Below are 57671 nucleotides of genomic sequence, written 5' to 3'. Positions count from 1 at the left end.
GGTGATAAAGATAAGGCCTTGCTTGGTATTTGCCTTGGCAGTCAGCTTGTCGCGCGCGCTTATGGTGGTGAGAATATTTTGGATCGGCCCATGGAATTCGGTTGGCATGAAGTGCGCCTGACCGAAGAAGGCAAAAGCGATCCAGTGCTTGCTGCGGCAGGCTCAGCCTTTCCGATTTTTCACTGGCATCGCGATACATTTTCGCTGCCCGAAGGTGGCGTTCATATGGCGGTCAGCGATATGACGGCGCATCAGGCTTATCGGATTGGACGTGCGGTCTATGGCACACAGTTTCATTTCGAAGCTGATAGCAAGCTGGTCACCGAATGGAGTGAATCATTAAGAGATTTCATTGCCGGTTTCGATCCTGAATGGGCGGTTCAATTTCCAGCAAACTTAGAGCGGTCAGGTGTTGCTGCCGATAGTGCCGGAGCTGCTCTTGCGAGGGCTTGGATCAATGTCATCTAAAGCGTGTCGCATTAGGTTGGTGCTGCAACAGGCTTTCGTTTTTTGCTTTTACGCATGTCTTTACCCCGAAACCGGTTCCCACTTTTGGGAGACATGCTGGGTTAATCCGTTGCGACTTTGCCACAGCCGCAAAGCATTTGGACTTTTCCCTTGGAAAGAGACAATTGTAGCTCCCGCGTTCAGTTGCGGGTAACTTTTTTCAGGTGTAACTGGGGCCTCGTTCCGGGCGGGAAATGGTCGGACAAGGTGCAAGCCTTGGCCCTATGAAAGCTCGGTTTCCAGAACCCTGGTAGCCTTCAAAAGAGTTTTCGATCATGACCGCTAAGCATGCCGCACTTCTCACCGTCCTGATGATTTCTGCGATCGTGTTCATGGCCGTTGGCATTTTCACAGTCGATGCTGGTAACAGCATGACTTCCACCGACGGCTACGGCATTTCCAGCGCGCGTTAATTTTAAGGAGCGGCGGCTGGACCGGTCGCCTCCAGAAAATACTTTTCCAGACCTTCGATAACGATGGCCGACAGCTTCCCGTTTCTCCAGGCATAAGTATCGAGATTGACCCGATTGGGCTGCACGTCGACTGCACTTTGCGGCGTATGTCCGTGAATAATGACCTTTTCCAATGGATCGGTCCATTTAAGGAAAGGCGTTCTGATCCAGATCAGTTCATCCGGGTCTTGTGCGTCGAGTGGCAAAGCGGGATTGATGCCGGCATGGCAGAAAAAGAAATCTCCAAAGCTCAATGAACGCGGCATGGCGTGAATATAGTCTATATGGGCGTGTGGAACCGTCTGCATAAGATGTTTATATGCGCTCGCTGCTGATTGAGGGTCGTTAAAATCAACCTCAACGCCATAAGAAAGTGCGGTGTCACTGCCGCCATGATCGGCAAAAATACCGGTTGTGTCCCCCGTTGCAAGATAATGCAGGAAGCCATCATCATGATTGCCGAGCAGCGAGAGAATGCGGGGATCGTGCGTTGAGGCATGAATCAGAAAATCCATCACACCTTTGGAATTCGGTCCTCGGTCGATATAATCGCCAAGGTGAATGATGCGCCAGTCATGCGTTGGATTACGGTCAATATCGGCGCGGATCAGCCCATGCATATCCTGCAAAAGGTCGAGGCGACCATGCACGTCGCCAATGGCGTAAAGCCGGATACCTTCCGGGCCTTTCGCATCCTTTAGGGTAAGGCCACTCATGAATCGCCGCTCTCTTTCACGTCTTTTCCAGCGCGCTGACGATAGCGCAGTCGCGATACGCGCTCACGCTCGTCGTTGAGTTCGCGGTCGTTGGTTGCCTGTTCGACAAACCGGATATGCTTTTTCACCGCCTCGCGTGCTGCTTGCGGGTTGCCTGCAATCACAGCGTCGTAAATGGCGCGATGCTGTGACAGCAGCATGTCAGCCACGCCGGGATAGCTGTAAATCAGGCTTCGATTGTAGAAAACACCGTCTTTGAGTAACTGATAGCAGGAGCGCAATGTATGCAGCAGAACGATATTGTGCGCGGCTTCGCCAATGGCATTGTGAAACTCGACATCAAGCTGAGCACCTGTATCAAGATCGTTGGCGCTATTAGCGTCTTCCATTGCGGTCATGATTTCGGTAAGCAACGCTTTATCGGCAGAAGTTGCGCGCAGCGTTGCATATTCGGCAGCAATGCTTTCGATCTCACGACGATATTCGAGATAGTCGGTCGTTGCCTTTCGGTGTTCTGCAAAAAGCTTTACAACAGGCGGACTGAAAACCGGTCCGATGACATCGGCGACAAAAGTTCCGCCACCATGACGTGATGTGAGAAGGCCTGCTGTTTCCAGTCTTTTCAGCGCATCGCGCAGGATAGGGCGTGAAATATCGAGCTGTAGAGCAAGGTCGCGCTCACCCGGAAGCTTATCGCCACCGCGCAGAACACCTTCAAGGATCAGGCTCTCGATCTGATGCACGACATCATCTGCCGTACGGCTTGCGAGAATGCGGGAAAACACTGGTTCGGTCATGGTCGCAAACTAGCTCCAAGCGGAGGTTACGGCAACGTTTCTCTGAAACGCATAAACAAAAACCCCGGAAGCGATGCATCCGGGGTTTGGAACGTTGAAGTCTGTTATCAGGCAGTCTTACGCTTGCGGGTTCTCACGAAAACAACCAGACCGGCGACAAGGCCAAACATCGCCCATTTGAAAGGCAGTACATCGGCAGTTTCACTGCGGATTGGAAGCACGGTTACAGTACCCGGACGGCTTTCAAAGCCTGTTTTTCCTTCAGCTTTTGCCTGCTCGATCTGCTGGGGAGAGACAACCCATTCAGCCCCGCGCGACTTGTCGTAAAACATAAAGCCGCAGCCAACGATAACGGCGGTGACGAGTGCTAGAATAAGGCGGGGAGCTTTGTTCATTTTCATTCCTTAATTTTCTTTGGCCGTGGTTTAGGCTAATGCCTTATACCAAAGCCCGTTGAGTGAAACTCATCGGGCTTTGGTTAAGCCTGAGCGGCGATTGAATTTTTTCAATGCGTGATGCGGTAGCATCTCAGCGCATTGGTATTCGAGCCGGACCGCGTTCATACGCAATCATGTCCGCTCCGTCTATTATTTAGATATGCCTTGTGGAGTGCTGCCGCTTTCCCAATAGGGAACAGGGCCGTAAAGATCGGCCAGATAGTCGATGAAAAGTCTCACTTTGGCGGGCAAAAATTGTTTTGAGGGATAGACTGCATGTACAGCGACATTTCGTGACGCCGCATATTCAGGCAATACCTGCACCAGCTTTCCAGCGGCAAGATCCGGCCCCACATCCCATGTTGAACGTTGCGCAATGCCAAGACCTGCAAGCACAGCTTCGCGCACCAGCTCGCTCGAATTGGTCTGAAGTGGGCCGACGGGACGAATGGTGATCGGACCTTTTGGGCCTTCAAGCCGCCAAGGATCATTGTTATGCGGCGCCAGGCAGATGTGTTGGGAGAGGTCTTCAATTGCCTGTGGTGTGCCGCGCTCAGTAACATAAGCCGGTGAAGCCACCAATATGCGCCGCACAGGTGCAAGACGGCGGGCCACAAGGGTCGAGTCGGACAATTCGCCAATGCGAATGGCGAGATCATAACCGTCACCGACAATATCGACCATCTCGTCCGAAAGCTGCATATTGACGGTGAGGTCGGAATTGGCGCGCATGAATGGCACCAGATAAGGCGCAATATGCATACGTCCGAAAGTGGTGGGAGCGGAGATTTTCAGCGTGCCTCGGGCATTGGCCGAGCGTCGGGCGACAAAGGCTTCTGCTTCTTCGATGTTACCGAGAATACCGAGAACGCGTTCATAATAGCCTTGGCCTGCTTCGGTCAAAGCAATCTGGCGGGTTGTTCGCTGCAAAAGCCGCGTGCCGAGACGTTCTTCAAGGCGACCCAGCCTTTTGGAAACAACTGCTGGTGACAGTCCTAAATCGCGTGCGGCTGCCGACATGCTGCCGGTTGCGACAACACGTGCGAAAATCTCCATATCGGCCAGACTGCTCATCATGATAGTTTCCAATTCTCCCCGGCGGATAGTCCTGAGACTCATCTAGCCGAGGCGCGTAAGGGATCGCAAGGCGATTATGCCGCAGCGTGAAAACTGTTTAGCCATTTGCCGATTGGTAAAATAATATTACCACTTGATCAACGCGAGTAATAAAGGGCTTGGGGCGGAGGGTCATATGAGCGGATTGATTATGCCGGAGCCAAGCGCTGCCGTTCTTGGGCGCCGCGAGCAGATTGTGCGCGATTTGAGAGCAATCGTGCCGGGTGAGGGCGTTGTCGATAGCGTTAACGCGATGCGGGTGTTTGAGAGCGATGGGCTGACGGCGCATCGTTCTCTGCCGCTGGTCGTTGTTCTGCCGGAAACCGTCGAGCAGGTCTCAGCGGTTCTGCGCTATTGTCATGACAACGAAATCCGCGTTGTGCCGCGTGGTGCTGGCACATCGCTCTCCGGTGGTTCGATGCCATTGGTAGACGCCGTACTGCTTGTTATGTCTCGGTTCAATAGTATTCTCGAGATTGACTACCCCAATCGCGTTGCAGTCGTACAGCCGGGGGTAACGAATCTCGGCATTACAAAAGCTGTTGAGCATGAAGGTTTTTACTATGCGCCTGACCCGTCATCACAGATTGCTTGTTCGATTGGCGGCAATGTTGCGGAGAATGCTGGTGGCGTGCATTGCCTGAAGTATGGTCTCACCGCCAATAACGTGCTTGGCATTGAAATGGTGCTGATAACTGGCGAAGTCCTGCGCCTTGGCGGTAAGCATCTTGATAGCGAAGGTTATGATCTTTTGGGGCTGATGACCGGCTCGGAAGGTCTGCTCGGGGTGTTGACGGAAATCACCGTTCGTATCCTGCAGAAGCCTGAAACAGCGCGTGCTGTCATGGTCGGCTTTCCATCGAGTGAGCAGGCGGGGCAATGCGTGGCCGATATTATCGGCGCAGGGATCATTCCGGGTGGTATGGAAATGATGGACCGGCCTGCCATTCGCGCAGCCGAAGACTTTGTTCGTGTTGGCTATCCGCTTGATGTCGAGGCACTGCTGATCGTCGAACTCGATGGGCCACCGATTGAAGTTGACCATTTGATCGGAGCGGTCGAGAGCATCGCGCTGAAAAATGGCTCGACGACTTGTACGCTCTCGCAGTCTGAAGAACAGCGGCTGGCTTTCTGGGCTGGCCGTAAAGCTGCTTTCCCGGCGGTGGGGCGCATTTCGCCGGATTACCTCTGCATGGATGGCACCATTCCACGCAAAGAACTGCCGCGTGTGTTGGCTGGTATGCGTGAGCTATCCGAAAGATACGGGCTTCGTGTTGCCAATGTGTTTCATGCAGGCGACGGCAATCTGCATCCGCTTATTCTTTATGATGCCAATATTCCCGGAGAGCTGGAGGCTGCGGAAGATTTCGGTGCCGACATCCTGCGCCTTTGCGTGAAGGTTGGCGGTGTGCTGACCGGCGAACATGGCGTGGGTATCGAAAAGCGCGATTTGATGCCGGTGATGTTCAACGAAATAGATCTCGACCAGCAGATGCGCGTCAAATGTGCGTTTGATGCCAAGCATTTGCTCAATCCCGGCAAGGTCTTTCCGCAATTGCGCCGCTGTGCTGAGCTTGGCCGCATGCATGTGCATCGCGGCGAGCTGGCCTTCCCCGACCTTCCGCGTTTCTGATCTGTGGTTATGAAAATGACTGATGCAAATACCTTAATACCGCAGGATGAATTGGGTGTCGTCGAAGCCGTCCAGTGGGCACTCGGCACATCAATGCCGCTGGAGATTATCGGCAACGGCTCAAAGCGTGGGATAGGTCGCCCGGTGCAGGCTGGGCATGTTCTGGATTTGTCGCAGCTTTCAGGCATAACACTCTATGAGCCAGATGAGCTGGTGCTGTCGGCGAAGGCCGGTACACCTGTTGCCGAAATTGAAAAATTGCTGGCGGCGAGCAATCAGTGCTTTCATTTTGAACCGATGGATTATGGTCCGCTGCTTGGCGGTGAAGCAGGTCGCGGCACAATTGGGGGTGTGTTGGCTGCCAATCTGTCGGGGCCGCGTCGGTTGAAGGCGGGCGCTGCGCGCGATCATATCCTGGGTGTGCGGGTGGTTTCTGGCCGGGGTGAATTGTTCAAATCTGGCGGACGCGTCGTCAAGAATGTCACCGGTTACGATCTTTCCAAGGGCATGGCCAATTCCTGGGGCACGCTGGGGGTGGCAACCGAAGTTACATTCAAGGTTCTGCCCAAGCCGGAGACTTCTGTGACGCTTGCTGTTCGCGGTCTGGATGACGAGCAGGCTGCTCGCGTCATGGCTATGGCGATGGGATCGCGCGAGGAAGTGGCATCGAGCGCTCATTTGCCGCCCACTGTCGCCAATCGCTTTCTCGACGGCAAGCTTGGTTGGGAAGCTGCAACCATTCTTAGGCTGGAAGGTTTTGCGCCGTCCGTCGCGCATAGAGCCAAGCAATTACAGACCTTGCTTGGACGGGCAGGGACAATCGACGTCATTGATGAGCCTCAATCGACACAGCTTTGGACAGAAGTTCGCGATGTGCTGCCCTACGCGCAGGCTGGTGACAATCGCGTAGTCTGGCGTGTTTCAATGGCACCACAACAAGGCTGGCGTATGATTGATGAGTTTCGTCGCTATGCAGGGGTCGATGCCTATTATGATTGGCAAGGTGGTTTGATCTGGATGCGCATGGAAGCCGAGCCTGAAGCGCAGACACTGCGGAAGCTGATCGCCAAATATGGCGGCGGTCACGCGACGCTGATACGTGCACCGGAATTTTTACGCGCCAATACGGATGTGTTCGAGCCGCAACCGGCTGCACTTTCAGCGCTTTCACAGCGGCTGAAACATCAGTTTGATCCGGAGAACATTCTTAATCCGGGACGTATGTATCCTGAGCAGGCGGGAGCGTGAGCCATGCAGACCCATTTCAGCCCCGAACAATTGCTCGATCCGGGTGTGAGCGAAGCAGATAAAATCCTGCGTAAATGCGTGCATTGCGGCTTCTGCACGGCGACCTGTCCGACCTATGTGACGCTTGGCAATGAACTCGATAGTCCACGCGGACGCATTTATCTTATCAAGGATATGCTCGAAAACGGACGTCCGGCGGATGAAGAAGTCGTGCGCCACGTTGATCGCTGTTTATCGTGCCTTTCCTGCATGACGACCTGTCCATCGGGCGTCAATTATATGCATCTCGTCGATCATGCGCGTGTGCATATCGAAAAGACCTATAAGCGTCCATTTATGAACCGCTTTTTGCGCGGGGTGCTGGCGCAGATTCTGCCCTATCCGGGCCGGTTTCGGATTGCACTCAAGCTCGCCAAACTCGGGCGACCATTTGCTCCGCTTATGCGGAAAAACGCGAGCGTGAAGCCTATCGCAGCCATGCTGGAACTCGCACCGCAAAATCTTCCCGCCAAAGCTGATCCTCTACCAATAAGCGTGGCCAAGGGCGAAAAGCGCGGGCGTGTTGCGATCCTGAATGGCTGCGCGCAACCCGTGCTTAATCCCGGCATCAATGCCGCAACACTGAGATTGCTCAATCGGTTTGGCATTGAAGTGGTGGCACCGAAGGATGAAGGCTGCTGTGGTTCACTTGTTCACCACATGGGGCGCGAAGAGCAGGCGCTCGATCAGGCCCGGCACAATGTCGATGTCTGGACGCGGGAAATTGAGACAGGCGGTCTCGATGCAATTATCGTGACAGCGTCGGGCTGTGGAACGACGATCAAGGATTATGGTTATATGCTGCGGCTCGACCCAGCCTATAAGGATAAAGCTGCGCTTGTATCATCGCTTGCCAAGGATATTACCGAATATTTGACGACCATCGAACTGCCGCAACCAGAAGAGCCGAAGGTACTGACTGTTGCCTATCATTCGGCTTGCTCCATGCAGCATGGCCAGAAGATTGTGCGTCAACCGAAAGACCTGCTTTCAAAGGCCGGTTTCACGGTGAAAGAGCCATTGGAAGGGCATCTCTGCTGCGGTTCGGCGGGCACCTACAATATTATGCAGCCGGAGGTCGCGACCAAACTTCGCGATCGCAAGGTTCGGAATATTGAGGCGACCGGAGCCGATCTGATTGCGACCGGCAATATTGGTTGTATGACGCAGATCGCAACAGGCAGTAAGCTGCCGATTGTGCATACAATTGAATTGCTCGACTGGGCCTATGGTGGGCCAAAGCCTGCCGCGCTTTCAGGCGACCTATCTCACTGACCGGGTATGTTTGAGCGGAAAGCCCTTGAAGCTCTTCGTTTCTTTCAGCACGAAAGTGGTCTGCATTTCCTTGATGCTGGGCAGTCGGCGTAAAGTCGACATGGCAAAATCTGCATAGGTGTCAAGGTCATGCGACACGACTTGTAGCAGAAAATCAGCGTCTCCGGCGATGCTGTAACAGGTAATGACTTCCTCAAGCCCCATCAGTTCAGCGGCGAATTGTTCGGCTTCCGCTTCGCTGTGGCTTTCTATCTTGATGCGGACAAAAGCCATCACACCGAGGCCGATGGCTTTGCGGTCAAGCGTTGCACGGTAGCCTGCAATGATTCCATCCTCTTCCAGCTTGCGTACTTTGCGCCAGCTTGGAGAGGTGGACATGCCAACCTTGTCGGCCAATGCCTGATTGGTCAGGCGTCCATCTTCCTGCAATGCGTCGAGAATCCTGATGTCAGATAGATCGAGTGTGCTCATGTATATCTACCTCAGAATCGACTGTTTCCGGTAATATCTACCATAAATCTATGTCAGGCGGGATAGGTAGGCAGGATTGCCCCCATGAATCGGTGTACTTCTCGATGAGAAATTTCTGTTTCAGGAGCCGTCATGCACGAAGACTTACGTCTCGCAATTATTGTTAATCCAGAACTGCCGCTGGGGCTGCTCGCCAATACGGTTGGCGCGATTTCGATTGGGCTGGGTGCAAAGCTGCCCGTCATTGCCGCCCGACAGCTGGTCGATAAGAACGGCGTCGCAATCGACATCAGCTCGGATCGTCCGGTGCCGATCCTTCAGGCTGATGGGGAAACTATTCGGGCACTTGCATTAAAAGCAGCCGACTTTGAAGAGCGGCAGGCTGTTGTGGCTTTCCCCGCCTTTGCACGTTCGCTGCATGTCTATGCCGAGTATGAAGCGATTTTTCCTGAAAAGGAACTTGCGACCGAGGTGATTGACGGGCTGGGAATTGCAGGCCCATCAAAATGGGTGCGTTCGTTGACAGGTAGCTTGAAGCTACTACGATAAAAAAAAGCCCGCCATTTGGCGGGCTTTTTTATTGTGATTATACCACTGAGAACGTCGCGGGATTTGGGCCGATACGACCGTCCGTCTTGTCCAGCTTGGTGATTGCATCATGATCGGTGCCATTGAGGCTGAAGTCGAAAACTTCGAAGTTTTCCTTGATGCGTGCTGGCGTAACCGACTTTGGAATAACGATATTGCCGGTTTCGATATGCCAGCGCAGGATGACCTGAGCGACTGATTTACCGTGCTTTTCAGCAATCGTTTTCAGCGTCGGGTTTTCCAGAATAGTACCCTGGCCGAGTGGGCTCCAGGCTTCCGTTGCAATGTCATGCTTGCTGTGGAACAGCCGTAGTTCGTCCTGCTGGAATTGCGGATGAAGTTCGATCTGGTTGATAACCGGAACAACATCGCTTTCTTTTAGAACACGCTCAAGATCAGCTGTTTGGAAATTCGAAACACCGATCGATTTCGCGCGGCCTTCTTCTTTAATTTTGATAAAAGCGCGCCATGTGTCCATGAACAGGTCTTTGGATGGCAGCGGCCAATGGATCAGATAAAGATCAACATAATCCGTGCCGAGCTTTTTGAGACTGGCGTCAAAAGCCTTGAGCGTTGACTCATAACCCTGTTCTTTATTCCAGAGCTTTGTCGTCAGATAAATATCGCTGCGGGCAATGCCGGATTCGTTGATTGCCTTGCCGGTGCCTTCTTCATTGCCATAAATGGCAGCAGTATCAATGTGCCGGTAGCCTACTTTCAGCGCTTCGCTGACAGCCGTGACAGCCTCGTCATTGCCAACCTGCCAGACACCGTAACCGAGCTGCGGGATATGATTGCCGTCGTTCAGTTTTACCGCCGGTACGGTCATGTTCAGTCCTTCCCTCTTACATATATACTCTTCATTTTGCTTGCACAGCATATGGGTGTTCGCATGAAAAGTGAAAGACCTTTCGTCTGCCTTTGTGCGTTAAGGCGGACGCTTTTCCTATAAAAACGCTAAAAATTTCAATTCGATGACAAAAAGGCCGTTGTCACTTTATGCGACAACGGCCTGAATTTGCGATCCATTAAGGGTTTTAATTATCGAACGACCACGCGTGTGCCAACAGGGACGCGACCATAAAGATCGCTCACATCTTCGTTACGCATACGGAAACAACCGGAAGACATGGCTTTGCCGATGGTCCAAGGCTGATTGGTGCCGTGAATGCGGTACAGCGTGGAACCCAGATAAAGCGCACGTGCACCAAGCGGATTGTTAATGCCGCCCTTCATCTGCGCAGGCAGAATGCGGCCTTTCTTGCGTTCGCGAGCGATCATTTCCTTTGGTGGCGTCCATGTTGGCCACTCGGCCTTGCGGCTTACCTTCTGTGTGCCTTTCCAGCCGAAGCCCTGCTTGCCGACGCCAATACCATAGCGGCGCGCCTGACCGTTGCCTTCGACGAGATAAAGAAAACGCTTGTTCGTATCAATTACGAGAGTTCCGGGTTTTTCGCCGCCGGAATAGGAAACCACCTGCGGCAGGAACATTGGATCAAGCTGCTGCTTTTTGCGCACGACCTTCGCCGGATTAGCGGTAGGGCGCTGCTGGCTGACATTCTGATAGCGCGCTTTTGGCGGCTGTTTTTGCCGCACAACAGTGCGCTTTTGCGGCTGCGCGGCCTCGGCTTGCGGCACAACGCGCACGGCAGGGCCGCCTAGTTGAGCGAGCCAACGCTGGGACGTTTCACTATCGACCCGAACCGGCGGCTGGGTCACATAACGATCGTTCGCAAAAGCCATGCTGGTCGTGACAATAGAAACGGTGATTGCTGCAATTGATCCAATTAAAAGCAGATGACGTGGTTTCATAAGCCCAATCCGTCTGTTTTGCGTCCTGCATTCGCGCTGACGCGGTTGCCCGTCGCACTCCTGACATCAGCTGTCAGGAGAACGGCCCCGAATTTCATGGTCTCATTGTGCCGTGCAAAGGAATCATAAAAGTAAATTTTGCGGGGTTTGCAGCGACTGCTTCTTTCAAATTAAAGTTGTGGTTAGCGCGAAGTTGCGCGACATGATTAAAAGTTGATGAAAGTTCAGGGGGATAGAGATGGGCGACAGCGTGCAGGAAAAGACCGGGTTGATCGTCAGTGCGGACGGCAAAATGCGTTGTTTCTGGCCCGGGGAACTGCCCGATTACATCACTTATCACGATAATGAATGGGGTTTTCCTGTCGCTGACGATAAGCGCTTGTTTGAGAAAATCTGCCTTGAAGGGTTTCAGTCGGGGCTGTCATGGCTGACGATTTTGCGCAAGCGCGAGAATTTCCGCGCGGCCTTTGATGGGTTTGATTTTCATCGTGTCGCTCTTTATGGCGATGCGGATATTGAACGGCTGCTGGCAGATAAGGGCATTGTGCGTCATCGCGGCAAAATTGTTTCGACTATCAACAATGCAAAGCGGGCAATCGAGCTTATTGGAGAAAAGGGATCGCTTGCGGCTTATTTCTGGTCGTTCGAGCCGGGAGCAGAAGATCGTCCGCAAGTGGTCGATTATCCGACCCTGATTGCCAATCCGACGACGGCTATTTCAACCCGCATTTCAAAAGACCTCAAGAAACGTGGCTGGTCTTTTGTTGGTCCGACAACCGTTTATGCTTTCATGCAGGCGATGGGGCTTGTCAATGATCATATTGAGGGCTGTCATTGCCGCGATCATGTCGAAAAACTTCGATTGACGTTTAATCGCCCTTTGTAAAGCACTGATTGCGGTTCCATTATTTTTCTGGCAAAAGCCGCCACAGGAGACGAAAATGGATCTCACATCGCTTGTGGTTTTTGCCGGTATTCTGGTTGTCGCGGCAGGTACGCCGGGGCCAAATGTCGGTGCGCTGGTCGCACGCGTTATCAGCCGTGGCCATAAGGGCGTGTTTCCATTCATGTTCGGCCTTTGGCTTGGCGATGCAATCTGGCTGTCGCTCGCTGTGTGGGGCCTCTCGGCACTTGCAAACAGCTTTCACACTGTGTTCCTTGTGCTCAAATATTTGGGCGTCGCCTATCTAATCTATCTGGCATGGAAAATGTGGATTGCACCTGTCGAGACCACGGCAGATGAGAATGCTATCCCGCGTGAGGGTGAGGCCAAGAAGCTGTTTTTCAGTGCGCTTGCAGTCACGCTCGGCAATCCAAAAATCATGGTGTTCTATATCGCGATCCTGCCAACTGTTATCGATATTACCCATGTTTCCGTGGTTGGCTGGGCTGAATTGCTGCTCGTTATGTTTGCGGTTCTGGCGGCAGTCGATACGGCTTGGGTCGTGCTTGCAGCACAGGCGCGGCGTTTTTTGCGCAGCCCGCGCGCCATGCGGATTGCAAATCGCACAAGTGCTGGAATGATGGCCGGTGCAGCGGTTGCAATAGCAACACGGTAATCAGCACTTTTAAACACGCTCGTGCACTTGCCGCACCCGTTTTGATGCGTTAGGAAACCGGCAATGAATTTGTCGGTTTTTTTACCGATATAACGTGAACAAAATCAGTGAGCAGGCGGGAAAATGGCCGATAAAGCGGACAAGATGAAGGCGCGGTTGCCGCGCGGGTTTGTCGATCGGGTGCCAGATGATCTGCGCGCTACTGAAAAAATGACCGCAACCATTCGTGAAGTCTATGACCTTTATGGTTTCGAGCCGGTGGAAACGCCGCTTATTGAATATACCGACGCGCTTGGAAAATTCCTGCCCGATCAGGATCGTCCGAATGAAGGCGTGTTCTCGTTTCAGGATGATGATGAGCAGTGGCTGTCGCTGCGTTATGATCTGACAGCACCGCTTGCCCGCTTTGTGGCTGAAAATTACGAAAGCTTGCCAAAGCCTTATCGCAGCTATCGCAATGGCTGGGTGTTCCGTAACGAAAAGCCGGGTCCGGGCCGTTTCCGTCAGTTCATGCAGTTCGATGCCGATACGGTTGGCGCGCCGAATGTCTCAGCGGATGCCGAAATGTGCATGATGATGGCTGATACGATTGAGCGCCTAGGCATTCAACGCGGCGATTATGTCATCCGCGTCAATAACCGCAAGGTTCTCGACGGTGTTCTCGAAGCCATTGGTCTTGCTGGTGATGAAAATGCAGGCAAGCGTCTTAACGTGCTGCGCGCTATCGATAAGCTCGATAAGTTCGGTGCTGAAGGCGTGCGTCTTCTGCTTGGCAAGGGTCGTCTTGATGAGAGCGGCGACTTCACCAAGGGTGCGCTGCTTGACGATGCGGCTGTCGAAAAGGTTCTGGCCTTTACTGCTGCGGGTGGTGCGACCGGCGCTGAAACCATCGCCAATCTACAGGCCGTGGTTGCAGGTAACGCCAAGGGCGAAGAAGGCGTGAAAGAGCTTGCTGATATGGAAGCCCTGTTTGACGCTGGCGGCTATGAAGGTCGCGTGAAGATCGATCCATCGGTGGTGCGTGGTCTCGAATATTACACCGGCCCTGTGTTTGAAGCTGAACTGCTGTTCGATGTGACCAACGAAGATGGCCAGAAGGTCGTGTTCGGTTCAGTTGGCGGCGGCGGTCGTTATGACGGTCTGGTTTCGCGTTTCCGTGGCGAACCTGTGCCTGCAACCGGCTTCTCCATCGGCGTTTCGCGCCTGATGACGGCGCTGAAAAACCTCGGCAAACTCGATGTGTCCGATGTTGTTGGCCCGGTTGTTGTGCTGGTGATGGACAAGGATGCACAGAGCCTTGGTGGCTATCAGAAGATGGTTTCTCAGCTGCGTCAGGCTGGTATCCGCGCTGAAATGTATGTCGGCGGTTCCGGCATGAAGGCGCAGATGAAATATGCGGATCGTCGCGATGCGCCATGCGTGATCATTCAGGGTTCGCAGGAACGTGAAGCGGGTGAAGTTCAGATCAAGGATCTGATCGAGGGCAAGCGTATTTCAGCAGAGATCGAAGACAATACGACCTGGCGCGAAAGCCGCCCGGCGCAGGTCACGGTCAAGGAAGAGGGTATCGTTGCGGCAGTGCGCGAAATCCTCGAAGCGCAAGCTCGCGATCGCGCACAGCAGGCGAAGTGACGGGGCGATGACTGGATCACGTACTTCACCGATTTTTACAACGCTTCGCGCGCAGCTTGATGCCAGCGAAGCTGAGCTTGTCGATATTCCGCTGATCCAGCCAGCCGATCCGTTTCTGGATATGGCGGGCGAGGATTTGCGCCGCCGTATCTTTCTTACCGAAAACGAAAATGGCGACAGTCTTTGCCTGCGTCCTGAATTCACCATTCCGGTCTGCCGCAATCATATTGCGTTGAATGCTGCAACACCAAAACGCTATGCCTATCTCGGCGAAGTTTTCCGTCAGCGTCGCGATGGTGCCGCGGAGTTTTTGCAGGCCGGTATTGAAGACCTCGGTGCAACTGACGAGGCCGCATCCGATGCGCGTTCGATTGCTGATGCAATCGCTTGCGTGCAGTCGTCCGCAAACGTTCCGCTTGAAATCGTTCTTGGCGATCAGGCGGTCTTTGCAGGCATGCTGAAGGCGCTTGGTCTTCCGCAGGGCTGGCGCAAAAAGTTGCTGCGTGCGTTTGGCGATGAACACACAATGGAAGCCGCGTTTGCCGAATTGACTGGTGAACAGCGCACTGATTCATTGCCCGACCAGCTGGCCGGTCTTGTTGCTGAAGGGGACGAGGCAGGTTTGGCGCGTATGATTGAGGTGGAAATGCTTGAAGCTGGCATTTCGCCCAGCGCTGGCCGCTCACCTGCCGAGATCGCGCGTCGCCTGATCGAAAAAGAAGATCTCGCTGCAACGCGCTTCCCATCTTCGGCTCTTGATCTGTTGAAGCGCTTTCTTACAATCCGTGTTTCGCTGGAAACCGCAGGCATTACAATGCGGGCTTTTGCAGCCGATAATGCGCTTGATTTGAGTGCCGTTTTGCAAAAATTAGAAGCACGGACCGATGCGATTATCGCAGCCGGTATTGCTGCCGAACACATTGTCTACGATGCGTCTTTCGGACGTCCGCTCGATTACTATACGGGTCTCGTTTATGAAATCCGTCAGGCGGGCGGCGACAAGGATATGGTGCTGGCCGGTGGCGGTCGCTATGATCGCCTGCTCACCATGCTTGGCGCATCCGAGACCATTCCAGGTGTTGGCTTTTCCATCTGGCTTGATCGCTTAGAGATGCTGGCGGGAGAACAATCATGAGTGTTACGCTAGCGCTGCCATCCAAGGGACGGCTGAAAGAACAGACGCTCGCCGTTCTTGAACAGGCTGGATACAATGTCATTCTGCCGGAAGATTCCCGCAATTATCGCGCGCGTGTTGAAGGTGACAATGATCTCTATATTCTGTTTTTGTCGGCATCCGAGATTGCGCGCGAACTGGGCTATGGCAGCGTTGATTTGGGCGTGACCGGTGAAGACCTTGTTCGCGAAACGCTGGCGCATGCCGATGAACGCGTTGCAATTGAAGCAGAACTTGGTTTTGGCCATGCTGATGTGGTTGTTGCGGTGCCGGAAGTCTGGCGCGATGTGACGACAATGGCTGATCTCGATGATGTTGCTGCCGATTTCCGTCAGCGTCATGGCCGCCGTCTGCGCATTGCCACAAAATACTGGCGCCTGACACAGCAGTTCTTCTCACAGAAGCATGGTATTCAGGTCTATCGCATTGTTGAAAGTCTGGGTGCTACCGAAGGCGCACCGGCTGCGGGTTCGGCAGATATGATTGTCGATATTACATCGACCGGCTCGACGCTGACTGCAAACAAACTCAAAGTGCTTGAAGATGGTATTATCCTGCGTTCGCAGGCTTGCTTGGTTTCAGCTCGCTGCAGCGAAGCAAATGCAAAAGTGGCTGAGGTTGTTTCGCGTATCCGCGACGGTCTTGCTGGCTGATAAACTCGATGTTGAATTTAAAAAGCCGGTCTGAAATTCAGACCGGCTTTTTTGCTTTTTAGATTTTTGGCTTGCTACCAACAAGGCCATAATAGGCAATGTAGATGTAGCAGACAATCGGCATCAGGAATGCCAGATGAATGCCAACGCTATCAGCCAGCGCTCCCTGAACAAGCGGGATGATCGCGCCGCCAACAATTGCCAGACACAGAATGCCCGAACCCTGACTGGTGTGTTTTCCAAGGCCATGCAATGCCAGACTGAATATCGTCGGGAACATAATCGAGTTGAAGAGGCCAATCGCCAGAACCGACCACATTGCGACGTGGCCTGTGGTTGCAACGGTGATGAGCAGCAGGATGATTGCCGTGGCTGCGTTAAACGCCAGTGCCTTGCCGTCATCAACATAGCGCATTGCAACTGCACCAATGAAGCGGGCAATCATTGCGCCGCCCCAGAAATAGGCAACGTAGTGCGCAGCTTCTGCTTCGGCCATGCCTGCAACAGTCGGATCGCTGAGGAAGTTGACGAGAAAACTGCCGATGCTGACTTCTGCGCCGACATAGACGAACAGGCCGATTGATCCGAGTACCAGGTGACGGTACTGCCAGGCTGAACCTTCTTCCTTGCTGATGACCGCAGTTTCTTCTTCCTGAACATTGGGAAGTTTCAGGATCGCAAATACGATTGCCAGCACTGCGAAAGCCAGAGCCAGCAGAAGATAAGGGAACTGAACGGCATTTGCGTCTGCGGAGCTTGCGGCATCGCTCGTTGCTGCAGAAAGAATGAGAAATGCACCGAAGATTGGTGCGATGGTTGTGCCCAGTGAATTGAAAGCCTGTGTCAGTGTCAGGCGGCTTGCTGCGGTTTCAGGTGCGCCGAGGATGGTGACATAGGGGTTTGCGGCGACCTGCAAAATCGTGACGCCCGAAGCCAGCACAAACAGGGCACCGAGAAACAGTGCATATACCTGATAAGACGCTGCCGGGATAAACAGTGCGCAGCCAACAGCAGCGACCACAAGACCAGTCACGATACCCCATTTATAGGAGATGCGCTTGACCAGTGCACCAGCAGGCAGCGACACAATGAAGTATGCTCCGAAGAAGCAGAACTGGATCAGCATCGACTGGAAGTAGTTGAGCTGAAATACGTTTTTCAGATGCGGGATCAGAATGTCATTGAGACAGGTGATGAATCCCCACATGAAGAACAGCATCGTAAGGCTGGCGAGTGCAAAACTATAGTTTTTGCCGGAGGGAGCGTCAGCATGAAGCTGACCGTTCGGTGCGGTGGAAATTGCCATTTTTTCTCTACAAGCTAAGTTATGAGACATGTCTGGGAGGACGAAATGTCTTTTCGAAATCAAAATATGGCATTGCAATAACTTGCAAGGCCGCTGGATGCAATCATTGGCGATTTTAAGTAACAGTTGTGTGTCTTAGAGCGCGTCTCCATCTGATTGAATTAGATCGGAGCTCCAATTCAAAAAATATTAAAAAAGCCGCGCTGTGAGGCACGGCTTTTCAAATCAAGTCTTAGGCAATTTATCAGTTGCGCTTGGCGTCGATCGAAATCGAACCCGCACCCTGCAACACGAGAAGGATCAGACCGCCTGCAATGGCAAGGTTCTTCTGGGCCATCAGAGCGTTCATGCCTTCTGCAAAGTTCATGTGAGCAACCAGAGTTGCGCCAATGGTGAACAGTGCAACAATTGCAGCAGCGATACGGGTCTGGAAACCAACGAGAATTGCGAGACCGCCCACAAATTCAATCAGACCAACAATAACAGCGATTATGGTTGGAGCTGGAAGGCCAAGACCTGCAAAATAGCCAGCTGTGCCGGAAATCGCAGTCAACTTGCTAAAACCAGCAAGGATAAACAGAATTGAAAGAAAGACGCGTGCGACGAGCGTGGCCAGGCCGTTGCTCTGAGGAGTGATAGCGGACATCAAGGGGTATCTCCAATTGAACTGAACGAATGAATACCTATTTTACACTGTCAAGGAAAGATAGATATTCCTCGACAGTTTGTTCGCTTTTTGTAGACGGTTACTCGGGGGCGATCATTTTTTCCGCTTGAACAAGACGGTCATAATCCTCTTCCGAGACATGCCCGCTCTTTAGCGATTCTTCGCGCAGGGTTGTACCATTTTTGTGTGCAGTCTTCGCAATCTTAGCCGCATTGTCATAACCAATTGCCGGTGCAAGAGCGGTAACGAGCATAAGGGAACGTTCCAGCAAGTCCTTGATGCGATCTTCGTTGGCCTCAATGCCTTCGACACAATGATCGGCAAAAGACACCATGGCATCGCTGAGGATACGGATCGACTGCAACACATTATAGGCGATGACTGGCTTGAACACATTGAGTTCAAAATGGCCCTGACTTGCAGCGACCGTAACGGTGGTCTGATTGCCAAAGACCTGCGTTGCAACCATGGTCAAAGCTTCGGCCTGTGTCGGATTGACCTTGCCTGGCATGATTGAGGAGCCGGGCTCATTTTCCGGCAATGATAGTTCGCCAAGACCCGAACGTGGACCAGAACCCAAAAAGCGAATGTCATTGGCGATCTTGAACAGATCGCCAGCAAGCGCGTTGAGGCTGCCGTGGAAGTTTAACAGCGCACCGTGGCTCGCAAGCGCTTCAAATTTGTTCGGCGCAGTTTTGAAGCTCAGGCCCGTGATCTCGCTTACTGCATCGGCAAAGCCAGTGTCAAAGCCCTTTGGCGCATTCAACCCGGTGCCAACCGCCGTGCCGCCCTGTGCTAACAGAAACACATCGCTAAGCGACTGTTCAATGCGATGGCGTGCATATTCAAGGGCTGCGCGATAGCCGGAGAATTCCTGTCCAAGCGTTACCGGTGTCGCATCCTGCGTGTGCGTGCGGCCAATCTTGATGATGTCCTTGAATGCGTCTTCCTTGACTTTGAGTGCCTTGGTGAGATGCGCCAGCGCGGGGTAAAGCCGGCTGACGGCTTCAACGGCGGTCGCAATGTGAATGGCTGTCGGGAAGCTATCGTTTGACGACTGGCTCATGTTGACATGATCATTCGGATGGACCGGCTTTTTTGAGCCAAGTTCGCCGCCCAGAAGTTCAATCGCGCGGTTTGAAATGACTTCATTGGCGTTCATATTGGATTGTGTGCCGGAACCCGTCTGCCAGACAACCAGCGGAAAATGATCGTCGAGCTTGCCTTCAATCACTTCGGAGGCTGCAACTGCGATGACCTGTCCAAGAACCGGATCAAGTTTGCCAAGCGCAATATTGGTTTCCGCTGCTGCACGCTTGACCACACCAAATGCATGAACGAGAGGCAGGGGCATACGCTCTCCGCCGATCTTGAAATTATGCAGCGAGCGCTGGGTCTGCGCGCCCCAATATCGGTCGGCAGCAACATCAATCGGGCCGAAAGTATCTGTTTCGGTACGCGTGGCGGTCATTTTCAGTCTCCAGCTGTTTCAGGCAGGGGAATAAGCCCGTCTGTTAAATATAGCAGCATTGAAAGCATGTCGCGGAAAAGTGGGAACCGGTTTTGCGATAACGACATGCTTAAAAACAGAAAGTTAAAGCGTGTTGTTTGGGCCAGCATTCTGGCCCAAAATCATTTGATAAAATATGATTATAAAAGTCAAATTTAATTGACCGCACTTTGGCGTTTCAGATCAATTATCTTCTTCTTCGTCATCGCTGGCGTCAGTTTCGGAAATCCAGGCTGTGGGTTCGACTTTTTGCTGGGTTTTGCTGTCGGTGAAAATCCACCAGCCGGTGTCCGTTTCATCCCAATCGCCGCCGCCAGCTTTCAGCTTATCAAGAGAACGGTACTGGCCAACCGATTCATTGCGCTGATCATCATCGTCGGTCCAGACCACAGTGACTTTGCGACCGTCTTTTGGTGCAGTGTTTATCGGTAGCTCCTTGCGCATAAAATTCTCCTTTTCTGAAAGGAGAGAATAGCGCCGGATTAAGGAAGGGCAAGCTCATGTCAGAGTCAAATATCGTACTCAAACATTGAAGGCTGAAAGTGGAAAGGCAGGCTTTCGCCTGCCTTTCCTGTCGCCTGAGACAGGACTTCCAAAGTGCGGGGGCAAACAGGAAGTCCATCTCATATTACACCCGCGATTGATCATGAATGAAGTGGAATGTAAATCAGAAAATACTAAAATAAGAAGCCGAAAGCGATGAAAGTCGCGAATAGCGGGATTTTGTATAAATCACAAAGAGTTGCGCAATGTAAAAAGGCGACAAGAGGCCGTCTTTACTTGATATTTTTCGTCTGGAGATTTGCTAAAAGTCGATGTCGCTAACTTCGGCTCTGGCTAAAAATTGCGGACATAAAAAACCTCCGGTACAGACCGGAGGTTTTCGATAGGTTTGCACTGCTGCAATCGCAAAGGGGTTTCTGCCTGTGCTGTGCAATGCATGGCTGGACTTCTTAGAAGTCCCTGCCGCCACCCGCACCGCTTAGCGGTGCAGGCTTTAGTTTCATGGGCGTGCTTTATGGACTTCTTAGAAGTCCATGCCGCCCATGCCACCCATGCCGCCAGGCATGCCAGCAGGTGCCGAATCCTTCTTAGGAAGTTCAGCAATCATGGCTTCCGTGGTGATCAAAAGGCCAGCAATTGAAGCTGCGTTCTGCAGAGCAGTGCGGACAACTTTAACTGGGTCAACGATGCCGAGTGCGATCAGATCGCCATATTCACCGTTTGCAGTGTTGTAGCCGTAGGTTTCCGAAGCGTTTTCAAGGATCTTGCCAACGATTACGGATGCTTCTTCACCAGCATTGGTCGTGATCTGGCGAGCCGGAGCCTGCAGAGCGCGACGAACGATGTTGATGCCAGCTTCCTGATCGGAATTGATGCCCTTAACGGTGATCTTAACCGAAGCGCGGAGCAGAGCGGTACCACCACCTGCAACAATGCCTTCTTCAACCGCAGCGCGAGTTGCGTTCAGAGCATCGTCAACGCGATCCTTCTTTTCCTTAACTTCGATTTCCGTTGCACCGCCAACGCGGATAACTGCAACGCCGCCAGCAAGCTTAGCAAGACGTTCCTGCAGCTTTTCACGGTCGTAGTCGGAAGACGTTTCGTCGATCTGCTGCTTGATCTGACCAACGCGTGCGTCGATCTCAGCTTTCTTGCCAGCGCCATCAACGATGGTGGTGGTTTCCTTGTTGATCGACACCTTCTTGGCGCGGCCGAGCATGTCGAGCGTAACGCTTTCGAGCTTGATGCCGAGGTCTTCGGAAATAACCTGACCGCCGGTGAGGATCGCGATGTCTTCGAGCATTGCCTTGCGGCGATCGCCGAAGCCAGGAGCCTTAACAGCAGCAATCTTCAGACCGCCACGCAGCTTGTTGACAACGAGGGTAGCAAGCGCTTCACCTTCGACGTCTTCAGCAACGATGATGAGTGGCTTTGAAGTCTGAACGACAGCTTCGAGAACCGGCAGAAGAGCCTGAAGGTTCGAGAGCTTCTTTTCATGAAGAAGGATGTATGCGTCTTCGAGATCAGCAACCATCTTGTCTGGGTTGGTGACGAAGTATGGCGAGAGGTAGCCACGGTCGAACTGCATGCCTTCAACGACTTCGAGTTCGGTTTCAGCGGTCTTGGCTTCTTCAACCGTGATGACGCCTTCGTTGCCGACTTTCTGCATCGCTTCAGCGATCATCTTGCCGATTTCGACTTCGCCATTAGCGGAGATCGTGCCAACCTGAGCAACTTCTTCCGAAGTGTTGATTTTCTTCGCCTTCTTGAGCAATTCAGCAACAACTTCGCCAACTGCGAGGTCGATGCCGCGCTTCAGGTCCATTGGGTTCATGCCGGCAGCAACAGCTTTTGCGCCTTCCTGAACGATAGCCTGACCAAGAACGGTCGCAGTGGTCGTGCCGTCACCGGCAGTGTCGTTGGTCTTCGAAGCCACTTCGCGCAGCATCTGTGCGCCCATGTTTTCGAACTTGTCTTCGAGTTCGATTTCCTTGGCGACCGATACGCCGTCCTTGGTGATGCGTGGAGCGCCGAAGGACTTGTCGATAACAACGTTACGACCTTTTGGGCCGAGCGTTACCTTAACAGCGTCAGCGAGGATATCGACGCCGCGCAGCATCTTTTCGCGCGCATTGCGACCGAATTTTACTTCTTTAGCAGCCATTTTACTCTCCTGGGAGTTATCCCGGTCAGATTATGGTAAATTGATATTCAGGTAAGAGCGAAACCGCTCCGGCTAAATTAGCCTACGATACCCAAAATGTCGGATTCTTTCATGATCAGCAGGTCTTCGCCGCCGATCTTGACTTCGGTGCCCGACCACTTGCCGAACAGAACCTTGTCGCCAGCCTTAACTTCGAGTGCGATCAGCTTACCAGCTTCGTCACGAGCGCCGCTGCCTGCAGCGACGATTTCGCCTTCCTGTGGCTTTTCCTTGGCGGTTTCAGGGATAATGATGCCGCCAGCAGTCTTTGCTTCCGATTCTACGCGACGAACGACAACGCGGTCGTGAAGCGGACGGAACTTAATCTCAGCCATGGTATAACCCTTGGTGTTGTAGATGTTGAACCTTTTTAAGCGGACCGACCGGTCCACGCTGTTAGCACTCTAGGTATCCGAGTGCTAACGTGCCTCTGAGATAGAAGCGCACCTATTGTTTGTCAAGGATCGTTGCCGTTTTTTGACAGTTCGGAAAATAAATTTCCAGCATAAGCAGGGACGCTGCACAAAAGCGCTTTGCAAGGCATGTGGGGACTATACAGGCACAGCACAAGCCGAATAGGAAAATAACCGGGCCCAAAAGGTTATGTTCAGGAAATGGCAGTTTTGGTTAACACAATTCATTCATCGCGGCGTTCATTTGGACGCATATCGTCCCAAGCCGGGTGACATGTCGGCTTGCGTCTTGTAGAGGAACGGCAGGATACATCTCTAACCGGCGATAGGCTGGACAAGTATATTGAGGAAAACAATGAAATTGCCTGAACGCCTTGATGATCTGACGGATGGATATGATGCGATCTTCTGTGATGTCTGGGGCGTGTTGCACAACGGCGAAGTTGCGTTTCCGCAGGCGGTTGCAGCCTTGCAACGCGCACGCGCAAGGGGTGTGACGGTTATTCTCGTGACCAATGCACCACGGCCTTTTCCGAGCGTTGTTGCGCAAATGACGCTGCTTGGCGTGCCGGAAGATGCTTATGATCGTGTTGTTACGTCGGGTGACGTCACGCGTGATCTGATAGCCGAAGGTCCGCGCAAAGTTTTCCATATTGGCAGTGAACGCGAGCTGGTCATCTATGATGGACTTGATGTCGAGCTGGTTGAAGAGTTCGAGGCGTCAGGTGTTGTTTGTACCGGTCTTTATGATGATGAGACAGAAACACCGGAAAATTATGCCGAGCTTTTACAGCGTCTTCGCTCACGCAATCTGCCTTTCATCTGCGCCAATCCTGATATTATGGTTGAACGTGGCACCCGCCTGATCTGGTGTGCAGGCGCGCTGGCGCGTGATTATGGCCAGCTTGGTGGCCGCACGTTGATTGCAGGAAAGCCGCATCGCCCGATTTATGAAGCGGCGGCAAAGGCTGTCGAGGAGATCCGGGGAAAGGCTGTAGACAGAAAGCGCATTCTTGGTATCGGCGATGGTGTGCTGACCGATGTTAAGGGTGCTGCTAATTTCGGTCTGGATGTGCTTTATATTTCCGGTGGGGTTCATGCGTCCGATTATGTTGCCGATGGCAATGTCGATTTGGACAAGATGGATGCTTTTCTGCAAAAGCATGGACATGCGCCCATCGCTTCACTCTATGCACTTGTCTAATATTACTTTCGAGATGCTGCTTCGATCATGACAAAACCTGCTTTTCAGCGCCTTTCAGGAACCGATGCATTGCCGCTTAACCTGCGTGATTGCGTGGTGGCAATTGGTAATTTTGACGGTGTTCATCGCGGCCATCAGGCCGTGCTTGAATGTGCGCTGGAGCTTGCAAAGCAGAATGGTCTGCCAGCACTTGTGCTGACATTTGAGCCGCATCCGCGTAGTTTCTTCAAGCCGGATGAACCCATCGAGCGTCTGACAGATGCGTCGGAAAAAGCGGAAATCCTCCGGCTTATGGGGTTTGACGCGGTTATCGAACAGCCCTTTACTGGTGATTTTGCAGCACTTTCTGCCGAAGATTTCGTGCGCAACATTCTTGTCGAGCAGTTGCGTGCCAATCGTGTCGTTACGGGCTATGATTTCCACTTCGGCAAGGGTCGGCGCGGTACGCCACAGTTTCTAGAAGAAGCCGGACAATCGTCCGATTTTAGCGTGTCACTTGTCGATGCCTTCAGCGATGAGGGTAGAAACCTTGTTTCCTCAACGCGCGTTCGCTCGCTTCTATGCGCTGGAGAAGTGGCAGAGGCGGCGGGCTTGCTTGGCTATCGCTATCGTGTCAGCGGTGAAGTCATTCACGGCAAAAAACTTGGCCGTACACTTGGCTTTCCCACCGCCAATATGGTGATTGACGATCATGTGAGCCTCAAACACGGCATTTATGCTGTTCGTTTCCGCAGGGCCGGTGGGACGCTGCATGATGGTGTTGCAAGTTTTGGTCGCCGTCCGACCGTTGCAAGCGACGGCAAGCCTTTGCTTGAGACTTTTGTCTTCGATTTTTCGGGCGATCTTTATGGCGAGATTGCCGAAGTATCCTTCTTTGGCTATCTGCGTGGCGAAGTGAAATTTGATGGCCTTGACCCGCTGATTGCGCAGATGAAGCGTGATGAACAGGAAGCGCGTGGATTGCTTGCAGGTGCGCAGCCACTCTCTGAACTTGATCGTCTTCTGTCATTTCCGTAGTAAATATGTAACTATATTAGAAAAAGCTGTTGCAAATTCTACTTTTGGTTTAAGTTTAATTTTACATATTCCGTTCAAACAGTGTTAAATGCACCCAAATTTATGGGGAACTGTTTATTCGGAGTTTCATGTGACGCGTATTGTCTCCCTTGCCTTTGTTACAGGCGCTGCATTGTTCGTTGGTCCTTTGTCGGTTGTCGCTGCGGATATGCAGCAGACGGACGTTTATGTGACTGAGGAAGTGAAACCCGCCCGCAAGTATCCCTGGTCGGGCGACTGGTATCTCAAGGTTGGCGCTGCTGGCTATGTTTCTCCGAAGTTCGAAGGTTCGGATAAATACCGCTTTTTTGCGCAGCCTCTGGTTTCACTTGGTCGACAGGGAGAGGCCGAGCGCTTTTCTTCACGCAATGACAATGTTTCCTTTGCTTTAATAGATACCGATCGCTTCCGCGTCGGTGCAGCCGGCAAGATTCTGTTTAAACGCGATACCGATATTGACGGTATTAAGGAAACCAGATGGGGGGGTGAAGTCGGTGGTTTCGTTGACGTTTATCCAACGGATTGGCTGCGTTTCCGTGGCGAAGTGCGTCAGGGCTTCCGTGCGCATGAGGGCGTTGTCGCCGACATTGCCGCTGATGCTTTTTATGATGTGACGCCGGTTATCCGCGTTTCGGCAGGTCCGCGCGCAACTTTCGCGTCAAAGGATTACATGCGCACTTACTACGGTATGACTGCGGAAGAGGCGGTCGCCTCAGGTTTGAAAGAATATCGGCCTGGCGGCGGTTGGGAATCAGTTGGTTTTGGTGGTGCTGTCACCTGGCGTGCGACTGACAAGATCGATACCAGCCTGTTTGCAGAATATAATCGTCTTCAAGACAAAGCCAAAAACTCGAGCATCGTCAGAGATTATGGTTCTGCAAATCAGTTCACCGTTGGTGTATCGGCAACATATCGCTTCGATTTCTCGATCGACTGATCGAATCTAGCCAATCTGTAAAGTTTTCCGAGGCAGGGCTGCAAGTTTATTGCGCCCTGCCTCTTTATTCCTGCGAAGGTCATTGCTAAAAGCGTGCCCATGATGACGGATTTTCGGCATATCATCGCGGCCATAGGAAACATTGGCCGAATTATTGGCCCGGCCTTCCTTTAAGCCTTTATGGCGTTGCGAGAAACGCAATGCATGGCAGGAGGGTCCGGGAACGACCTGTTGCGCCCTGCGCTTTCTGAGTTTTCAAGCATTTTCACCCGCCATATTGTCGTGCGGGATTACAGGCAAACCGTAGATGACCGATACCACCGCCAAGATTGATTATTCAAAGACACTCAATCTCCCACAGACGGAGTTCCCGATGCGTGCAGGACTGCCTGCGCGTGAGCCGCTTTTTGTGCAGCGCTGGGAGGAAATGAACCTCTACAAGAAGCTGCGCGAAGACGCCAAGGACCGTCCGCTTTATGTGCTGCATGACGGCCCTCCCTATGCGAACGGCAATATTCATATCGGCCATGCGCTGAATAAGATTCTCAAGGATGTGATCACGCGCTCATTCCAGATGCGCGGTTTCAACTCGAATTACGTGCCGGGCTGGGATTGCCATGGCCTGCCGATCGAATGGAAGATCGAAGAAAAATACCGCGCGCAGGGAAAGAACAAGGACGAGGTGGCAATTAACGAATTCCGCAAGGAATGTCGTGAGTTTGCGGGTAGCTGGATCAAGGTTCAGGCCGAAGAGTTCAAGCGCCTTGCCATCTGCGGCGATTTCGAAAATCCATACACGACGATGAACTTCCACTCGGAAGCACGAATTGCCGGTGAGCTTTTGAAGTTTGCAGCCTCGGGCCAGCTTTATCGCGGTTCCAAGCCCGTTATGTGGTCGGTTGTTGAGCGCACAGCGCTCGCAGAAGCCGAAGTCGAGTATCACGATGTTGAATCGGATATGATCTGGGTGAAGTTCCCGGTTGCGGGCACGAATGATCTTGCAGGTAGCTCGGTCGTCATTTGGACCACCACGCCCTGGACCATTCCAGGCAACCGTGCAGTTTCCTATTCCAACCGCGTCGCTTATGGTCTTTACGAAGTGGCTGCTGCGGAAAATGATTTCGGCCCTCAGGCTGGCGAGAAGCTTATCTTTGGTGATAAGTTGGCAGAAGAATGTGCGAAAAAAGCGAAACTTGAGTTCACGCGTTTACGTGACGTTTCGTTCGAAGAACTGGGCGCCGTAACGCTTGAGCATCCCCTCAAAGGCTTTGGCGGCGGCTATGAATTCGTCGTTCCGCTTATCGCCGGTGATCACGTCACTGATGACGCCGGTACAGGCTTTGTTCACACCGCACCAAGCCATGGTCGCGAAGACTTTGAAGCATGGATGGATGCAGCGCGTGCACTCGAAGCACGCGGTATTGACCCGAGCATCCCGTTCCCTGTTGGTGACGACGGCTATTACACCAAGGACACGCCGGGCTTTGGCCCGGATCGTGAAGGTGGCCCTGCGCGGGTTATCGACGATAATGGCAAGAAGGGTGACGCGAACGAATCCGTCATCAAGCAGCTAATCGCGCATAACAATCTGTTTGCGCGCGGCCGTCTCAAGCATTCCTATCCGCATTCATGGCGTTCAAAGAAGCCCATCATCTACCGCAACACCCCGCAATGGTTCGTCTATATGGACAAGAACCTCGGCGATGGCACGACGCTGCGTTCGCGCTCGCTTAAAGCCATCGAAGAAACCCGCTTTGTCCCGGCAGCCGGACAGACGCGATTGCGTGCGATGATCGAAGGCCGCCCGGATTGGGTTCTTTCGCGTCAGCGGGCATGGGGCGTTCCAATCTGTGTTTTTGCTGATGAAGAAGGCAATATTCTGCAGGATGATGCCGTCAACAAGCGTATTCTCGAAGCATTCGAGCTCGAGGGCGCTGATGCATGGTTTGCCGAAGGTGCACGGGAGCGTTTCCTTGGCAATCGCGCCACTGAGGCTTGGCTACAGGTTCGCGACATTCTGGACGTCTGGTTCGATTCTGGTTCAACGCACACTTTCACGCTGGAAGATCGCCCCGACATGAAATGGCCGGCTGATGTTTATCTGGAAGGCTCTGACCAGCATCGTGGCTGGTTCCATTCCTCGCTTCTCGAAAGCTGCGGAACACGTGGCCGCGCGCCTTATAATGCTGTTGTTACCCATGGTTTCACCATGGACGAGAACGGCAAGAAAATGTCGAAGTCGCTCGGCAACACTGTGACGCCACAGGATGTCATCAAGGATTCAGGCGCTGATATTCTGCGTCTTTGGGTTATGACAACAGACTATTGGGAAGATCAGCGCCTGGGCAAAAGTATCATCCAGACCAATATTGATGCCTATCGCAAGCTGCGTAATTCGATCCGCTGGATGCTCGGCACGCTTGCCCACGATGAAGGCGAAAACGTTCCTCATGCCGATCTGCCCGAACTTGAACGCCTGATGCTGCATCGTCTGGCCGAACTCGATGAAGTGGTACGTTCCGGCTATGACGCGTTTGATTTCAAGCGCATAGCGCGTGCGTTGATCGATTTCATGAATGTCGAGCTTTCGGCCTTCTATTTCGACATCCGCAAGGATGCGCTTTATTGCGATGCGCCATCGAGCATTCGTCGCAAGGCGGCACTGCAGACGGTGCGTGCTATCTTTGACCGTGTGACGACGTGGCTTGCGCCAATGCTGCCTTTCACCATGGAAGAAGCATGGCTCGACCGTTATCCGCAATCAGCTTCCGTTCATCTTGAACAGTTCCGGTCAATTCCGTCTGAATGGCGTGATGATGTGCTGGCTGAAAAGTGGCGCAAGGTTCGCAATGTGCGCCGCGTCGTCACTGGCGCTCTTGAGCTTGAACGTGCTGATAAGCGCATCGGTTCTTCGCTCGAAGCAGCGCCTGTTGTCTACATCAGCGACAAAAGCCTTGCCGATTCGGTTGAAGGTCTGGATTTTGCCGAAATCTGTATCACCAGCGACATTGCTATATCCGATGCTGATGCACCGGAAGGTGCTTTCCTACTGGATGATGTCAAGGGCGTAGCCGTTTTGCCAGTGCGGGCAGAAGGTGAAAAATGCGCACGTTCATGGCGCTACACAACTGATGTCGGCTCTGACCCGGAATTCCCGGAAGTTTCGGCGCGTGATGCGGTTGCCTTGCATGAATTGAAGGCGCTTGGTAAGCTTTCAGCATAATAATCAAAAACCCGGTTGCCTCACGTAGCCGGGTTTTTCGCTTCATGGCTTGCCTTTTAGAGTGCGGGCATGGTGAAATAGCGGTTAATATCGCGATTGCCCGTGGCCATGCTCTCATGTACAAGGCTTTCCTTGAGATAAACGTGCAATCTGCCTTGGAGTTGCCGGTTTCTTGCGTCAAGGGTATTGAGTAGCCTTTGGCAAAGAGAAGATCGACAGGCGTAAAAGAAGTGGCGCTAATGAAGATTGAAGGACGAGTTCTGGTATTGATGACGGCAGTTGCGGGTCTCGCACTGTCCGGTTGCGTATCGTCGCCTACCTATGGAACTGACAAAACGGCGGGGGCGCAGCTTCTCGACGACATGTCGAACATGGCGAGCTTTGGCCAGGGCAAGAGTAAAGAACGTATCAATTACAAGCCGCGTCCTGATCTTGTGCGTCCTGCACAGGGTGAGAAGGGTTCGTTGCCTGCACCGCAGGAAAGCGTTGCAAGTGCTGGTGACCCTGCATGGCCAGAATCGCCTGAAGAGCGCCGTAAGCGTATGCGCGATGAGATCACCGCAAACCGTGACAATCCGAATTTTGTTTCGCCGATTGATCAGGATGTTGCTGTTGCAGCCGATGCACGTATGCTCCCAAGTGGCAGCAGTCGTCGTGAGGAATATGCAACGCGTACACCTACAGCTGATCCAGCCCGTATTGCAGAGCTGAAAAAGGCACGTGAACAGCAATCGCAGGGCTCATCGTCTACCCGCCGCTATCTGAGCGAGCCACCTTTGGCTTATCGTCAGCCTGCTGCATCAGCTGCAACGGGTGAACTGGGACAGGATGAGGCGCAGAAAGAGCGTGAGCGTAAGAAGGCTGCTGGCGGCGGCGGCAAGAGCTGGCGCGATCTTCTGCCTTGGAATTGATCATCTAAAAAATCATCATTGACTATCTGATCAGCCGGAAGACATATCTTCCGGCTGATTTTTTGTGTATAGTTGATTTGAGTTGGTTGCTCTCAAATATTAAATATTTTTAATATTAGTCATTCTGAACGATATGTGATTTCAAACAAAGAGAAGCTTCTGTCAAAGCGATATTCTATCAATTGTTGAATGTAAGGTGCCTTTCATGAACAGAACAAATCCACTTCTGGACAATCCTGATGGTTATGGAGTGATCAGCCGATCTTTACACTGGCTCATGGCAGTGCTTTTTGTCTGGCAGTTCATCTCAACAACCCTTCGCGTTTTTGCAAAAGACACGCCAATTTATAATTTCATCTGGCCAACACACTATCAGGTCGGATTTGCGTTGCTGTTGCTGGTTTTGGTGAGAGGCATATGGGGGCTTCTGAATGCTTCCCGCCGCCCGCATAAAACGGGTCTCGTTGGCAAACTGGCGGCATTCGGGCATCTTGTGATTTATGCGTTGATGTTTGTTGTGCCAGCATTGGCGTTGCTGCGCAGCTATGGCAACGGACGCGGTTTTTCATTTCTTGGTATGGAAATTTTTGTGCAGACCGGTGTTCAGAATCCGTCTTTGACTGCGCCGGGCATTGCCGCTCACGGTCTTCTGGGTTGGTTGCTTTTGGCGGTGATTGTTGCCCACGTGTTGATGGCTTTTATCCATCATTTTGCGCTGCGGGATAACACGCTGCACCTCATGACAGGACGCAGGACTGCGAGCTGATCAGAGCGCATCCCGAAAAGTGTGAAACGGTTTTTGGGTAAAGATGCGCGTTAAAACAAATAATTAGAGCGCCGATCTGATCCAATCAGATCGAAATGCGCTCTAAGCAGTCAACGCTTTTCACGGAAAAAATCCCGGAGAATTTTCTGGGCTTTATCTTCGGAAAACCCTGCATAGGTTTCTGGAACATGATGGCATGTGGGCTGCGTGTAAAAGCGCGGCCCAAATTCTACACCGCCGCCTTTCGGGTCGGCTGCGCCATAATAAAGGCGGCGAATACGGGCAAATGAAATTGCCGCAGCACACATAGCGCAAGGCTCAAGTGTTACATAGAGATCGCAATCGATTAGCCGTTCGGATTTGAGTGCCTCTCCTGCAATGCGTATCGCGAGAACTTCTGCATGGGCGGTCACATCGTTTAATTCGCGTGTCCGGTTTCCCGCGCGTGCGATAATTGTACCCTCATGTACGATGACTGCGCCAATAGGCACCTCGCCACGAAGGGCAGCAGCCTGCGCCTCTTCGAACGCAATATCCATCGGTGTTGCCACTTTGGGAGATGAAATATCTGCAACCTTTTTCAAACCGACCTCATTTCGTGGCAAAGAGCAGGAGATTTCGCTCGCAAGCCACTGTGCGATTTGTTACTGCATAATTCACGAAATCAAAACCGATTTGCGAACGGATTTATACAGCGTTCTTGACCGGACAGTTCTTTGCCAGATCAAAAGCGGCCAAAGACGACACGGCGGCGCTGCTGAGAGGCCAATATCAGATGAGTACAGAAGACGACAATAAGGGCGGTCGACGTCCTCCATATGGGCGCGGCGAAGGTCGCGGAGATCGCCCGGCTGGTACGCGTGGCGAACGCGGCGAGCGCAATTCCGGTCCCCGCGAAGACAGGCCACGTCGCGACGATGATCGCGGTGCGCCGCGCAAGTTTGGCGCGCCCGCCGCGCAAGAAGGTGAAGATGCTAGCGAGCGTATCGCCAAGCGTCTGGCGCGTGCAGGCATTGCCTCGCGTCGCGAAGCCGAGACGATGATTGCGGCTGGCCGCATCTCGGTCAATGGCAAGGTGCTTAGCACTCCCGCTGTCAACGTGAAGCGCAGTGATGTGATCACGGTCGATGGCAAGCAGCTTAAGCAGGCTGAGCGTACGCGTCTGTGGCTTTACCATAAGCCGGCAGGTCTGGTGACGACCAATCGCGATCCTGAAGGTCGCCCGACGGTGTTTGAAGCGCTGCCTGCGGAAATGCCGCGTGTGCTTTCGGTCGGACGCCTCGACATTAACACGGAAGGTCTGCTGCTGCTGACCAATGATGGTGGATTGTCGCGCGTTCTTGAGCTGCCTTCAACCGGCTGGCTGCGTCGCTATCGCGTGCGCGCCCACGGCAAGGTTACACAGGCGCAGCTTGATACACTCAAAGATGGTATCGCTGTCGAGGGCATTTTTTATGGCAGCATCGAAGCGACGCTTGAACGCGAACAGGGTGCCAATGTCTGGATTTCGATTGGTCTGCGCGAAGGCAAGAACCGCGAAGTAAAGAACATTCTTGGCGCACTTGGTCTGACTGTTGGCCGATTGATCCGCGTTTCGTTCGGTCCTTTCCAGCTTGGCGATCTTGAAGAAGGCGGCGTTCGCGAAATTCGTGGCCGTATTCTGCGAGATCAGCTTGGCGAAAAGCTTGTTGAGGAATCGGGTGCTGATTTTGATGCGCCAATTCTCAACGAGTTTTCCAACACCGTTGTTCAGGGCCGCACGGCGCGCGAAATGGAACAGCGTGAGCCACGCGAGGCAGAAGGCGAATATCGCCGTCAGCCGCGCGAACGCGAGTGGATTTCCAGTCAGCCGGAACGCCGCAAGCCCAAAGAAAACAAAGAAGACAAGGTTGAGCCGCGCCGCCGTGGTAATTCCAATGTCTGGATGGCCTCGGGTGCACGTCCGCAAGGCGAAAAGGCAGCTGCCGAAAAAGCGGCGCGCGCTACAGCGCGTGGCGAGCGCGCCAGCCGCTCCAGCAGCGATTTGCAGTCGCGTCCGCGTCATTCTGCGGATGGCGATCAGCGTCGTGAGGATCGTCCTCGTCGCTTTGAGGGCCGCTCAGAAGGGCGTTCGGCACCACGTACGCCTCGTCCGGAAGGAGATTTTCAGTCGCGTCCGCGCCGCGAAGACCGCCCGCGTCGTTTTGAAAGTCGTCCTGAAGGCAGACAAGAAGGTCGCCCAGAGGGACGCTATGAACCGCGCACACCACGTCCGGAAGGACGCGATGATCGTAAACCTCGGCCAGGAGGCCGTGACGATAGCAAACAAGAGCGTCGGCCAGGTAAGCGTGAGCGCGCTGAGCTGAAGAACGAGGGTGGTGAAAGATCATCCGGTGGCTATGAAGGCCGCAGCTTTGGTAAGCCATCGGGCCCACGCAGTGAAGGCCGTTTCGGTGGCGGCAATGCTGATCGTGGCCCGCGTTCAAGCGGCAGCGAAGGTCGTGGACCATCCAAGAGCCCGGGTGGCTTTGGTAAGGGGCCGGATCGTGGCGGGCCAGGTGGCAAACCCGGCGGTAAGCCTGCCGGTGGAAAGCCAAGAGGCGGTAAGCCAGGGGGCAATGGTGCGGATCGTCGGCGGTAAATTCCGCGGGCGGGCGCTCGTAACTCCAGCAACAAATGCGATCCGTCCAACAACGGATCGCACGCGTGAAAGCCTTTTCAATATTCTCGCTCACAGTTTTCCGGATAAGGTTGAAGGTGGGCGTGTTCTGGACCTCTTTGCAGGCACAGGTGCGCTCGGTCTTGAGGCGATGTCGCGTGGCGCGCGCTATGCTGTTTTCGTCGAGGAATCGGCGGAAGGCCGTGGCATTCTTCGCCAGAATATCGAAGCCTTTGGACTACAGGGCCAGACTAAAGTTCTGCGCCGCGATGCCTGCAAGCTTGGCGAAGCAGGCACGATGGAGCCGTTCGATCTGGTTTTTGCTGACCCACCTTATGGTCGCCGGATGGGTGAAAAAGCGCTTTTGTCTGCACTCGAAGGCAATTGGCTTAATCCTGACGCACTTCTGGTGCTTGAAGAGGAAACAGAAGCATCGCTTGAACTGGATGAACGATTCGTCGTTCATGAAGAGCGGAATTATGGTGGCACCATCATTCGCCTCATCCAGTTGAAGCAAAGCTGAAAAAAATTCCGGAACCGGGAAACTGGCTCCGGCATTATTTTGATTTTTCATTGGAATCGTTGCGTCCAGAATTTGGGCGAAGTGGAAAAACTGATTGGAGATGTCGCTTGGTGCATAACCCCTCACTCCGGCGCTTATTGTTGTCTACGGCACTCGGTTTCGCGCTGATATTGCCGCTGGCATCTGGTTCCGTTCAGGCGCAAACGGCGGCTCCGGCTGCAACGACCGAGACCGCGGCCTCGCAGCCTCCTGCAAATCTGCCGGAAATAAAGCAATCCGACGACATTAGCAGCTTCACGCTTGAAAACGGGTTGAAGGTTGTGGTCATTCCTGACCATCGCGCGCCTGTCGTGACACAGATGATCTGGTATCATGTGGGCTCGGCTGATGAGGCACCTGGAAAATCCGGCATCGCGCATTTTCTAGAACATCTGATGTTTAAAGGTACAAAGACCTATCCAGCAGGCGAATTTTCGGCAAAAATCGCGGCCATTGGTGGTCAGGAAAACGCTTTCACATCTTACGATTACACCGCTTATTTCCAGCGTGTGACGCCCGATGCGCTTGAAATGGTAATGGGGTATGAATCGGACCGTATGGCCAATCTGGTGCTTGATGAAGAGGCTGTCACCACCGAGCGTGACGTCATCCTTGAAGAGCGCAGCATGCGGGTGGATTCTAATCCTGCGGCCATGCTGATGGAAAACAGTGACGCAGTACTTTTCTATAATCATCCCTATCGCGTACCGGTTATCGGCTGGCGGCAGGAAATGGAAAAACTCAGTCTCAAGGATGCGATTGATTTTTATCAGCAATATTACACGCCCAACAATGCAACGCTGATAATTGCCGGCGATGTGACGCCTGAACGCGTGCGTGATCTCGTTATGAAGACATGGGCGACGATACCAAAGCGCGCCGAAGTTCTGCCGCGTGAGCGTCCGCAGGAGCCTGTAAAACATGCGGCGCGTGTTGTGACATTGCATGATGCGCGTGTGAGCACGCCGTCATTTCGCGTGTCATGGCTGGTGCCGTCTTATGCCAATGAAAAGCGTTTTCCCAATGTGAAGGAAGGCGATGCGCCTGCGCTTGATCTTTTGGGCGAGATTTTGGGCGGTTCGCTACGGTCGCGACTTTATCAGGAATTGATTGTCAAGCAGGGCATCGCGTCCAATACGGGTGCGAGTTATGGCGGCGATGCGCTTGATGACGGCACATTCTCCGTTTACGGTTCTCCCCAATCCGGCAAGACATTGGCGGACGTGGAAAAGGCCGTTGAGACGGAAGTTGCGCGTATCATCAAGGATGGTGTGACGCAGGAAGAACTCGATCAAGCGCGTAATCGTTTCCTTAAAGCCGTGATTTTTGCCCGTGACAGCCAGTCTGGAATGGCGCGTATGTACGGCTCAACATTGTCTATTGGCCAGAACATTGAAGATATTCAAAAATGGCCGGAGCTCATCAAATCTGTAACAGTTGAGCAGATCAAGGATGCGGCAAGCCGCTATCTCGTGAAAGATCAGTCGGTGACAAGCTATCTCTTGCCGCCGGATACTGAGCCGGAAAACGCACGCGATAATCCGAATGCTGCTGCCAATAATGCAGGAGAAAATGGCGCGGGAGGAGCAATCCAGTGAGTAAACTTGTTGTTTTGAACATTCTGCGTGCAAAAAATGCGATTGCCGCCGTTGCAGCTTCCGTGCTGCTCTTGGCGGCATTGAGCATTCCTGCCAATGCAATTGAAATTCAGGAAGTCGTTTCGCCAAAGGGCATCAAGGCCTGGCTGGTTGAAGACAATTCTGTACCGCTGGTTTCGATGCGCTTTTCGTTTAAAGGCGGCACATCGCAGGACCCTGGCGGCAAGGAAGGTCTTGCCAATCTGATGACCGGCCTTTTCGATGAAGGTGCTGGCGATCTTGATTCGGATAGTTTTCAGGAGCGCATTGACAATCTTGGTGCCGAGATGAGCTTCACAGCGTCACCTGATTCCGTTTCCGGCAATATTCGTATGTTGGCCGAAAATCGCGATGCGGTGAACGATCTTCTCGCGCTTGCCGTTAACAAGCCACGCTTTGATCAGGATGCGGTTGACCGTATCCGCCAGCAGATCGTCGCAAGCCTTGAAGCATCGCAGCGCAATCCCTCGACCATTGCATCGCGCAAGTTTTCCGAAGTTCTTTATGGCAATCATCCCTATGGTCGCCCGGATGATGGCACGGTCAAGTCGCTGCAAGCGATCACCCGTGACGATCTTGTCAATTTCCATCGCAAGAACTTTGCCCGTGATAAGCTGACAGTTGGTGTTGTCGGTTCGATCAATGCCAAGGATCTTGGCGAAATGCTCGATAAGGTGTTTGGCGATCTGCCTGCAAATGCGGAACTGGTGCCTGTGCCGGATGCAAATCTCGCGCTTGGTACAACGACCAGCTTGAGCTTTGACATGCCGCAGACATCGATCAGCTTTGTCTATCCGGCTGTTCCGCGCAAGGACGACGAGTTTTTTGCGTCCTACCTGATGAACCACATTCTGGGTGGCGGGTTTACCTCACGTCTTTATGCGGAAGTGCGTGAAAAGCGTGGTCTGGCTTATTCGGTTTCGTCGTCCATGGCGTTGCGTGATCATGTTTCGGCACTGACCATTTCGACTGCCACACGTCCTGACAAAGCGCAGGAATCACTCAAGATTATTCGTCAGCAGGTGGCGAAAATGGCGAATGAAGGTCCGACAGAGGACGAGCTTGCTGCCGCCAAAAACTATCTCAAGGGTTCTTATGCGGTGAACAATCTCGATTCTTCGGTGTCGATTGCCGATACGCTTGTCGGTCTTCAGGAAGCAGAACTTGATCGTGATTATATCGACAAGCGCAATGAGCTGATCGATGCGGTAACACTCGACCAGGTTAAAGCTATTGCCAAAAAGCTTTTGGAAGCAGAACCTGCAATTCTGATTTTCGGACCTGCGCAATCGTAACTGGCGCAGTCATAAGCAGGAAAAACAGCATGGATATTGCCGTGCCATCATCTCCGCGTATCGCCGTCGCCTTTGGCGGCGGTGGCGCTCGCGGTATAGCGCATATCCATATTATCGAGGTGCTAGACGAGCTTGGCATTAAGCCTGTAGCGATTGCTGGTTCGTCCATCGGCTCGATTGTCGGTGCCGGTATGGCCAATGGCATGAGTGGCACGGAAATTCATGAATATATGGCGGCGATTTTCAATCGTCGTTCGGAAGTCGCTCGTCGCATGTGGCAGGCACGTCCAGAACGCTGGGTCGAACTGCTCAAAGGCGGTTTCCGCGTCAGTCAGTTTAATATCGAAAAAATACTCGACGTCTTTTTGCCATTAGCACTGCCGGAAAATGTCGAAGAGCTGAAAATTCCGATGAGCATCACGGCTGCAGATTTTCATGCAGCCACTGAACTCAACATTGAAGAAGGCGATCTGCGGTCGGCGATTGCCGCATCCTGCGCTATTCCGCCTGTGTTCAGGCCAGTTCGCCGCGATGGGCGTATTCTGGTGGATGGCGGATTGCTCAATCCGGTTCCGTTCGATTTGCTTTTTGATAAGGCCGATATTGTCATTGGTATCGATGTTGTTGGCGCGCCTGTTGGCCCTGATGATTATATGCCGACAACCATTGAAGCAGTTATGGGCGCCAATCAGCTGACCATGTGCTCGATTATCGAAAACAAGTTCCGCCAACGCCCGCCGCATATATTCCTGCGCCCGAATGTCGAGCGCATAGGTCTGCTCGATTTCCTGAAGTTCGAGCAGATATTGTCGCAAAGCGTCGATATACGCGAAGAACTAAAACACGCGCTGGATACCGTGCTGAATGGCAAGCCTGCGGCTGCTGCTTCCTGAGCATTTCCCACAAAAGTGCGAAGCGGTTTTACGTAGGATAATGCGAAATATTAAAAGAGCTTACTCCGCTGCAACGGGTGAGGGCGAGCCTTCATCAACGTTGGCAACTGCATCCATATCGTCACCAGCCTTGTCGATGCGCTGGCCTTCACGTGATGGTTTAACCAGAGGTTCAGGCGTAACCGGCTTGTTGAACAGCAGATAACGTCCAGCCATGATGCCCTCCGATGCTTGCACATGCAGTCGATCCTCGTCGCGCTGGCGCACGTCTTCGCGAATTTCATAGGCATTGGATTCTGATAGCCCAAGACCTTCAAGTGTTCGCTGGCCAAACAACAGACCCGATTCGAAAGTCTCGCGCAGTTCGTATTCCACGCCCTGTCCACGCAGTTGCAGCGTGTGCTCGCGGTCATAAGAGCGCACAAACAGCCGCACATCGGGATATTCCGACTGGATCAGATTGACGATGCGGTTGGTGACTTCTTTCTTATGCGTGCAGATGGCAACGATTTTTGCTTTGCGAATGCCTGCGGCCTCAAGCACATCCTTGCGTGTACCATCGCCAAAATAGATGCGGAAACCGAACTTACCCGCCGCACGCACACGATTGGGTGAATTGTCGATCACCGTCACATCGATGCCGCCTGCCAGCAATATCTGCGCGGAAATCTGCCCGTAACGCGAGAAACCGATCATTAGAACATCGGCACCGGCACCTTCGAAATTCTCTTCGATTACATCTTCTGTCTTGTCCTTAATGAGAAGCTTTGAACCGATGGCAACGGAAAGTGGCGTCAGCGCCATGGAAACGGTGACAGCTGCGATTAGTTCAGAACTTAAAGCGCTCGGAATCACAGCGGCTGCGGCGGCTGCCGAAAACAACACGAATGCGAACTCACCGCCTTGTGGTAACAGGAACGCGATTCTTATCGCGTCATTGTGGTTAGAACGGAAGATACGGCACAGAATATAGATGATAGCCGCTTTGACGAGCATGAAAATTGGAACGGCAATCAGGATTGTTTTCCAATATTGTATGATTACGGTGAGATCGAGCGACAGTCCGACGGCCACGAAAAACAGACCAAGGAATATTCCGCGGAACGGTTCGATGTCCGCTTCAAGCTCATGTCTGTAAGAAGATTCTGCGAGCAGAACGCCTGCAATAAACGCGCCCATCGCCATGGAAAGGCCTGCAGATTGTAACAGGCTTGCTGATCCCAGCACCACGAAAAGCGCTGCTGCAATCATAACTTCGCGCGCGCCGGTATTGGCAATGATACGAAACATTGGATTGATCAGATAGCGCCCGGCAATTACCAGTGCAGCAATGGCGGCGATTGCTGTTAACAGATGAAAGCCTGCACTGGCTTGTGAAGGTTCATTGGGAGAGAGTGCAGGAATAATCGCAAGGATCGGCACGATTGCGAGATCCTGAAACAGCAATATCGCAAAGGCGCGCTGTCCGTGCTTTTGATTGGTCTCGGCGCGGTCTTCCAGAACCTGCATGGCAAATGCCGTTGAAGACAATGCCAGACCGAAGCCGATGATGATTGCCGCATTGATCTCCAGACCGGCCAGATAGACGCCAAGAGCGGCGAGTGCCGAACCAGTCAATATTACTTGTGCCGCGCCAAGGCCGAATATAGCATGCCGCAATGCCCAAAGGCGCGAGGGTTTGAGTTCAAGCCCGATGATGAACAACAGGAACACGACGCCGAGTTCGGAAAAGTGCAACAGATCTTCGCCGCCTGCGATGAGGCGTGCCATCGGGCCAATGACGATACCAGCGGCGAGATAGCCCAGCACCGTGCCCAAGCCAAGTCGCTTGAAAAGAGGGGCCGCGATGATCGCACCGCCCAGAATCATCAGCGCCTGTAAGTAGAGACTTCCACCAGTTGCGACCATTTTATGCTCTTGGAATTTAAAGAATGTGGTGAGCTTACCTTGAAGCCCCCGGATTTCAGCAATATAGCACTACAGTTATAAATTCGTCAGGCCGTGGCGAAAAGAGTGATTTTCGAGCACTGGAGCGGAGCATACTTAAGGGTATGTGAGCACCGAAGCACAGAAAATTGCTTTTTGCAGCCCGGCATCACGAATTTACAACTGTAGTGATAGAATCAAGATATGGCTCTAATCAGTCCTATGTCGAACAATTTGACGATATTTTTTCACAAACTCCCATTACGGTTGGTTATATCTCGTGGTTGTTAGTCTCGCGTATTTTTGCCCCTATAATCTTGGATTATGTAATGATTTCAGATAATTCCTCGGAAAAAATCGTTGATCGCGCGGCCCGGCTCGTGGAAGCTGCAAAGCATGCGGGGGCAGATCACGCTGACGCGGTTGTGATCCGTGCGCGCTCGGTGAGCGTTTCGGTCAGGCTTGGCAAGGTTGAGGGAACCGAATCGTCTGAGAGCGATGATTTTTCTTTGCGTGTGTTTGTCGGACGTCGAATTGCCAGTGTTTCGGCCAATGCAGGCAGCGATCCCAAGCGATTGGCGGGGCGCGCTGTTGCTATGGCGCGGGTTGCACCGGAAGACCCGTTTGAGCAACTCGCCGATCCGGCACTCCTGGTAAAATCGCCGCGTGATCTCGATCTTTTCGACACGATTGAGATCAATACCGCGCGTCTCACCGAAGATGCGCTGGCGACCGAAGCCGCCGCTCGCGCTGTTCAAGGTGTGACTAATTCCGGTGGGGCCGGTGCATCGCGCAGCATGGGTGGGCTTGTGCTGGTTACATCGTCCGGCTTTACAGGCGAATATGCAGCAACGCGTTTTGGCCGCTCCGTGTCTGCCATTGCAGGCGAGGGTACCAAGATGGAACGCGACTATGATTTCAGCTCGCGGCTTCATTTTGCTGATCTCGATACCCCTGAAAATATCGGCAGACGCGCAGGCGAACGCGCCGTGCGTCGTCTCGGTGCAAGACAGGCAAAGACCGGACCGATCACGGTGGTTTTTGATCCGCGTCTGGCGCGCGGTATTGCCGGACATCTTGCGAGCGCCATCAATGGTGCTTCGGTTGCGCGCAAGACAAGCTTTCTGCGCGATAGTCTAGGCAAGCAGATTTTGAAAGCCGGTATCAATGTTACCGATGATCCATTGCGGGTTCGCGGGTCATCGTCGCGTCCATTCGATGGCGAAGGCATTGAAGGTCAGCCGCTCACAATGGTTGAAAACGGTGTGCTCCAGCATTGGCTGTTGTCGGGCTCAACCGGACGTGAACTGGGCCTTTTGGGCAATGGTCGCGGCGTCCGTTCGGGGTCTGGTATTTCGCCAGCATCAACCAATTTTGCCATTGAGCCGGGTGTAGAAACGCCGGAAGACCTGATCCGCTCGGTCGGTACCGGTTTTTATGTGACGGAAGTGTTCGGACAGGGTGTCAATATGATCACCGGCCAATATAGCCGAGGCGCGTCGGGTTTCTGGATCGAGAATGGCGAGTTGGCCTATGCGGTCAGCGAAGTGACGATTGCGTCCAACCTCAAGGATATGTTCCTCAATATGACCCCCGCTTCCGATATTGATCGGAATTTTGGCGTGACGGCCCCAACTCTTGTGATTGAAGGCATGACCCTTGCCGGAAATTGAGAAACGAAAAGACATTCAGAACGAGCTGGAACTTCTGCGCCACGCGGCGCGTGAAGCCGGTCGCATAGCCATGCGATATTTCGGCCAATCGCCTGAAGTATGGCTGAAAGATGGTCAGTCGCCAGTCAGTGAAGCGGATTTTGCTGTCGATCATTATCTCAAAGAAGTGCTGCTTGAAGCGCGCCCTGACTATGGCTGGATTTCGGAAGAAACGACCGATGAGCGGACCAAAGCTGTCCGCCGACGCGCTTTCGTGATTGATCCGATTGATGGAACGCGCGGTTATATTAATGGTCAGGCGCAGTGGTGTGTCAGCGTCGCGATTGTCGAAGACGGAAAGCCGATCGCCGGTGTGTTGCAATGTCCAGCACTCAATGAGGTGATTGAAGCAGGCAAGGGATTTGGTGCATCCCAGAACGGCATGCCGATCCAAACGCGTTTGCCATTAGATGGCGATAAAATTGCAATGGCTTCTGCAAAACGAACGGTCGAAATTCTGCCTGAAGCGTGGCGTGAGCGCGTGATTTTGCACCCTTATGTGCCCTCGCTCGCCTATCGTATTGCGATGGTTGCGCGGGGTGATATTGCTGGCACCTTCATTCGGCCCAATTCCCATGATTGGGACTTGGCTGCAGCGGACCTCATTTTGAGTGAGTCGGGTGGAGCGCTGTTGAACCATGATGCCCGGCCTCTTAACTATGGTGGACCGACGCTGCAACATGGTGCTCTGGTGGCCTCCAGCGGAAACCTTCTTCAGGAAATGTTGAGTGTTGTCGCGGACTGGCCATTAAGCTAATCATTCGGGCTAACCAAACTTGTTCAGGGAATAATTTTATGAGTGCCGAAGGCGACAAGAAGCAGCTTCTTCATCTGGTATTTGGCGGCGAGCTGAAAAAGCTTGGGAACATTCAGTTCCGCGATCTCGATAATCTCGATGTTGTTGGTATTTATCCGGATTACGAATCTGCAAAGACAGCCTGGAAATCCAAGGCGCAGCAGACTGTCGATAACGCCCATATGCGTTATTTTATCGTTCATCTGCACCGACTGCTGGACCCGGAAGGCGTGGACTTGAAAGCGGAATAAGCGCTTTTGTCTACGCCGCGCAAAGATCAGATGGCAGAGGTAAAAAGCGGTTCGCATGGCGATGCGCGCAGCCGTTCGGATGGCTTTGCCAAGCGCTTGTGGCGCCGCATTCGCGGCCCGCTGGCGCGTTCGGCATTCATCAGATCAGCCCTCGTTCAGTTGGTTTCCAGCTATCTGAAATTTGTGCATTTGACCAATCCGCGCCTTAAGGGTTCTGCGGATATAAAACGCCTCCTTCGAGAAAATAGCCCATCCATCGTGACGTTCTGGCATGGTCAGCACATTATGGCGCCGGTGGTGCGCCCACATGATCTTGAAGTGGTGGCGATGTTTTCGCGCAGCAACGATGCTGAACTAAATGCGCGCATTGCTGAAAAATTTGGATTTATCACAGTACGCGGCTCAGGTGGGCGCGGTGAGGGCAATTCCGCTAAAAAAGGCGGTGCACGTGCGCTTCTGACGTTGAAGAATGCCCTGAAAAAGGGACAATCGGCATCAATGATTGCTGATATTGCGCATGGCAAAGCACGCGAAGCGGGCGAAGGAATTATTTTGCTGGCCAAACTTTCCGGCAGGCCAATAATGCCTTTTGCATATGCTTTTTCGCGGAATCATGTTTTGCATAAGACTTGGGATAAGACGACTATTCCGTTGCCATTTGGCCGCTCGATGATTGTTTGCGGAGAGCCGGTCTGGGTGGATGAAAATGCCGATGAGGCACAATTGGAAGAAAAGCGCATGGAATTGACGCGCCAGCTTAATGACGCGACGACCAAAGCCTATGCAGCATTGGAGGCAGCGAAATGAGTGAACGTTGGGCACGAAACATGTTGTCGGCCTATCGTATGCTCGGCTCCGCCGCTTATCCATTTATCGGGACTTATATTTCCTATCGCGCATCGCGCGGTAAGGAAGAGCGTTTGCGGCGCGGCGAGCGCTACGGCAAAACCGCTATTTCACGCCCGCAAGGCCCGGTCATCTGGGCGCATGCCGCAAGCGTTGGCGAATCGGTTGCGATTGCTCCGCTGATCGAATGTATTGCGGCAGCCGGTATCCATGTTGTGATGACGACCGGAACCGTTACATCTGCCAAGCTTGTCGCAGACCAGCTTGGCAATCAGGTTATCCATCAATATGCGCCGCTTGATCTGCAACCGGCGGTCAATAATTTCCTTGATCACTGGAAGCCCGATCTGGCGATTGGCTGCGAATCCGAGATCTGGCCTGCAACCGTGCTTTCGCTCGGTACGCGCCATATTCCGCATGTGCTGGTCAATGGCCGTTTGTCTGACCGCTCTTTTGCGGCATGGCAAAAGCGCCCGGAACTGGCGGAAGCCCTGTTTGAAAATTTCGCGCATGTGATTGCCCAATCTGAACTTGACGGTGATCGTTTCCGTGCGCTCGGCGCAAGGCCGGTGAGCGTTTCGGGTAATCTCAAGGTTGATACGGCGCCTGCACCTGCTGATCCGCAGGCGCTGGCGACGATAAAGAGCCAGATTGCCGGGCGGCGCACATGGGCTGCTATTTCCACGCATGATGGCGAGGAAGAAATCGCTGCCGAAGTGCATCAGATGCTCAAAGTCCGCTATCCGCGTCTGGTGACCATTATCGTACCGCGTCATCCCAACCGCGCGACTGCAATCGAGGCGATGCTTGGTCAAAAGGGCTTGAAGGTTGCTGCACGTAGCCGTGGCGATGTGATTGAAGCCGATACCGATATTCTGCTGGGTGACACCATCGGCGAAATGGGGCTTTATCTGCAATTGACCGAGATTGCATTTATCGGCAATTCGCTGACTAAGGAAGGCGGGCATAATCCGCTTGAGCCAGCCATGATGGGTACGGCGGTGCTTACCGGCAAGAATGTGCAGAATTTCCGCGAATCTTTCCAGCGCCTCATCAAGAATGGCGGGGCGCGTGTTGTGAAAGACCGTAATATGCTCGCTGGTGCCATCAATTTCCTGTTTAACAATCCGCAGCATTTGCAGACGATGATCAATGCCGGTGCGGATACGGTGAAAGATATGCGCGGTGCACTGAATCGCACATTGAATTCACTGGAACCGTTTATTCAGCCGCTGGTGTTGCAAGCACAGTTGCCGGGCAATCGCAATGATGCGGCCTTTATCAACGGCGGCATCTGATTATGGCGAGTGAGGCGCCGCCCTTCTGGTGGGGAAAGCCTGACTGGCGGGCCTATGGGCTCGCTCCGCTCTCGTGGGTCTATGGTGCTGTTGCAGGCCGCAGGCTTTTAAAGGCTGAACCACCAAACATTGCAGCGCCCGTGCTTTGCATCGGTAATTTCACAGTGGGCGGTGCTGGCAAAACGCCGACGGCAATCGCCTTTGCCAAGGCTGCAAAAGAGCGTGGTTTGCGTCCTGGCATTGTTTCGCGTGGTTATGGCGGCAATTATACCGGTCTGCATATTGTCGATCCCTCTAATGATAGCGCACGTCATGTCGGCGATGAACCGCTTTTATTGGCGCGCCATGCGCCGGTTGCACTTTGCCCGGATCGACTAAAGTCCGCTCAAAAGCTGCTCAAACGTGGTTGCGATTTCATCATCATGGATGATGGTTTCCAGAGTGCGCGCCTGCATGCAGATTTTTCATTGGTGGTGGTCGATTCGACGCGTGGTATTGGCAATGGACACATGATTCCGGCCGGTCCCCTGCGCGCAAGTTTGACCGATCAGTTGCGCAAAACGGATGCGGTTTTGCGCATTGGCAAGGGGCGAGAGGCTGATTTTGTTGTGCGGCAGGCATCGCGTGCCGGACGCCCCATCTATGAAGCGCAATTGCTGCCGTCATCTTCATCAGAAGTGAAAGCCAAGCGCTGGCTGGCTTTTGCCGGCATTGGCAATCCGGCCAAATTCTTTGCAAGTGTAGAGCAGGCAGGCGGCGAAGTGGTTGAAAGCCGGACGTTTCCTGATCATTACAGCTATCAGCCGGATGATATTCGCAAGCTTTCTGAAACCGCACAAAAGCTTGGCCTTGGACTTATTACCACGGCCAAGGATCATGTGCGCCTTGTCACCATGAGCGATGTGCCTGACAAGTTCATTCGCGACTTGGCGGTGTTAGATGTCGATTTGCAATTTGAGCGCAAGGATGCGCTGCGCCATATTCTCGATATGGCAGTCGAGCAGTTCAAAACCCGCTTGCTTGCTTGATTATTAGACCTTTGAGCGGCTGCGCAATTCGGGATTGAGTTCGAGTTCACGTTCGTAGGAAATCAGCCCTGTTGCATAGGGCTCCTGTCGCGCAACGCTCCAATATTTTAGCTCGTCGAGCGGGATCTGCGCGCTTGAGACGGCGCAGACGACATAAGAACCGTGCTTCACGATTTCGAAATCGCCATCGAGATAGCGAAGGACAGCTTCGGAAGAGCGGGGTGATTCAAATCTGTTCATTGTGTAATTCCTTGATGCTGAAATCTATCAAGTGCTAGCGTTATCGTCTAGCGCCTTCCGAACAATCGTTCAATGTCGGTGAGTTTCAGTTCGATATAGGTCGGGCGTCCGTGATTGCAGGTGCCTGAACCGGGCGTTGCTTCCATATCGCGCAGCAGCGCGTTCATTTCTTCGGGCTTCATGCGCCGCCCGGAACGCACCGAACCATGGCAGGCCATGGTTGCGGCGACATGGTTAAGCATAGCTTTGAGACCATCGGATGTATCATGCTCTGCAACCTCATCGGCCAGATCGCGAATGAGTTGCTGCACATTCATTTCGCCCAGCATGGCGGGCGTTTCGCGCACAGCAATCGCGCCGGGGCCGAATTGTTCAATACCAAGACCAAATCGCGCCAGCGTTTCAGAATGGGTTACAAGCCGTTCTGCGTCTTCTTCTGTAAGATCGACAATTTCAGGAATAAGCAGCATTTGTCCTGCTATCGGGCGTGCATGCAGCGCGTCTTTCAAGGCTTCATAGACAAGCCTTTCGTGGGCGGCGTGTTGATCCACGATAACCAAACTGTCTTCTGTTTGCGCGACGATGTAATTTTCATGGATTTGCGCGCGTGCGGCCCCCAAAGGTTTCTGCATCAGTTCGACGGGAGCTTCCACGATAGTCGCGCGGGCATCGGCTGCAGGCTGCGCAAAAGTCTCGAGAGTCGCCTGTTCATCTTCGCGAAATGCTGGAATATGATCGAAATTAAGCGGCTTATGGGCAGGATGCGCTGTCTGCGGTGACCATTCGGTGCGCGGGGTAGGCGCGATCGTGCGCCAGTTTTGCGATGCATAATTGTTGGCTGTCGCACGTGGCTGAAACCCTTCGGCCCGAAACGCCTGCAACATGGCTTCAGCGCCGCTGGTAGCGGGGCGAATGCCCGATTGTGCGAGCACTTGCTTGATTGCACCAACGATCAGGCCGCGCACCAGACCGGGATCGCGGAAGCGCACATCGGCTTTGGCCGGATGCACGTTCACGTCCACCAAAGCGGGATCGAGCGTCAGGAAAAGCACGGCGACCGGATGCCGGTCGCGTGCAATTACATCGGAATATGCACCACGTAGAGCACCCAAAATCTGCTTGTCGCGAACCGGGCGGCCATTCACATAGGCAAACTGGTGCAGCGCATTGCCTCGGTTGAACGACGGGATTCCTGCAAAACCAGCAAGTCTCACGCCATCGCGCTCGGCATCAATTGCCAGCGCATTTTCGGAAAATTCCTTGCCAAGAATCTGCCCGATACGTTCTAGCGTTGCATCTGCGCCGCTGCCCGTTGCAGGCAGTTCCAGCGGCGTGCGATCAGTGCCAGCGAGCGAAAAGCGCACGTGCGGAAAGGCGATGGCAATCCGTTTGACAATATCGGTGATGGCAGTGGCTTCGGCGCGATCCGTCTTCATGAATTTGAGGCGCGCAGGCGTCGCGTAGAAAAGATCACGCACTTCGGCAATGGTGCCGCGATTGAGCGCTGCGGGGCGTGGACCTTCCAGATGTCCGCCATTGACGATGACTTCAAAGCCTGATTCCGCATCCTGCGGGCGCGATTTCAGCGTAAGTTTAGAAACGGAACCAATCGACGGCAAGGCTTCGCCGCGAAAACCCAAAGCGCGAATATCATGCACATCATCAGAGAGCTTCGAGGTGCAATGGCGCGAGACTGCCAGCGGCAATTCTTTGGATGGAATGCCCGAACCATTATCGGTTACGCGCAAAAGCGTCTTGCCGCCGCCTGCGGTTACAACCTCAATACGGGTTGCGCCTGCATCGATGGCGTTTTCGACAAGTTCCTTGATCACGCTGGCGGGGCGTTCAATCACCTCGCCAGCGGCAATCTGGTTGATAATGGTTTCGCTTAAGTGCCTAATTGTCATGGCACGACTATAGCGGATTCGCCCTTACGGAGAACCAGCTATTGTTCTGGTCTTCTTCTTTGCGCATTATCCCGCGCAAAACCGCTTCGCACTTTTGCTGGAAATGCTTTAAGTTCGTCCGTAAATATCGTCGTAACGCACGATGTCGTCTTCACCGAGATATTCACCGCTTTGCACTTCAATCAGCACCAACGGCAGAATGCCGGGGTTTTCCAGACGATGTTTGAAGCCACAGGGAATATAGGTCGACTGATTGTTGGTCAGCAGGATTTCCCGCTCGCCATTGACGACCTTAGCCGTGCCCGAAACCACGATCCAGTGTTCTGAACGGTGGTGATGCGCTTGCAGGCTCAAACGGCGACCGGGCTTGACCTCGATACGCTTGATCTTGAAGCCATCGCCTTCTTCGAGCACCGTATAGGTTCCCCATGGGCGGTGCGCTGTGCGATGTAGCTTCGCCGCTTCATGGCCCTGTGAACGCAGCTTGTTAAACACCTTGCGCACATCCTGTGCCTTGTCGCGATGGGCGACCAGCAAAGCATCCGGTGTATCCACGACCAGTAGATCGTGTACGCCGACGAGGCTCACGAGGCGGGTTTCTGAAAGAACAAAACTGTCGGTTGTGTCTTCAAGCACAGTTTCGCCACGCAGACGATTGCCGTCAGCATCGGGCTCGATCAAATCGGCCATAGCCGCCCATGAACCAATATCCGACCAGCCGCAAGAGACGGGAACGCAGGCAATATTGTCGGCCTTTTCCATGACTGCGTAGTCAATAGAGATTGCAGGTGTTGCAGCAAACTGATCGCGCGCGATTTCGAGCGTTTTGGTTTCACCATTCACACCGCGACGCGAATGTTCAAGCGCTGCTTTTGCACCTGCCAGAACGTCCGGAGCGTGGCTCTGCATGGCGTCAATCATTGTTGATGCCTTGAAACAGAACATGCCGGAATTCCAGTAATACTGACCGCTTTCGACATAGGTCTGTGCGGTGGCAGCATCTGGCTTTTCGACAAAGCGCAGAACATCGTCGCCATTTACTTCGATATAGCCAAAGCCAATTTCCGGGCTGTTAGGAACTATGCCGAATGTCACGATGCGGCCAGCATCGGCAAGCGCGCGGGCTTTCAAAACCGCTGCCGCGAAAGAAACCTCATCTTCAATGAGATGATCGGCAGGCATGATCAGCAATGTTGCGTCCGCACCATAGGTCGATGCCGATTGAAGGGCAGCCAATGCTACTGCCGGGGCCGTATCGCGGCCAAGCGGTTCCAGCAGGAATGTATTGTCGATCTTACGAGCACCAGCCGCTGCATAGGCATCAAGCGTTAGAAACAGGAAATCGCGGTTTGTGACGGTCAAAACCTGTTCGACATCGTCAAGATGCGATGCGCGTGCATAGGTTTTGCCGATCAGCGTGCCGCCGTCGGGTAGTTCTATGAACGGCTTTGGGTGAGCGTCGCGCGAAAGCGGCCAGAGTCTGGAACCAGAGCCACCGCTGATGATAACCGGAATAAAGCTCATTTGTTGTCAGCATCCTTCGTTGCGTTACGGGCGATTTCAAGTCCGATGGTCAAAAGTTCTGCGGCCTTTTCTTCGGTCGCAGCTTCCACATAGCAGCGCAGTTCCGGCGCATTTCCAGACGCGCGATAATGCACGGCGTTGCCGGAGGCGAAAAACAGCTTCACGCCGTCGATTGTTTCAAAGCGCACAACGGGATCGCCAATCGGAAAAAGATGCGACCGCGCATCTTCCTGCGTTATGACCGACAGGAAAGCAGCACTTTTTTCTTGTGGCACGTTCTGCAAGCGGTCGCTCAATGCAATGCGAAAGCGATAGCTGCTTGCGATTTCAGACAGCGGCTTTTGCGTTTGTTTGATAGTGCTAAGGCATGCAAGAATGGGGAGCAGCGCATCGCGGGTGGGGAGTTCCGATAATTGTTGCCCGTTCTTCTCAATGGTGCTGCCAAGAAGCACGCCGCCATTGGCTTCAAAGCCGACAACGCTTTTTGCACCACCATCCAAAGCCTGCTGCATCCCAGCGATGACATAAGGCGAGCCAACGCGTGTGCGCAAAACGTAAGCGAATTTTCCGCACTCCTCCAATGCTGCATTGGAGGTGACGGGTGTGACGATTGTATCTGCACCTGCCCATGCCGATGTGATTGCACCGACAAGGTCACCGCGTACAAAATGTCCTTTTTCATCGGTGATCAGCGGACGATCTGCATCACCGTCGGTCGAAACAATAGCGTCAAAGCGATCCTGCTTAGCCCAATTCGCGAGAAGGTGAATATCTTCGGAACGCAACGCTTCCGTATCGACCGGCACAAAAACATCGGACCTGCCAAGCGCCACTGTTTGAGCGCCAACGGCATCCAGAATTTTGATGAGAAGATCACGTGCGACAGAGGAATGTTGGTAGACGCCGATTTTCAATCCCGCGAGACTGCCAGCGCCAAGCAGCTTGATATAGCGCTCGGCATAGGCGTCCATTGCCTCATTGCTGACGGTTTCGCCTGTCGCTTTTCGCGTCGAAAGATCGGCGGGGAGGGCGGCATAGGTCGCACTGATTGCAGCCTCATTATTCTTGTCGATTTCGCCGTTCGCGCGATAGAATTTCAAGCCGTTGCGATCATCGGGAATATGACTGCCCGTGATCATGATGCAGGGCGCATTTTGTGCGATTGCGAAATAGCTCAAAGCAGGTGTGGGCAACACGCCGCAATCAATCGCCTTGAAACCTGCATCTTCAATCGCACCCATGGCAAGGGCTGCAATATCGGGGCTCGATGGGCGCAAATCCTGCCCGACAAAAACGCGGTCGCCTGCATTCAAGCTCCCTCTTGACCTCAGCACCTGAACAAATGCCAGCGAATAAGCATAGGCGGGTAATCCGTTCAGTTCGGTCGCGAGACCTCTAAGACCACTTGTGCCGAATTTCAGGGAGTTGCCTGTCATGCCATGTCCGAACCTGTTTTTCAGATATAAATCAATCTATTGCTAATATAACCGCTTTGTAAAAGTCGTTTCTCCTATCGCTTATATTGCAGACTGTTTCAATCGTTGCATGATTATGTGGTTATCGAGACATTTAAGTCATACATAATCGCGGTGTGCTGGCAGGTTGAGATCGGGCAGACTTTCTGCCTGAATAATCGCACGAGCCACCGCATGCGCCATTACTGTTGCCGCAATTGCACCAATTGCGGTAACATCAGCTTCAACGCCTTCTACCTTGCCTGTCGAGAGCGCAAAGATTGTATCGCCATCCCACATTGTGTGGATAGGGTTAATCGAACGGGCAAAGCCATCATGCGCCATGCCTGCGATTTTCTTGAGTTCGGCCTTGTTGAAGGAGACATTGGTGGCGATTGCACCGATAGTGGTGTTCGCGCCACCGGATTTCACAACATTGCGGCCCTGCATGATCGAATCCATGATGTTGCGGAAGCCTTTGCCGTCTTCATTGCGCGCGCCGGCAAGAATCTGCTGCGAGTTGGGCGCATAAACATCGCCAACCGCATTGACGGCAACAATGGCACCGACCACGACTTCAGTGCCAGGGACCTTGTAACTTGCGGTGCCTAAACCGCCTTTCATGGCATAGTCCATGCCAAACATCTTGCCGACCGAAGCACCGGCACCAGCCCCGATATTACCTTCACCGGATGGTTCGGCCTTTGCTGCCTTGCAGGCGAGATAGCCCGCTTCTTCATCGGGACGGATGGAAAAATCGCCGACGCCCAAATCCATCAGAACTGCCGCTGGCACAATCGGAACCACGCCTTTGCCGATGGCGAAACCCAGTTTGTTTTCTTCGAGATAGCGCATGACGCCGGTTGCAGCATTCAGCCCATAGGCGCTGCCGCCAGAAAGCATGACCGCCTGCACCTTCTGCACAAGGTTGATGGGGTCGAGCAAATCTGTTTCACGGGTTCCGGGGGCCGAGCCGCGTACGTCGACACCAGCCACGGCACCTTCTTCGCAAAGCAGAACTGTGCAGCCGGTCGGGCGTTTTGTCAGCGTGTGATGACCAAGCTTTATTCCCGGCACATCGGTGATGCTTCCGCCCATAAGTTCCAGCATGCTCTGATCTCCCCCTTTTGCCGCTGCCGCTGAGCCGACAATGAAAGGCATTGTTCCAAGCCCTGCAAGTCCTTTTGCGAATGCGCGTCTGTCCATAGGCCGTTCTCCCCCATTTGATATTTACTCAGTTAACACACTCTTCTTCTGTGCCCGACGCATACGCAAGACATCAGCAACAAATATTCGCGAAAGGGCATGATAAAGTGGCTCGTGTGAAATAAGCCTTGCTGTACCGTAGCCCAGCATGGATGCACACATAAGCGGAATGACATTGTTATGATTACCGGTCATCTCCAGAATAATCACAAATGCCGTCATCGGTGCTTGCACCACACCTGCAAAATAACCCGCCATGCCAAGAACAGCGGCCAGGCTGATGCTGGTACCAAGCATCAGCCCTATTGTGCTGCCAAGCCCTGCGCCAACCGATAGCGACGGCGCAAATATACCGCCCGGAATGCCAGAAACCATCGACAGAAGACCCGCGATGAATTTCTCAAGAAAATAAAGTGGGGGGAGGGATAAGCCTTCAACTGCACTGCGTGCCTGATCATAGCCGGTGCCAAAGGTGGTGCCTCCCGATGCAATACCGATGGCTGCAATCAGCAGGCCGCAAATGCCTGCTATGATAACCGTGTCACGCAGAGGGGCTTTTTGCACGTGGCGACGGATACGGTTTGTCAGATTGAGTGCAAACGCGCTGAATGCTGCGCCAAGTGCACCGCCGATTACCCCACAGCAAACCACCAGAACCCAGTCGATGCGGGTTGCAACGGTGACGGTGGTCAGTCCGAAGTAATTATAGTTTCCGACAAGGCCAAGCGAGGCAAGACCCGCAAGAATGACTGCCGACAGAACAAGCCCGTTCGTTCGTGCCGCATAAGCTCGCCCCATTTCCTCAATGGCAAAGACGATACCTGCAAGCGGCGTGTTAAAAGCCGCAGCAATACCTGCCGCGGAGCCTGCAAGGATAAGGCCGCGTGCTTGTTCCATGCTGCCGATACGCGCGGATAAAAGCATGATCGATGCACCGATTTGCACAGTGGGGCCTTCGCGACCGATCGAAGCGCCGGAAAACAAACCAACGATTGTGAGGATGATTTTGCCAAAGGCAATTTTCATCGAGAGCAGAAACGTTCGATCCGCAGGATCTTTAAGATGTCGCGCTGCAATTGCCTGAGGAATACCGCTGCCGCCTGAACCCGGAAAACACCTGAGTGATATCCATGCGCAGACCATGAAGCCGAGCGGCGTGATAACCAGTGGCAACCAGCCCCGCCATGGACTTGTTGTGCCATCCGTCATGGTTTTGAACCAGCTTTGCGCAATATCTGCGGCCTGTGCAAAGGCGACGCTTATAACGCCGATTGCAATGGCTCCACACCAGAAAACAAGGCGTGGTTTCCATAATCGTGGAGACATCCACATGGCGCGTGAGCGACGAATGAGATGGATTCGTTGATATGCTTTACGCATTTTGCCCCCTTTGGGCGCGGATTTTAAAAAATATGACGGGTGATTTATCATGAAAATCGTGATCGGTAACTGAAACTTGTAAGCAAAAGACTTTCCAACCAGTCATAAGCGTGTTACCAGCCGGTGCCAATTCAACATGTAACGAAGCGTAGTCGCTACTCCCGGTTCCCTACCGGAGAGGCGGCTTTTCTCATTCGGTTAAACCGGTAAAGGAATTGGCAATGGCTAAAATCGTAGAATCTTCCACCGGCGCTCTTGCTCTCACATTCGACGATGTTCTGTTGCAGCCAGGCCATTCCGAGGTGATGCCGGGACAGGTCGATTTGCGCACCCGCATTGCCAAAGACATTGAACTTAATTTGCCACTGCTTTCCGCCGCCATGGACACGGTCACCGAATCGCGTCTTGCAATCGCCATGGCGCAGTCGGGCGGTATCGGTGTTATTCACCGCAATCTGACGCCAGAGCGTCAGGCCGAAGAGGTCCGTCAGGTCAAGAAGTTCGAATCTGGCATGGTCGTTAACCCTGTTACCATCGGACCGGACGCAACGCTTGCCGATGCACAGGCGCTTATGAAAGCGCACCGCATTTCGGGTATTCCGGTTGTAGAAAACGCTGGCAAAGGTCCGGGCCGTCTGGTTGGCATTCTGACCAATCGCGATGTGCGTTTTGCTTCCGATCCGGCACAGAAGATTTACGAACTGATGACGCGCGAAAACCTGATCACGGTTCGCGAAAATGTCAGTCAGGACGAAGCCAAGCGCCTTCTTCATGCGCACCGCATCGAAAAGCTGCTGGTTGTGGACGATAAGGGCCGCTGCGTTGGTCTGATTACCGTCAAAGACATGGAAAAGTCGCAGCTGAACCCGAATGCTGCCAAGGATGCGCAGGGCCGTCTGCGTGCCGCTGCCGCCACAAGCGTTGGCGAAGACGGTTACGAGCGCGCTGAACGTCTGATCGATGCAGGCGTCGATCTGTTGGTTGTCGATACCGCACATGGTCATTCGCAGCGCGTTCTCGATGCTGTTGCACGCATCAAGAAAGCCTATCCGAATATCGCTATTCTAGCCGGTAATGTCGCGACTGCTTCAGGTACGCAGGCGCTGATCGATGCGGGTGCGGATGCCGTTAAAGTCGGTATTGGACCGGGTTCAATCTGCACCACCCGTATTGTGGCGGGCGTTGGCGTTCCACAGCTTTCGGCCATCATGTCGGCGGTTGAAGCGGCGCATAAGCACAATATTCCGGTTATTGCCGATGGCGGCATCAAGTTCTCTGGCGATTTCGCCAAGGCGCTTGCAGCCGGTGCTGTCGCTGCCATGGCAGGTTCTCTGTTGGCGGGTACCGAAGAAAGCCCGGGTGAGGTTTACCTGCATCAGGGCCGTTCGTTCAAGTCGTACCGTGGCATGGGTTCGGTGGGTGCAATGGCGCGTGGTTCGGCAGATCGTTACTTTCAGGCGGAAGTTCGTGATGAGCTGAAGCTCGTTCCAGAAGGCATTGAAGGCCAGGTCGCCTATAAGGGGCCGATTTCCGCGGTTCTGCATCAGCTTGCGGGTGGCCTGCGGGCTTCGATGGGCTATGTTGGTGCGAAGACTCTGGAAGAGTTCCGCGACAGGGCAACCTTTGTACGCATTTCCAATGCAGGACTTCGCGAAAGCCACTCGCATGGCGTGGCGATCACCCGCGAAAGCCCGAACTATCCGGGCGGCATGTAACCTTACCAAAAAGGCGGCCTTTGGGTCGCCTTTTTAGTTTGGCAATGACACCAAGTCATCATCATTGATGAGAAGCTTGTCTGCACTTTCGACAATACAATCTGCAAGCGCACGAAAGTCTTTGGGACGCTTGCTTTGTCTGCGCCAGAAAAGCGCGATCTCGCGTTTTGGCTGTTCACCATCGAACGGAACGATGCGCATATTGTTGCTGCGCGTTTCCGCATGAACAGCAATTTCCGGTATAAGCGTCAGGCCCATTCCATGCGAGACCATTTGTAAAAGGGTCGTCATGCTGGTTGCGCCATACTTCACCAGTTGCCGTTGCGCTGGCAGCGAACAAACTGCCAGCGCCTGATCGCGCATACAGTGGCCTTCTTCTAACAGCAGCAGGCGGTCGAGCGCCGCATCGTCCTGCGTCATGGTTGAAGACAAGACCGTCTGATCATTGCTTGAGGTGGCGATCAGAAAACGATCATCAAAAAGTTTCTGATACGCAAGTCTATCGTCTACGATTGGCAAAGCTGCGATAATCGCGTCGATCTCACCGGAATGCAGCTCATCAAGAAGTGTTGCCGTTATGCTTTCGCGCAGCTGCAGGCGGAAAGACGGGTGTCGTTCCCCCAGCAGTGGAATGAGATGCGGGATGATATAGGGGGCAACGGTTGGGATAATCCCCAGCCGCAGCTGGGTTTGCAGCAAGCCTTTGCTCTGCGCAGAGATTTCTTCCATCGCATGAAGCTCTTTGAGAATTGCCCGGATGCCGGGGAGCAACTCGCGACCAAGCTTTGTCATAATGATTTTACGATGAGAGCGCTCAAACAGCGAGGCACCGGCCACGGTCTCCATTTCAGCAATCTGTGCCGATAGGGCTGGTTGCGAAATATGTGCAAGCTCAGCGGCTTTGCGAAAATGCAGAGTGTTGGCGAGCGCATCAAAGTAGCGCATTTGGCGAACTGTAAACATGATAGGAAAACCTTATCAATAATAACAAAAAAAGCAATTGGAGATTATTATTAGAATAAGTCTAAACTGGGCTTATTATCCAGTAGGCATGATGCGGCGAGGCTGTCCAATGTCAGAATCCAAGCTGAATGTAAGATCGACAAACGATTTTTAGGAAGGAAATTCTCATGACAGACCGTCCAATTATGACGACAAGCGCTGGTGCGCCAATTCCGGATAACCAGAATTCCCTTACCGCCGGCGAGCGCGGTCCGGTATTGTTGCAGGATTATCAGCTGCTTGAAAAGCTGAGCCATCAGAACCGCGAGCGTATTCCAGAGCGCGTTGTTCATGCAAAGGGTTGGGGTGCATTTGGCACGCTGACGATCACTGGCGATATTTCCAAATATACAAAAGCCAAGGCCTTGCAGCCCGGTGCCAAGACGCCAATGCTGGCGCGTTTTTCCACCGTTGCCGGTGAGCAGGGTGCTGCTGACGCCGAGCGCGATGTTCGCGGCTTTGCATTGAAATTCTACACCGAAGAAGGCAACTGGGATCTGGTTGGCAACAACACACCGGTTTTCTTTGTGCGTGATCCGCTTAAATTCCCGGATTTCATTCACACCCAGAAGCGTCACCCAAAGACCAATCTGCGTTCGGCAACGGCCATGTGGGATTTCTGGTCGCTTTCGCCTGAAAGCCTGCATCAGGTGACAATCCTGATGTCGGATCGTGGCCTGCCGACCGATGTACGCCACATCAACGGTTATGGCTCACACACCTATTCCTTCTGGAATGATGCTGGCGAACGCTACTGGGTTAAGTTCCACTTCAAGACTCTTCAAGGCCACAAGCACTGGACCAATGACGAAGCCGAACATGTGATTGGCCGCACGCGCGAATCCACGCAGGAAGACCTGTACACCTCTATCGATAAGGGCGAGTTTCCGAAGTGGAAAGTTCAGGTGCAGATCATGCCGGAACTCGACGCCGACAAGACGCCATATAACCCGTTTGATCTCACCAAGGTCTGGCCGCACGCTGACTATCCGCCAATCGATATTGGCGTGATGGAACTGAACCGCAATGCGGAGAACTATTTTACCGAGATTGAAAATGCGGCGTTCTCGCCATCCAATATCGTGCCGGGCGTCAGCTATTCGCCAGACAAGATGTTACAGGCACGCCTGTTCTCTTATGCGGATGCGCATCGTCACCGTCTTGGCACGCATTATGAAAGCCTGCCGGTTAATCAGCCGAAATGCCCCGTGCATCACTATCATCGCGATGGTCAGATGAATAGTTTTGGCGGCATCGCAACAGGCAATCCGGATGCTTATTACGAGCCGAATTCGTTCAATGGTCCTGTCGAGCAGCCATCTGCGAAAGAACCGCCGCTGCGCATTCAAGGCGAAGCCGACCGTTATAATCATCGCATTGGCAATGATGATTATTCGCAGCCACGGGCTCTGTTTAATCTGTTTGATGATGGACAGAAGGCCCGTCTGTTCTCAAACATTGCGGCAGCCATGGGTGGTGTGCCAGGCTTTATCGTCGAACGCCAGTTGGGGCACTTCAAGCTGATCCATCCCGAGTATGAAGCAGGTGTGCG

The 57671-nt window shown here is 53.3% G+C and carries 52 protein-coding genes (1 of these 52 running past the window's edge); 30 read left to right on the top strand and 22 right to left on the bottom strand.

Features of this window, described 5'->3' with window-relative positions; translation table 11 throughout:
* Together CEV31_RS19940 and CEV31_RS21190 are read left to right on the top strand one after the other, a co-directional pair.
* On the top strand, positions 1-468 hold the 3' portion of the coding sequence (locus tag CEV31_RS19940) for a type 1 glutamine amidotransferase (protein ID WP_094509875.1). 231 nt of this gene lie to the left of the window's left edge; the window shows 468 of its 699 coding nt (coding positions 232-699); the start codon falls outside the window, past its left edge; its stop codon occupies positions 466-468.
* Positions 469-782: 314 nt separating this feature from the next.
* Entirely contained in the window at positions 783-920 is a 138-nt protein-coding gene (locus CEV31_RS21190) for a hypothetical protein (RefSeq protein WP_007877997.1), read from the top strand.
* 2 nt (positions 921-922) lie between these two features.
* Here CEV31_RS21190 and CEV31_RS19935 read toward each other — a convergent pair whose 3' ends face one another.
* From CEV31_RS19935 to CEV31_RS19920, 4 genes are all read right to left on the bottom strand, one after another.
* Positions 923-1675: a metallophosphoesterase gene (locus CEV31_RS19935; RefSeq protein ID WP_094509873.1), complete on the bottom strand. Its 753-nt coding sequence runs from the start codon at positions 1673-1675 to the stop codon at positions 923-925.
* Positions 1672-2472: an FCD domain-containing protein gene (locus CEV31_RS19930; RefSeq protein WP_094509871.1), complete on the bottom strand. Its 801-nt coding sequence runs from the start codon at positions 2470-2472 to the stop codon at positions 1672-1674. The genes CEV31_RS19935 and CEV31_RS19930 overlap by 4 nt, the downstream gene beginning before the upstream one ends.
* A gap of 107 nt (positions 2473-2579) precedes the next feature.
* Positions 2580-2867: a hypothetical protein gene (locus tag CEV31_RS19925; protein ID WP_094509903.1), complete on the bottom strand. Its 288-nt coding sequence runs from the start codon at positions 2865-2867 to the stop codon at positions 2580-2582.
* Between the two features lie 192 nt (positions 2868-3059).
* On the bottom strand, positions 3060-3986 hold the full coding sequence (locus CEV31_RS19920) for a LysR family transcriptional regulator (RefSeq protein WP_094509869.1): 927 nt from the start codon (positions 3984-3986) through the stop codon (positions 3060-3062).
* A gap of 175 nt (positions 3987-4161) precedes the next feature.
* Here CEV31_RS19920 and CEV31_RS19915 point away from each other — a divergent pair, with 175 nt between their 5' ends.
* Genes CEV31_RS19915 through glcF form a run of 3 tightly spaced genes read left to right on the top strand, consistent with a single transcriptional unit; the run spans position 4162 to position 8220 of the window.
* Entirely contained in the window at positions 4162-5658 is a 1497-nt protein-coding gene (locus CEV31_RS19915) for an FAD-linked oxidase C-terminal domain-containing protein (RefSeq protein ID WP_094509867.1), read from the top strand.
* A gap of 15 nt (positions 5659-5673) precedes the next feature.
* Positions 5674-6906, top strand: a complete 1233-nt coding sequence (glcE, locus tag CEV31_RS19910) for a glycolate oxidase subunit GlcE (protein WP_094509901.1) — start codon at positions 5674-5676, stop codon at positions 6904-6906.
* A 3-nt stretch (positions 6907-6909) separates the two neighbouring features.
* Positions 6910-8220: a glycolate oxidase subunit GlcF gene (gene glcF, locus CEV31_RS19905; protein ID WP_094509865.1), complete on the top strand. Its 1311-nt coding sequence runs from the start codon at positions 6910-6912 to the stop codon at positions 8218-8220.
* Here glcF and CEV31_RS19900 read toward each other — a convergent pair.
* A complete protein-coding gene (locus CEV31_RS19900; RefSeq protein WP_094509863.1) occupies positions 8209-8691 on the bottom strand; it encodes an Lrp/AsnC family transcriptional regulator in 483 nt (160 codons plus the stop codon). The genes glcF and CEV31_RS19900 overlap by 12 nt on opposite strands.
* Before the next feature lie 132 nt (positions 8692-8823).
* Between CEV31_RS19900 and CEV31_RS19895 the strand changes: the two genes are divergently transcribed.
* Positions 8824-9240, top strand: coding sequence for a DUF2000 domain-containing protein (locus CEV31_RS19895; RefSeq protein WP_094509860.1), 417 nt, complete (start codon positions 8824-8826; stop codon positions 9238-9240).
* A gap of 37 nt (positions 9241-9277) precedes the next feature.
* On the opposite strand, the gene CEV31_RS19890 is transcribed toward CEV31_RS19895, so the two are convergent.
* Together CEV31_RS19890 and CEV31_RS19885 are read right to left on the bottom strand one after the other, a co-directional pair.
* Positions 9278-10108, bottom strand: coding sequence for an aldo/keto reductase (locus CEV31_RS19890; RefSeq protein WP_094509858.1), 831 nt, complete (start codon positions 10106-10108; stop codon positions 9278-9280).
* A gap of 212 nt (positions 10109-10320) precedes the next feature.
* Entirely contained in the window at positions 10321-11091 is a 771-nt protein-coding gene (locus CEV31_RS19885; protein ID WP_094509856.1) for a L,D-transpeptidase, read from the bottom strand.
* Positions 11092-11329: 238 nt separating this feature from the next.
* On the opposite strand from CEV31_RS19885, the gene CEV31_RS19880 reads away from it, so the two are divergent.
* The 5 genes from CEV31_RS19880 (at position 11330) to hisG (ending at position 16109) form a co-directional block, all read left to right on the top strand.
* The gene (locus CEV31_RS19880) at positions 11330-11977 is read left to right on the top strand and encodes a DNA-3-methyladenine glycosylase I (protein ID WP_094509854.1); all 648 of its coding nucleotides are present in this window, start codon (positions 11330-11332) and stop codon (positions 11975-11977) included.
* A gap of 55 nt (positions 11978-12032) precedes the next feature.
* Positions 12033-12650: a LysE family translocator gene (locus CEV31_RS19875; RefSeq protein WP_094509852.1), complete on the top strand. Its 618-nt coding sequence runs from the start codon at positions 12033-12035 to the stop codon at positions 12648-12650.
* A gap of 123 nt (positions 12651-12773) precedes the next feature.
* The gene (gene hisS / locus CEV31_RS19870; protein WP_094509850.1) at positions 12774-14282 is read left to right on the top strand and encodes a histidine--tRNA ligase; all 1509 of its coding nucleotides are present in this window, start codon (positions 12774-12776) and stop codon (positions 14280-14282) included.
* Positions 14283-14289: 7 nt separating this feature from the next.
* Positions 14290-15417 carry an ATP phosphoribosyltransferase regulatory subunit gene (locus tag CEV31_RS19865; RefSeq protein WP_094509848.1) on the top strand — a complete coding sequence of 376 codons (1128 nt, stop codon included), beginning with the start codon at positions 14290-14292 and terminating at the stop codon, positions 15415-15417.
* On the top strand, positions 15414-16109 hold the full coding sequence (gene hisG, locus CEV31_RS19860; RefSeq protein ID WP_094509847.1) for an ATP phosphoribosyltransferase: 696 nt from the start codon (positions 15414-15416) through the stop codon (positions 16107-16109). Before CEV31_RS19865 ends, hisG begins: the two co-directional genes overlap by 4 nt.
* A 58-nt stretch (positions 16110-16167) precedes the next feature.
* Here the strand turns inward: hisG and CEV31_RS19855 are convergent, their stop codons facing one another.
* The 6 genes from CEV31_RS19855 to groES all read right to left on the bottom strand — a co-directional run bounded on the left by CEV31_RS19855 (position 16168) and on the right by groES (position 22634).
* Complete coding sequence (locus CEV31_RS19855) at positions 16168-17415, bottom strand: sugar MFS transporter (RefSeq protein ID WP_094509845.1); 1248 nt, start codon at positions 17413-17415, stop codon at positions 16168-16170.
* A 244-nt stretch (positions 17416-17659) separates the two neighbouring features.
* The gene (locus CEV31_RS19850) at positions 17660-18061 is read right to left on the bottom strand and encodes a DoxX family protein (protein WP_094509843.1); all 402 of its coding nucleotides are present in this window, start codon (positions 18059-18061) and stop codon (positions 17660-17662) included.
* Between the two features lie 100 nt (positions 18062-18161).
* Positions 18162-19553: a class II fumarate hydratase gene (fumC, locus tag CEV31_RS19845; RefSeq protein WP_094509841.1), complete on the bottom strand. Its 1392-nt coding sequence runs from the start codon at positions 19551-19553 to the stop codon at positions 18162-18164.
* A 222-nt stretch (positions 19554-19775) separates the two neighbouring features.
* Positions 19776-20036, bottom strand: coding sequence for a hypothetical protein (locus CEV31_RS19840; protein WP_094509839.1), 261 nt, complete (start codon positions 20034-20036; stop codon positions 19776-19778).
* Between the two features lie 583 nt (positions 20037-20619).
* Complete coding sequence (gene groL, locus CEV31_RS19835; protein WP_094509837.1) at positions 20620-22260, bottom strand: chaperonin GroEL; 1641 nt, start codon at positions 22258-22260, stop codon at positions 20620-20622.
* Between the two features lie 77 nt (positions 22261-22337).
* A complete protein-coding gene (gene groES, locus CEV31_RS19830; protein ID WP_094509835.1) occupies positions 22338-22634 on the bottom strand; it encodes a co-chaperone GroES in 297 nt (98 codons plus the stop codon).
* Between the two features lie 433 nt (positions 22635-23067).
* Between groES and CEV31_RS19825 the strand changes: the two genes are divergently transcribed.
* The 6 genes from CEV31_RS19825 to CEV31_RS19800 all read left to right on the top strand — a co-directional run bounded on the left by CEV31_RS19825 (position 23068) and on the right by CEV31_RS19800 (position 30809).
* A complete protein-coding gene (locus CEV31_RS19825; RefSeq protein WP_094509833.1) occupies positions 23068-23916 on the top strand; it encodes a TIGR01459 family HAD-type hydrolase in 849 nt (282 codons plus the stop codon).
* A gap of 27 nt (positions 23917-23943) precedes the next feature.
* Positions 23944-24933, top strand: a complete 990-nt coding sequence (locus CEV31_RS19820) for a bifunctional riboflavin kinase/FAD synthetase (protein WP_094509831.1) — start codon at positions 23944-23946, stop codon at positions 24931-24933.
* Between the two features lie 130 nt (positions 24934-25063).
* The gene (locus CEV31_RS19815) at positions 25064-25909 is read left to right on the top strand and encodes a MipA/OmpV family protein (RefSeq protein WP_235818200.1); all 846 of its coding nucleotides are present in this window, start codon (positions 25064-25066) and stop codon (positions 25907-25909) included.
* Between the two features lie 307 nt (positions 25910-26216).
* On the top strand, positions 26217-29132 hold the full coding sequence (gene ileS / locus CEV31_RS19810; RefSeq protein WP_094509827.1) for an isoleucine--tRNA ligase: 2916 nt from the start codon (positions 26217-26219) through the stop codon (positions 29130-29132).
* Between the two features lie 239 nt (positions 29133-29371).
* A complete protein-coding gene (locus CEV31_RS19805; protein WP_094509825.1) occupies positions 29372-30043 on the top strand; it encodes a hypothetical protein in 672 nt (223 codons plus the stop codon).
* A 205-nt stretch (positions 30044-30248) separates the two neighbouring features.
* Complete coding sequence (locus tag CEV31_RS19800; protein WP_094509823.1) at positions 30249-30809, top strand: cytochrome b; 561 nt, start codon at positions 30249-30251, stop codon at positions 30807-30809.
* Positions 30810-30919: 110 nt separating this feature from the next.
* Here the strand turns inward: CEV31_RS19800 and CEV31_RS19795 are convergent, their stop codons facing one another.
* A complete protein-coding gene (locus CEV31_RS19795) occupies positions 30920-31348 on the bottom strand; it encodes a nucleoside deaminase (protein ID WP_374847287.1) in 429 nt (142 codons plus the stop codon).
* Positions 31349-31584: 236 nt separating this feature from the next.
* Here CEV31_RS19795 and CEV31_RS19790 point away from each other — a divergent pair, with 236 nt between their 5' ends.
* From CEV31_RS19790 to CEV31_RS19770, 5 genes are all read left to right on the top strand, one after another.
* Positions 31585-33429 carry a pseudouridine synthase gene (locus CEV31_RS19790; protein WP_094509899.1) on the top strand — a complete coding sequence of 615 codons (1845 nt, stop codon included), beginning with the start codon at positions 31585-31587 and terminating at the stop codon, positions 33427-33429.
* Positions 33410-33970 (top strand): 16S rRNA (guanine(966)-N(2))-methyltransferase RsmD, encoded by a 561-nt coding sequence (gene rsmD, locus CEV31_RS19785; protein ID WP_328587700.1) that lies wholly within the window; start codon positions 33410-33412, stop codon positions 33968-33970. Before CEV31_RS19790 ends, rsmD begins: the two co-directional genes overlap by 20 nt.
* Before the next feature lie 110 nt (positions 33971-34080).
* A complete protein-coding gene (locus CEV31_RS19780; RefSeq protein WP_094509897.1) occupies positions 34081-35607 on the top strand; it encodes a M16 family metallopeptidase in 1527 nt (508 codons plus the stop codon).
* A 41-nt stretch (positions 35608-35648) separates the two neighbouring features.
* Complete coding sequence (locus tag CEV31_RS19775) at positions 35649-36941, top strand: M16 family metallopeptidase (RefSeq protein WP_374847284.1); 1293 nt, start codon at positions 35649-35651, stop codon at positions 36939-36941.
* A 29-nt stretch (positions 36942-36970) separates the two neighbouring features.
* Positions 36971-37834 carry a patatin-like phospholipase family protein gene (locus CEV31_RS19770; protein WP_094509815.1) on the top strand — a complete coding sequence of 288 codons (864 nt, stop codon included), beginning with the start codon at positions 36971-36973 and terminating at the stop codon, positions 37832-37834.
* A 60-nt stretch (positions 37835-37894) separates the two neighbouring features.
* Here the strand turns inward: CEV31_RS19770 and CEV31_RS19765 are convergent, their stop codons facing one another.
* The gene (locus CEV31_RS19765; RefSeq protein WP_094509813.1) at positions 37895-39742 is read right to left on the bottom strand and encodes a monovalent cation:proton antiporter-2 (CPA2) family protein; all 1848 of its coding nucleotides are present in this window, start codon (positions 39740-39742) and stop codon (positions 37895-37897) included.
* Positions 39743-40089: 347 nt separating this feature from the next.
* On the opposite strand from CEV31_RS19765, the gene CEV31_RS19760 reads away from it, so the two are divergent.
* Genes CEV31_RS19760 through lpxK form a run of 6 tightly spaced genes read left to right on the top strand, consistent with a single transcriptional unit; the run spans position 40090 to position 45691 of the window.
* Positions 40090-41433, top strand: a complete 1344-nt coding sequence (locus CEV31_RS19760; protein ID WP_094509811.1) for a TldD/PmbA family protein — start codon at positions 40090-40092, stop codon at positions 41431-41433.
* Complete coding sequence (locus tag CEV31_RS19755) at positions 41420-42229, top strand: 3'(2'),5'-bisphosphate nucleotidase CysQ (protein ID WP_094509809.1); 810 nt, start codon at positions 41420-41422, stop codon at positions 42227-42229. The genes CEV31_RS19760 and CEV31_RS19755 overlap by 14 nt, the downstream gene beginning before the upstream one ends.
* Positions 42230-42267: 38 nt before the next feature.
* Positions 42268-42519: a DUF4170 domain-containing protein gene (locus CEV31_RS19750; protein ID WP_094509807.1), complete on the top strand. Its 252-nt coding sequence runs from the start codon at positions 42268-42270 to the stop codon at positions 42517-42519.
* 30 nt (positions 42520-42549) lie between these two features.
* Positions 42550-43326 (top strand): lysophospholipid acyltransferase family protein, encoded by a 777-nt coding sequence (locus CEV31_RS19745; RefSeq protein ID WP_094509805.1) that lies wholly within the window; start codon positions 42550-42552, stop codon positions 43324-43326.
* Entirely contained in the window at positions 43323-44663 is a 1341-nt protein-coding gene (waaA, locus tag CEV31_RS19740; protein ID WP_094509803.1) for a lipid IV(A) 3-deoxy-D-manno-octulosonic acid transferase, read from the top strand. Before CEV31_RS19745 ends, waaA begins: the two co-directional genes overlap by 4 nt.
* A gap of 2 nt (positions 44664-44665) precedes the next feature.
* Positions 44666-45691 (top strand): tetraacyldisaccharide 4'-kinase, encoded by a 1026-nt coding sequence (gene lpxK, locus CEV31_RS19735; RefSeq protein WP_094509801.1) that lies wholly within the window; start codon positions 44666-44668, stop codon positions 45689-45691.
* Positions 45692-45694: 3 nt separating this feature from the next.
* Here the strand turns inward: lpxK and CEV31_RS19730 are convergent, their stop codons facing one another.
* From CEV31_RS19730 to CEV31_RS19705, 6 genes are all read right to left on the bottom strand, one after another.
* Positions 45695-45931: a DUF2093 domain-containing protein gene (locus CEV31_RS19730; protein ID WP_094509799.1), complete on the bottom strand. Its 237-nt coding sequence runs from the start codon at positions 45929-45931 to the stop codon at positions 45695-45697.
* Positions 45932-45978: 47 nt separating this feature from the next.
* Entirely contained in the window at positions 45979-47838 is a 1860-nt protein-coding gene (gene mutL, locus CEV31_RS19725; RefSeq protein ID WP_094509796.1) for a DNA mismatch repair endonuclease MutL, read from the bottom strand.
* Between the two features lie 108 nt (positions 47839-47946).
* Positions 47947-49362 carry a mannose-1-phosphate guanylyltransferase/mannose-6-phosphate isomerase gene (locus CEV31_RS19720; RefSeq protein ID WP_094509794.1) on the bottom strand — a complete coding sequence of 472 codons (1416 nt, stop codon included), beginning with the start codon at positions 49360-49362 and terminating at the stop codon, positions 47947-47949.
* Entirely contained in the window at positions 49359-50798 is a 1440-nt protein-coding gene (locus CEV31_RS19715; protein WP_094509792.1) for a phosphomannomutase, read from the bottom strand. The genes CEV31_RS19720 and CEV31_RS19715 overlap by 4 nt, the downstream gene beginning before the upstream one ends.
* Before the next feature lie 138 nt (positions 50799-50936).
* Entirely contained in the window at positions 50937-52022 is a 1086-nt protein-coding gene (locus CEV31_RS19710; RefSeq protein WP_094509790.1) for a P1 family peptidase, read from the bottom strand.
* Positions 52023-52046: 24 nt separating this feature from the next.
* A complete protein-coding gene (locus CEV31_RS19705; protein WP_094509788.1) occupies positions 52047-53402 on the bottom strand; it encodes a chloride channel protein in 1356 nt (451 codons plus the stop codon).
* A gap of 221 nt (positions 53403-53623) precedes the next feature.
* Between CEV31_RS19705 and guaB the strand changes: the two genes are divergently transcribed.
* Positions 53624-55117 carry an IMP dehydrogenase gene (gene guaB, locus CEV31_RS19700; protein ID WP_094509786.1) on the top strand — a complete coding sequence of 498 codons (1494 nt, stop codon included), beginning with the start codon at positions 53624-53626 and terminating at the stop codon, positions 55115-55117.
* Positions 55118-55150: 33 nt separating this feature from the next.
* Here guaB and CEV31_RS19695 read toward each other — a convergent pair whose 3' ends face one another.
* Positions 55151-56080: a hydrogen peroxide-inducible genes activator gene (locus CEV31_RS19695; RefSeq protein ID WP_094509784.1), complete on the bottom strand. Its 930-nt coding sequence runs from the start codon at positions 56078-56080 to the stop codon at positions 55151-55153.
* 167 nt (positions 56081-56247) lie between these two features.
* Between CEV31_RS19695 and CEV31_RS19690 the strand changes: the two genes are divergently transcribed.
* Positions 56248-57671 (top strand): catalase (locus CEV31_RS19690; protein ID WP_094509782.1); only part of this gene is annotated, 1424 nt, incomplete at its 3' end.

Source organism: Brucella thiophenivorans, from assembly GCF_002252445.1.
In the GTDB taxonomy this organism is placed as follows: Bacteria; Pseudomonadota; Alphaproteobacteria; order Rhizobiales; family Rhizobiaceae; genus Brucella; species Brucella thiophenivorans.
This window is presented reverse-complemented; position numbering and strand designations above follow the sequence as displayed.

What these genes read in the sequence shown, in the direction of transcription:
- CEV31_RS19695 (WP_094509784.1), bottom strand. Translation starts at nt 56,080, where the DNA reads ATGTTTACAGTTCGCCAAATGCGCTACTTTGATGCGCTCGCCAACACT.
- CEV31_RS19720 (WP_094509794.1), bottom strand. Translation starts at nt 49,362, where the DNA reads ATGAGCTTTATTCCGGTTATCATCAGCGGTGGCTCTGGTTCCAGACTC.
- CEV31_RS19705 (WP_094509788.1), bottom strand. Translation starts at nt 53,402, where the DNA reads ATGCGTAAAGCATATCAACGAATCCATCTCATTCGTCGCTCACGCGCC.
- CEV31_RS19750 (WP_094509807.1), top strand. Translation starts at nt 42,268, where the DNA reads ATGAGTGCCGAAGGCGACAAGAAGCAGCTTCTTCATCTGGTATTTGGC.
- CEV31_RS19915 (WP_094509867.1), top strand. Translation starts at nt 4,162, where the DNA reads ATGAGCGGATTGATTATGCCGGAGCCAAGCGCTGCCGTTCTTGGGCGC.
- CEV31_RS19920 (WP_094509869.1), bottom strand. Translation starts at nt 3,986, where the DNA reads ATGATGAGCAGTCTGGCCGATATGGAGATTTTCGCACGTGTTGTCGCA.
- hisG (WP_094509847.1), top strand. Translation starts at nt 15,414, where the DNA reads ATGAGTGTTACGCTAGCGCTGCCATCCAAGGGACGGCTGAAAGAACAG.
- mutL (WP_094509796.1), bottom strand. Translation starts at nt 47,838, where the DNA reads ATGACAATTAGGCACTTAAGCGAAACCATTATCAACCAGATTGCCGCT.
- glcE (WP_094509901.1), top strand. Translation starts at nt 5,674, where the DNA reads ATGACTGATGCAAATACCTTAATACCGCAGGATGAATTGGGTGTCGTC.
- fumC (WP_094509841.1), bottom strand. Translation starts at nt 19,553, where the DNA reads ATGACCGCCACGCGTACCGAAACAGATACTTTCGGCCCGATTGATGTT.
- CEV31_RS19800 (WP_094509823.1), top strand. Translation starts at nt 30,249, where the DNA reads ATGAACAGAACAAATCCACTTCTGGACAATCCTGATGGTTATGGAGTG.
- CEV31_RS19770 (WP_094509815.1), top strand. Translation starts at nt 36,971, where the DNA reads ATGGATATTGCCGTGCCATCATCTCCGCGTATCGCCGTCGCCTTTGGC.
- CEV31_RS19930 (WP_094509871.1), bottom strand. Translation starts at nt 2,472, where the DNA reads ATGACCGAACCAGTGTTTTCCCGCATTCTCGCAAGCCGTACGGCAGAT.
- CEV31_RS19850 (WP_094509843.1), bottom strand. Translation starts at nt 18,061, where the DNA reads ATGTCCGCTATCACTCCTCAGAGCAACGGCCTGGCCACGCTCGTCGCA.
- CEV31_RS19855 (WP_094509845.1), bottom strand. Translation starts at nt 17,415, where the DNA reads ATGGCAATTTCCACCGCACCGAACGGTCAGCTTCATGCTGACGCTCCC.
- CEV31_RS19865 (WP_094509848.1), top strand. Translation starts at nt 14,290, where the DNA reads ATGACTGGATCACGTACTTCACCGATTTTTACAACGCTTCGCGCGCAG.
- CEV31_RS19715 (WP_094509792.1), bottom strand. Translation starts at nt 50,798, where the DNA reads ATGACAGGCAACTCCCTGAAATTCGGCACAAGTGGTCTTAGAGGTCTC.
- CEV31_RS19710 (WP_094509790.1), bottom strand. Translation starts at nt 52,022, where the DNA reads ATGGACAGACGCGCATTCGCAAAAGGACTTGCAGGGCTTGGAACAATG.
- CEV31_RS19925 (WP_094509903.1), bottom strand. Translation starts at nt 2,867, where the DNA reads ATGAACAAAGCTCCCCGCCTTATTCTAGCACTCGTCACCGCCGTTATC.
- hisS (WP_094509850.1), top strand. Translation starts at nt 12,774, where the DNA reads ATGGCCGATAAAGCGGACAAGATGAAGGCGCGGTTGCCGCGCGGGTTT.
- CEV31_RS19790 (WP_094509899.1), top strand. Translation starts at nt 31,585, where the DNA reads ATGAGTACAGAAGACGACAATAAGGGCGGTCGACGTCCTCCATATGGG.
- groES (WP_094509835.1), bottom strand. Translation starts at nt 22,634, where the DNA reads ATGGCTGAGATTAAGTTCCGTCCGCTTCACGACCGCGTTGTCGTTCGT.
- CEV31_RS19880 (WP_094509854.1), top strand. Translation starts at nt 11,330, where the DNA reads ATGGGCGACAGCGTGCAGGAAAAGACCGGGTTGATCGTCAGTGCGGAC.
- glcF (WP_094509865.1), top strand. Translation starts at nt 6,910, where the DNA reads ATGCAGACCCATTTCAGCCCCGAACAATTGCTCGATCCGGGTGTGAGC.
- CEV31_RS19840 (WP_094509839.1), bottom strand. Translation starts at nt 20,036, where the DNA reads ATGCGCAAGGAGCTACCGATAAACACTGCACCAAAAGACGGTCGCAAA.
- guaB (WP_094509786.1), top strand. Translation starts at nt 53,624, where the DNA reads ATGGCTAAAATCGTAGAATCTTCCACCGGCGCTCTTGCTCTCACATTC.
- CEV31_RS19890 (WP_094509858.1), bottom strand. Translation starts at nt 10,108, where the DNA reads ATGACCGTACCGGCGGTAAAACTGAACGACGGCAATCATATCCCGCAG.
- CEV31_RS19760 (WP_094509811.1), top strand. Translation starts at nt 40,090, where the DNA reads ATGATTTCAGATAATTCCTCGGAAAAAATCGTTGATCGCGCGGCCCGG.
- CEV31_RS19895 (WP_094509860.1), top strand. Translation starts at nt 8,824, where the DNA reads ATGCACGAAGACTTACGTCTCGCAATTATTGTTAATCCAGAACTGCCG.
- CEV31_RS19820 (WP_094509831.1), top strand. Translation starts at nt 23,944, where the DNA reads ATGACAAAACCTGCTTTTCAGCGCCTTTCAGGAACCGATGCATTGCCG.
- CEV31_RS19900 (WP_094509863.1), bottom strand. Translation starts at nt 8,691, where the DNA reads ATGAGCACACTCGATCTATCTGACATCAGGATTCTCGACGCATTGCAG.
- CEV31_RS19765 (WP_094509813.1), bottom strand. Translation starts at nt 39,742, where the DNA reads ATGGTCGCAACTGGTGGAAGTCTCTACTTACAGGCGCTGATGATTCTG.
- CEV31_RS19885 (WP_094509856.1), bottom strand. Translation starts at nt 11,091, where the DNA reads ATGAAACCACGTCATCTGCTTTTAATTGGATCAATTGCAGCAATCACC.
- CEV31_RS19875 (WP_094509852.1), top strand. Translation starts at nt 12,033, where the DNA reads ATGGATCTCACATCGCTTGTGGTTTTTGCCGGTATTCTGGTTGTCGCG.
- waaA (WP_094509803.1), top strand. Translation starts at nt 43,323, where the DNA reads ATGAGTGAACGTTGGGCACGAAACATGTTGTCGGCCTATCGTATGCTC.
- CEV31_RS19825 (WP_094509833.1), top strand. Translation starts at nt 23,068, where the DNA reads ATGAAATTGCCTGAACGCCTTGATGATCTGACGGATGGATATGATGCG.
- groL (WP_094509837.1), bottom strand. Translation starts at nt 22,260, where the DNA reads ATGGCTGCTAAAGAAGTAAAATTCGGTCGCAATGCGCGCGAAAAGATG.
- CEV31_RS19745 (WP_094509805.1), top strand. Translation starts at nt 42,550, where the DNA reads ATGGCAGAGGTAAAAAGCGGTTCGCATGGCGATGCGCGCAGCCGTTCG.
- CEV31_RS19935 (WP_094509873.1), bottom strand. Translation starts at nt 1,675, where the DNA reads ATGAGTGGCCTTACCCTAAAGGATGCGAAAGGCCCGGAAGGTATCCGG.
- lpxK (WP_094509801.1), top strand. Translation starts at nt 44,666, where the DNA reads ATGGCGAGTGAGGCGCCGCCCTTCTGGTGGGGAAAGCCTGACTGGCGG.
- CEV31_RS19805 (WP_094509825.1), top strand. Translation starts at nt 29,372, where the DNA reads ATGAAGATTGAAGGACGAGTTCTGGTATTGATGACGGCAGTTGCGGGT.
- ileS (WP_094509827.1), top strand. Translation starts at nt 26,217, where the DNA reads ATGACCGATACCACCGCCAAGATTGATTATTCAAAGACACTCAATCTC.
- CEV31_RS19795 (WP_374847287.1), bottom strand. Translation starts at nt 31,348, where the DNA reads ATGGATATTGCGTTCGAAGAGGCGCAGGCTGCTGCCCTTCGTGGCGAG.
- CEV31_RS21190 (WP_007877997.1), top strand. Translation starts at nt 783, where the DNA reads ATGACCGCTAAGCATGCCGCACTTCTCACCGTCCTGATGATTTCTGCG.
- CEV31_RS19730 (WP_094509799.1), bottom strand. Translation starts at nt 45,931, where the DNA reads ATGAACAGATTTGAATCACCCCGCTCTTCCGAAGCTGTCCTTCGCTAT.